This window comes from Nostoc sp. MG11, assembly GCF_014904695.1.
Lineage (GTDB): Bacteria > Cyanobacteriota > Cyanobacteriia > Cyanobacteriales > Nostocaceae > Komarekiella.
This window is the reverse complement of sequence record NZ_JACXXN010000003.1, coordinates 403,700-456,480: the sequence shown is the minus strand read 5'-3', so window position 1 is coordinate 456,480 and position 52,781 is coordinate 403,700. Positions and strand designations below refer to the sequence as shown.

54 protein-coding genes and 3 pseudogenes (1 of these 57 cut by a window edge) are annotated in these 52,781 nt (G+C 40.5%); 31 read left to right on the top strand and 26 right to left on the bottom strand.

Annotated elements, in window-relative coordinates; genetic code table 11:
* A pseudogene (locus HCR01_RS07380) lies at window positions 1-512 on the top strand (hypothetical protein); the annotation flags it as partial.
* Window positions 513-790: 278 nt separating this feature from the next.
* Here the strand turns inward: HCR01_RS07380 and dnaK are convergent.
* From dnaK to HCR01_RS07365, 3 genes are all read right to left on the bottom strand, one after another.
* Window positions 791-2,671 (bottom strand): molecular chaperone DnaK, encoded by a 1,881-nt coding sequence (dnaK, locus tag HCR01_RS07375; protein ID WP_193195585.1) that lies wholly within the window; start codon window positions 2,669-2,671, stop codon window positions 791-793.
* Between the two features lie 129 nt (window positions 2,672-2,800).
* The gene (locus HCR01_RS07370) at window positions 2,801-3,295 is read right to left on the bottom strand and encodes an Hsp20/alpha crystallin family protein (protein WP_193195584.1); all 495 of its coding nucleotides are present in this window, start codon (window positions 3,293-3,295) and stop codon (window positions 2,801-2,803) included.
* 404 nt (window positions 3,296-3,699) lie between these two features.
* Window positions 3,700-5,022 (bottom strand): OmpP1/FadL family transporter, encoded by a 1,323-nt coding sequence (locus tag HCR01_RS07365; RefSeq protein ID WP_193195583.1) that lies wholly within the window; start codon window positions 5,020-5,022, stop codon window positions 3,700-3,702.
* Window positions 5,023-5,746: 724 nt separating this feature from the next.
* On the opposite strand from HCR01_RS07365, the gene HCR01_RS07360 reads away from it, so the two are divergent.
* The 9 genes from HCR01_RS07360 (at window position 5,747) to HCR01_RS07320 (ending at window position 14,193) form a co-directional block, all read left to right on the top strand.
* On the top strand, window positions 5,747-5,941 hold the full coding sequence (locus tag HCR01_RS07360; RefSeq protein ID WP_162397429.1) for a hypothetical protein: 195 nt from the start codon (window positions 5,747-5,749) through the stop codon (window positions 5,939-5,941).
* 281 nt (window positions 5,942-6,222) lie between these two features.
* Entirely contained in the window at window positions 6,223-6,681 is a 459-nt protein-coding gene (locus tag HCR01_RS07355) for a response regulator (RefSeq protein ID WP_193195582.1), read from the top strand.
* 311 nt (window positions 6,682-6,992) lie between these two features.
* Entirely contained in the window at window positions 6,993-7,766 is a 774-nt protein-coding gene (locus HCR01_RS07350; protein WP_193195581.1) for a class II glutamine amidotransferase, read from the top strand.
* Window positions 7,767-8,126: 360 nt separating this feature from the next.
* Window positions 8,127-9,287: a sulfate ABC transporter substrate-binding protein gene (locus HCR01_RS07345; RefSeq protein WP_193195580.1), complete on the top strand. Its 1,161-nt coding sequence runs from the start codon at window positions 8,127-8,129 to the stop codon at window positions 9,285-9,287.
* 106 nt (window positions 9,288-9,393) lie between these two features.
* Window positions 9,394-10,263: a sulfate ABC transporter permease subunit CysT gene (gene cysT / locus HCR01_RS07340; protein WP_193195579.1), complete on the top strand. Its 870-nt coding sequence runs from the start codon at window positions 9,394-9,396 to the stop codon at window positions 10,261-10,263.
* Window positions 10,250-11,125, top strand: a complete 876-nt coding sequence (gene cysW / locus HCR01_RS07335; protein WP_193195578.1) for a sulfate ABC transporter permease subunit CysW — start codon at window positions 10,250-10,252, stop codon at window positions 11,123-11,125. The genes cysT and cysW overlap by 14 nt, the downstream gene beginning before the upstream one ends.
* A 413-nt stretch (window positions 11,126-11,538) precedes the next feature.
* Complete coding sequence (locus HCR01_RS07330) at window positions 11,539-11,805, top strand: NIL domain-containing protein (protein WP_193195577.1); 267 nt, start codon at window positions 11,539-11,541, stop codon at window positions 11,803-11,805.
* Between the two features lie 635 nt (window positions 11,806-12,440).
* Window positions 12,441-13,076, top strand: a complete 636-nt coding sequence (locus HCR01_RS07325; RefSeq protein ID WP_193195576.1) for an NIL domain-containing protein — start codon at window positions 12,441-12,443, stop codon at window positions 13,074-13,076.
* A 103-nt stretch (window positions 13,077-13,179) separates the two neighbouring features.
* On the top strand, window positions 13,180-14,193 hold the full coding sequence (locus HCR01_RS07320; RefSeq protein ID WP_193195575.1) for a sulfate/molybdate ABC transporter ATP-binding protein: 1,014 nt from the start codon (window positions 13,180-13,182) through the stop codon (window positions 14,191-14,193).
* A 178-nt stretch (window positions 14,194-14,371) separates the two neighbouring features.
* Here HCR01_RS07320 and HCR01_RS07315 read toward each other — a convergent pair whose 3' ends face one another.
* The 3 genes from HCR01_RS07315 to HCR01_RS07305 form a co-directional block, all read right to left on the bottom strand.
* Window positions 14,372-14,800 (bottom strand): YidH family protein, encoded by a 429-nt coding sequence (locus tag HCR01_RS07315; RefSeq protein ID WP_193195574.1) that lies wholly within the window; start codon window positions 14,798-14,800, stop codon window positions 14,372-14,374.
* A 393-nt stretch (window positions 14,801-15,193) separates the two neighbouring features.
* On the bottom strand, window positions 15,194-15,814 hold the full coding sequence (locus HCR01_RS07310) for a hypothetical protein (protein ID WP_193195573.1): 621 nt from the start codon (window positions 15,812-15,814) through the stop codon (window positions 15,194-15,196).
* Window positions 15,815-15,917: 103 nt separating this feature from the next.
* A complete protein-coding gene (locus HCR01_RS07305) occupies window positions 15,918-16,670 on the bottom strand; it encodes a cadmium resistance transporter (protein ID WP_193195572.1) in 753 nt (250 codons plus the stop codon).
* A 705-nt stretch (window positions 16,671-17,375) separates the two neighbouring features.
* Here HCR01_RS07305 and HCR01_RS07300 point away from each other — a divergent pair.
* Window positions 17,376-18,311 carry a LysR substrate-binding domain-containing protein gene (locus tag HCR01_RS07300; RefSeq protein WP_193195571.1) on the top strand — a complete coding sequence of 312 codons (936 nt, stop codon included), beginning with the start codon at window positions 17,376-17,378 and terminating at the stop codon, window positions 18,309-18,311.
* Window positions 18,312-18,350: 39 nt separating this feature from the next.
* Here HCR01_RS07300 and HCR01_RS07295 read toward each other — a convergent pair whose 3' ends face one another.
* Window positions 18,351-19,031, bottom strand: coding sequence for a cadmium resistance transporter (locus tag HCR01_RS07295; protein ID WP_193195570.1), 681 nt, complete (start codon window positions 19,029-19,031; stop codon window positions 18,351-18,353).
* A 65-nt stretch (window positions 19,032-19,096) separates the two neighbouring features.
* Here HCR01_RS07295 and HCR01_RS07290 point away from each other — a divergent pair, with 65 nt between their 5' ends.
* On the top strand, window positions 19,097-19,756 hold the full coding sequence (locus HCR01_RS07290; RefSeq protein ID WP_193195569.1) for a cadmium resistance transporter: 660 nt from the start codon (window positions 19,097-19,099) through the stop codon (window positions 19,754-19,756).
* Between the two features lie 330 nt (window positions 19,757-20,086).
* Here HCR01_RS07290 and HCR01_RS07285 read toward each other — a convergent pair whose 3' ends face one another.
* Window positions 20,087-20,878, bottom strand: coding sequence for a sulfite exporter TauE/SafE family protein (locus HCR01_RS07285; protein WP_193195568.1), 792 nt, complete (start codon window positions 20,876-20,878; stop codon window positions 20,087-20,089).
* A 350-nt stretch (window positions 20,879-21,228) separates the two neighbouring features.
* Between HCR01_RS07285 and HCR01_RS07280 the strand changes: the two genes are divergently transcribed.
* Together HCR01_RS07280 and HCR01_RS07275 are read left to right on the top strand one after the other, a co-directional pair.
* Entirely contained in the window at window positions 21,229-22,023 is a 795-nt protein-coding gene (locus HCR01_RS07280) for a phosphatase PAP2 family protein (RefSeq protein WP_193195567.1), read from the top strand.
* A 140-nt stretch (window positions 22,024-22,163) separates the two neighbouring features.
* Entirely contained in the window at window positions 22,164-22,592 is a 429-nt protein-coding gene (locus HCR01_RS07275) for a hypothetical protein (protein WP_193195566.1), read from the top strand.
* A 194-nt stretch (window positions 22,593-22,786) separates the two neighbouring features.
* Here HCR01_RS07275 and HCR01_RS07270 read toward each other — a convergent pair whose 3' ends face one another.
* On the bottom strand, window positions 22,787-23,590 hold the full coding sequence (locus tag HCR01_RS07270; RefSeq protein WP_193195565.1) for a prohibitin family protein: 804 nt from the start codon (window positions 23,588-23,590) through the stop codon (window positions 22,787-22,789).
* A gap of 191 nt (window positions 23,591-23,781) precedes the next feature.
* On the opposite strand from HCR01_RS07270, the gene HCR01_RS07265 reads away from it, so the two are divergent.
* The 6 genes from HCR01_RS07265 to sbcD all read left to right on the top strand — a co-directional run bounded on the left by HCR01_RS07265 (window position 23,782) and on the right by sbcD (window position 29,253).
* Complete coding sequence (locus HCR01_RS07265) at window positions 23,782-24,042, top strand: hypothetical protein (protein WP_193195564.1); 261 nt, start codon at window positions 23,782-23,784, stop codon at window positions 24,040-24,042.
* A gap of 212 nt (window positions 24,043-24,254) precedes the next feature.
* The gene (locus HCR01_RS07260) at window positions 24,255-24,464 is read left to right on the top strand and encodes a high light inducible protein (protein ID WP_193195563.1); all 210 of its coding nucleotides are present in this window, start codon (window positions 24,255-24,257) and stop codon (window positions 24,462-24,464) included.
* Between the two features lie 61 nt (window positions 24,465-24,525).
* Window positions 24,526-24,711, top strand: coding sequence for a DUF2949 domain-containing protein (locus HCR01_RS07255; protein ID WP_193195562.1), 186 nt, complete (start codon window positions 24,526-24,528; stop codon window positions 24,709-24,711).
* Between the two features lie 198 nt (window positions 24,712-24,909).
* On the top strand, window positions 24,910-26,796 hold the full coding sequence (ftsH4, locus tag HCR01_RS07250; protein ID WP_193195561.1) for an ATP-dependent zinc metalloprotease FtsH4: 1,887 nt from the start codon (window positions 24,910-24,912) through the stop codon (window positions 26,794-26,796).
* A 291-nt stretch (window positions 26,797-27,087) separates the two neighbouring features.
* Complete coding sequence (msrB, locus tag HCR01_RS07245) at window positions 27,088-27,582, top strand: peptide-methionine (R)-S-oxide reductase MsrB (RefSeq protein ID WP_193195560.1); 495 nt, start codon at window positions 27,088-27,090, stop codon at window positions 27,580-27,582.
* Window positions 27,583-27,999: 417 nt separating this feature from the next.
* Window positions 28,000-29,253, top strand: coding sequence for an exonuclease subunit SbcD (gene sbcD, locus HCR01_RS07240; RefSeq protein ID WP_193195559.1), 1,254 nt, complete (start codon window positions 28,000-28,002; stop codon window positions 29,251-29,253).
* Window positions 29,254-29,852: 599 nt separating this feature from the next.
* Here sbcD and HCR01_RS07235 read toward each other — a convergent pair.
* Window positions 29,853-30,740, bottom strand: coding sequence for an SDR family oxidoreductase (locus HCR01_RS07235; protein WP_193195558.1), 888 nt, complete (start codon window positions 30,738-30,740; stop codon window positions 29,853-29,855).
* Between the two features lie 35 nt (window positions 30,741-30,775).
* On the bottom strand, window positions 30,776-31,519 hold the full coding sequence (locus HCR01_RS07230; protein ID WP_193195557.1) for a tetratricopeptide repeat protein: 744 nt from the start codon (window positions 31,517-31,519) through the stop codon (window positions 30,776-30,778).
* Window positions 31,520-32,188: 669 nt separating this feature from the next.
* Between HCR01_RS07230 and HCR01_RS07225 the strand changes: the two genes are divergently transcribed.
* The gene (locus tag HCR01_RS07225; protein WP_193195556.1) at window positions 32,189-33,541 is read left to right on the top strand and encodes a pentapeptide repeat-containing protein; all 1,353 of its coding nucleotides are present in this window, start codon (window positions 32,189-32,191) and stop codon (window positions 33,539-33,541) included.
* Window positions 33,542-34,003: 462 nt separating this feature from the next.
* On the opposite strand, the gene HCR01_RS07220 is transcribed toward HCR01_RS07225, so the two are convergent.
* Entirely contained in the window at window positions 34,004-34,303 is a 300-nt protein-coding gene (locus tag HCR01_RS07220) for a ferredoxin (protein WP_191761107.1), read from the bottom strand.
* A gap of 464 nt (window positions 34,304-34,767) precedes the next feature.
* On the opposite strand from HCR01_RS07220, the gene HCR01_RS07215 reads away from it, so the two are divergent.
* Together HCR01_RS07215 and map are read left to right on the top strand one after the other, a co-directional pair.
* On the top strand, window positions 34,768-35,787 hold the full coding sequence (locus HCR01_RS07215) for a Gfo/Idh/MocA family protein (RefSeq protein ID WP_193195555.1): 1,020 nt from the start codon (window positions 34,768-34,770) through the stop codon (window positions 35,785-35,787).
* The gene (map, locus tag HCR01_RS07210) at window positions 35,784-36,548 is read left to right on the top strand and encodes a type I methionyl aminopeptidase (RefSeq protein WP_193195554.1); all 765 of its coding nucleotides are present in this window, start codon (window positions 35,784-35,786) and stop codon (window positions 36,546-36,548) included. The genes HCR01_RS07215 and map overlap by 4 nt, the downstream gene beginning before the upstream one ends.
* A gap of 136 nt (window positions 36,549-36,684) precedes the next feature.
* On the opposite strand, the gene HCR01_RS07205 is transcribed toward map, so the two are convergent.
* Complete coding sequence (locus tag HCR01_RS07205; protein WP_193195552.1) at window positions 36,685-38,400, bottom strand: SpoIID/LytB domain-containing protein; 1,716 nt, start codon at window positions 38,398-38,400, stop codon at window positions 36,685-36,687.
* 113 nt (window positions 38,401-38,513) lie between these two features.
* Between HCR01_RS07205 and HCR01_RS07200 the strand changes: the two genes are divergently transcribed.
* The 6 genes and pseudogenes from HCR01_RS07200 (at window position 38,514) to HCR01_RS07180 (ending at window position 43,210) form a co-directional block, all read left to right on the top strand.
* Window positions 38,514-38,777, top strand: coding sequence for a ParB N-terminal domain-containing protein (locus tag HCR01_RS07200; protein WP_193195550.1), 264 nt, complete (start codon window positions 38,514-38,516; stop codon window positions 38,775-38,777).
* Between the two features lie 95 nt (window positions 38,778-38,872).
* Window positions 38,873-39,364, top strand: coding sequence for a Dps family protein (locus tag HCR01_RS07195; protein ID WP_193195548.1), 492 nt, complete (start codon window positions 38,873-38,875; stop codon window positions 39,362-39,364).
* Between the two features lie 217 nt (window positions 39,365-39,581).
* Window positions 39,582-40,241, top strand: coding sequence for a nucleotide exchange factor GrpE (gene grpE, locus HCR01_RS07190; protein WP_193195547.1), 660 nt, complete (start codon window positions 39,582-39,584; stop codon window positions 40,239-40,241).
* A 680-nt stretch (window positions 40,242-40,921) separates the two neighbouring features.
* On the top strand, window positions 40,922-42,106 hold the full coding sequence (locus tag HCR01_RS07185; protein WP_193195545.1) for a PAS domain-containing protein: 1,185 nt from the start codon (window positions 40,922-40,924) through the stop codon (window positions 42,104-42,106).
* A gap of 51 nt (window positions 42,107-42,157) precedes the next feature.
* Window positions 42,158-42,337, top strand: a pseudogene (locus HCR01_RS38505) (ATP-binding protein); the annotation flags it as partial.
* A 546-nt stretch (window positions 42,338-42,883) separates the two neighbouring features.
* Window positions 42,884-43,210 carry an STAS domain-containing protein gene (locus HCR01_RS07180; RefSeq protein ID WP_193195543.1) on the top strand — a complete coding sequence of 109 codons (327 nt, stop codon included), beginning with the start codon at window positions 42,884-42,886 and terminating at the stop codon, window positions 43,208-43,210.
* 1 nt (window position 43,211) lies between these two features.
* Here HCR01_RS07180 and HCR01_RS07175 read toward each other — a convergent pair whose 3' ends face one another.
* The 10 genes from HCR01_RS07175 to HCR01_RS07130 all read right to left on the bottom strand — a co-directional run bounded on the left by HCR01_RS07175 (window position 43,212) and on the right by HCR01_RS07130 (window position 48,983).
* Window positions 43,212-44,348 (bottom strand): SpoIIE family protein phosphatase, encoded by a 1,137-nt coding sequence (locus HCR01_RS07175; protein WP_193195541.1) that lies wholly within the window; start codon window positions 44,346-44,348, stop codon window positions 43,212-43,214.
* Between the two features lie 148 nt (window positions 44,349-44,496).
* Window positions 44,497-45,264: a DUF1350 family protein gene (locus tag HCR01_RS07170; protein WP_193195539.1), complete on the bottom strand. Its 768-nt coding sequence runs from the start codon at window positions 45,262-45,264 to the stop codon at window positions 44,497-44,499.
* A 178-nt stretch (window positions 45,265-45,442) separates the two neighbouring features.
* The gene (locus HCR01_RS07165; RefSeq protein ID WP_193195610.1) at window positions 45,443-46,162 is read right to left on the bottom strand and encodes a hypothetical protein; all 720 of its coding nucleotides are present in this window, start codon (window positions 46,160-46,162) and stop codon (window positions 45,443-45,445) included.
* A 202-nt stretch (window positions 46,163-46,364) separates the two neighbouring features.
* Window positions 46,365-46,616 (bottom strand): hypothetical protein, encoded by a 252-nt coding sequence (locus tag HCR01_RS07160; RefSeq protein ID WP_193195537.1) that lies wholly within the window; start codon window positions 46,614-46,616, stop codon window positions 46,365-46,367.
* A 4-nt stretch (window positions 46,617-46,620) separates the two neighbouring features.
* On the bottom strand, window positions 46,621-46,848 hold the full coding sequence (locus HCR01_RS07155; protein WP_193195535.1) for a DNA-binding protein: 228 nt from the start codon (window positions 46,846-46,848) through the stop codon (window positions 46,621-46,623).
* A 104-nt stretch (window positions 46,849-46,952) separates the two neighbouring features.
* Window positions 46,953-47,546, bottom strand: coding sequence for a Uma2 family endonuclease (locus HCR01_RS07150; protein WP_193195534.1), 594 nt, complete (start codon window positions 47,544-47,546; stop codon window positions 46,953-46,955).
* Window positions 47,547-47,636: 90 nt separating this feature from the next.
* On the bottom strand, window positions 47,637-48,047 hold the full coding sequence (locus HCR01_RS07145; protein ID WP_193195533.1) for a type II toxin-antitoxin system VapC family toxin: 411 nt from the start codon (window positions 48,045-48,047) through the stop codon (window positions 47,637-47,639).
* Between the two features lie 23 nt (window positions 48,048-48,070).
* The gene (locus HCR01_RS07140; protein ID WP_193195531.1) at window positions 48,071-48,424 is read right to left on the bottom strand and encodes a CopG family transcriptional regulator; all 354 of its coding nucleotides are present in this window, start codon (window positions 48,422-48,424) and stop codon (window positions 48,071-48,073) included.
* 122 nt (window positions 48,425-48,546) lie between these two features.
* The gene (locus HCR01_RS07135) at window positions 48,547-48,747 is read right to left on the bottom strand and encodes a type II toxin-antitoxin system HicA family toxin (RefSeq protein WP_320073090.1); all 201 of its coding nucleotides are present in this window, start codon (window positions 48,745-48,747) and stop codon (window positions 48,547-48,549) included.
* 17 nt (window positions 48,748-48,764) lie between these two features.
* A complete protein-coding gene (locus HCR01_RS07130; RefSeq protein ID WP_193195530.1) occupies window positions 48,765-48,983 on the bottom strand; it encodes a type II toxin-antitoxin system HicB family antitoxin in 219 nt (72 codons plus the stop codon).
* Window positions 48,984-49,051: 68 nt separating this feature from the next.
* Here HCR01_RS07130 and HCR01_RS40390 point away from each other — a divergent pair.
* Both HCR01_RS40390 and HCR01_RS38495 read left to right on the top strand, forming a co-directional pair.
* A pseudogene (locus tag HCR01_RS40390) lies at window positions 49,052-49,195 on the top strand (DUF4926 domain-containing protein); the annotation flags it as partial.
* A 180-nt stretch (window positions 49,196-49,375) separates the two neighbouring features.
* On the top strand, window positions 49,376-49,525 hold the full coding sequence (locus tag HCR01_RS38495) for a DUF2281 domain-containing protein (RefSeq protein WP_226889172.1): 150 nt from the start codon (window positions 49,376-49,378) through the stop codon (window positions 49,523-49,525).
* Window positions 49,526-49,665: 140 nt separating this feature from the next.
* Here HCR01_RS38495 and HCR01_RS07115 read toward each other — a convergent pair whose 3' ends face one another.
* From HCR01_RS07115 to HCR01_RS07105, 3 genes are all read right to left on the bottom strand, one after another.
* A complete protein-coding gene (locus HCR01_RS07115; protein WP_193195612.1) occupies window positions 49,666-50,004 on the bottom strand; it encodes a hypothetical protein in 339 nt (112 codons plus the stop codon).
* Between the two features lie 71 nt (window positions 50,005-50,075).
* Complete coding sequence (locus HCR01_RS07110) at window positions 50,076-50,693, bottom strand: GTPase (protein ID WP_193195529.1); 618 nt, start codon at window positions 50,691-50,693, stop codon at window positions 50,076-50,078.
* Between the two features lie 639 nt (window positions 50,694-51,332).
* A protein-coding gene (locus HCR01_RS07105; RefSeq protein WP_193195528.1) for a phosphoketolase crosses the window boundary here: on the bottom strand, window positions 51,333-52,781 show its 3' portion. Its footprint extends 765 nt past the window's final position; the window shows 1,449 of its 2,214 coding nt (coding positions 766-2,214); its start codon lies beyond the right edge, outside the window — the gene reads right to left on this strand; the stop codon is at window positions 51,333-51,335.

Sequence of the window (52,781 nt, the reverse complement as noted above, 5' to 3'; positions counted from 1 at the left end):
ATTGGCGCTGTCCACGCCGCACCATTAGAGTAGAAGTGGATGATAATAGGCGGGATAATGACTGGCGTGATAACAATAGGCGTCGTGACTACGGGCGCGATACACAGGGACTCAGAGCTGAGTCAGGGCCAGATGATAGAGGACGTTGGCGATTTTATAAGCCGGAAGATGTCTCACGGGATGCTATGCAAGCTCAAGGTTGCACTGATGTTGGCACTAGCGGAGCAAATTGGCGCTGTCCACGCCGCACCATCAGAGTAGAAGTGGATGATAATAGGCGGGATAATGACTGGCGTGATAACAATAGGCGTCGTGACTACGGGCGTGATACACGCAGACTCAGAGCTGAGTCTGGCCCAGATAATAGAGGGCGTTGGCGATTTTATAAGCCAGAAAATGTCTCGCGGGATGCCATGCAAGCTCAAGGTTGCACTAGTGTTGGCTCTGGCGGAGCAAATTGGCGCTGTCCGCGTCCCACCATTAGGGTAGAAATTGATGATAGGAATGAATAGAACTTGGAACGTTCTACACTGAAGCTAGTTTGATAGTGTTTCACTTTGGTAGACAATAGGCGTAGGAGCACAATATATTGTGCCCCTAATGTTTTTCCACACGTTTGAAAATGGCTGTAAAAGCAAGACAGATCAGCACATTGCTAGTGTCTGATGATATCTTCATCTCAAGGTAATGCTCTGTGCGTAGTGGTTAAAACTAGTAATCAAGAGCGATCGCTCGGTTAGCTTGTCTAATGTTTTGGGTTTTGGCGATCGCTTTCAACCTCAACTTCAGATTATTTGTTGTCCACAAAATCGGCATCAATCACATCATCATTGCGTTGAGCTTGCTGTTCTCCCCCCGCAGAGCTTGCTGCTTGGGCATAGACAGCGCTACCAACTTGCATCAAAGCTTGTTGCAACTCATTGGTCAGAGATTTAATCCGATCAAAGTTATCTTGGTTAATCGCCTCCCGCAAATCTGCTGTTAGCCCTTCAACTCGGCTTTTATCACTAGCACTCACCTTATCGCCCAAATCTCTGAGTTGTTTCTCAGCCTGATAAACTAAGGAGTCTGCTAGATTCTTGGTATCGATTTGTTCACGCCGTCTTTTGTCTTCTTCTCCGTGAGTTTGTGCGTCTTGCACCATGCGTTCTACATCTCGCTGATCGAGAGTGGAAGCACCTGTAATCGAAATCGACTGCTGTTTACCTGTAGCCTTATCTCTAGCTGTCACCGAGAGAATACCGTTAGCATCAATATCGAAAGTCACTTCGATTTGCGGTACACCTCTAGGCGCTGGCGGAATCCCGTCGAGGCGGAAGTTGCCCAGACTCTTGTTGTCTTTAGCTAATTCCCGTTCACCTTGGAGAACATGGACTTCTACATTTGCTTGACCATCGGCTGCTGTAGAGAAGATTTCAGATTTTTTGACGGGGATAGTGGTGTTGCGGCTAATAATCTTGGTCATTACGCCGCCAAGAGTTTCCACACCCAAAGACAAGGGGGTAACATCCAGCAGTAAGATATCTTTGACTTCGCCCGCCAAAACACCCGCTTGAATAGCAGCACCAACAGCTACAACTTCATCCGGGTTAACGCCTTGGTTAGGATCTTTACCCGTTATCCGCCGCACTAATTCTTGAACGGCAGGAATGCGAGTAGAACCACCAACCAACACAACTTCATCTAGTTCAGCGTTAGTGAGTTTGGCGTCCTGCAATGCTTGTTGCACTGGCTTACGGCAACGGTCAAATAGATCCGAACACATCTCCTCAAATTTAGCCCGTGTTAACGTCATATCAAGATGTTTTGGGCCTTCTTGAGTAGCAGTGATAAAGGGGAGGTTGATATTGGTTTGAGTGGCACTCGAAAGTTCAATTTTGGCTTTCTCCGCTGCTTCGGTCAGTCTTTGTAAAGCTTGCTTATCTTTACGCAGATCAATACCTTCGTTGCGCTGAAACTCATTAGCCAGCCAATCCACAATCTTCTTATCAAAGTCGTCACCACCCAGGTGAGTGTCGCCGCTGGTGGATTTTACTTCAAATACACCATCACCTACTTCCAAGATAGAAACGTCAAAGGTTCCACCACCAAGGTCAAAAACCAAGATGGTTTCATTTTGCTTTTTATCTAGACCATAAGCAAGAGCTGCTGCTGTGGGTTCGTTGATAATACGGAGGACTTCTAAACCGGCAATTTTTCCTGCATCTTTGGTGGCTTGCCGTTGAGAGTCGTTGAAGTAAGCAGGAACCGTGATTACTGCTTGAGTAACTTTTTGTCCCAAATATTTGCTAGCATCATCAACCAACTTCCGTAAAACTTGAGCAGAAATTTCTTCGGGAGCAAATTGTTTACCTTCTGCGGGACAGTCGAGTTTAACATTACCGTTGCGATCGCGCAGAATTTTGTAAGAAACTTCTGTAGCTTCATGGGTGACTTCTTCGTATTTGCGCCCAATGAAACGTTTAACAGAATAAAAGGTATTTTCCGGGTTCATTACTGCTTGGCGTCTAGCAATTTGACCTACCAAGCGTTCGCCAGTTTTGGTATAAGCTACAACGGAGGGAGTGATGCGCTGTCCCTCTGCGTTGGCGATTACCATAGGTTGCCCACCTTCTATGACGGCAACACAAGAGTTTGTCGTTCCTAGATCAATTCCAACTACTTTTGCCATATATCTTCCTGTTCAGCTTTAGCAATTGTGGCGCTGAGGAAAAAATAGGATTGACAGGAATTTATGAGATTAAAAATTACACTGCCAATCCTGTTTATTTTAGGCTTGAGATTAACTCAAGTGACAAAATTAACCGACATTAACTTTAACAGCTCTGTGTTTTTCTGATTCAGCTTTCGGTAAGGTCAAGCTGAGAATACCATTTTTGTATTCAGCTTGTACTTTGTCGTTTTGAATTAAAGAAGGTAACGGAATTACTCGCTGGAATTTACCATAACGGAATTCAGATCGAGTTACACCGTTTTCTTCTGTCTTGGATTCATATCTCCGCTCACCGCTAATAGAGACTGATTCAGGAGTTGCTTCTACATTTACATCTTTTGCTTCTAGACCAGGTACTTCTAGTCTCAAGTGAATTGCATCATCAGTTTCTTTGAGTTCGGCAGCAGGAATGAAGTTAAATCCAGTCCTTTCCTCACCATCAGTTGATACCAACCTGTCAAACAGGCGATTCATTTGCCGCTGTAAGGTATCAATTTCTCGGAATGGATCTAAACGTTCAATTTCTCGGAATGGTTCTAAGCGCTCAATATCCCGAAATGGATTCCAACGCATCAGTGCCATATATAACCTCTAAGATTCAATGTTGGGTTTCTAGGAGGCTTAAATCTCAAGCTTTGTAGCTTTACTGACAACCAGTATACTTTTTCCAAGCAATTTTCAATTTTTAAAAGCTCAATCTTTAGCTTCCTAGTTATCACATTAGGTCAAGGTTAAATTTCAGTAGGTTCGGTTTTATAGCTATGAGCGATCGCAATAACCGTACTCTATCAGAAGCGTTACAGTTCTTGACAAAATTTGTTTAAATTAAAACAGTAAACAGTGGTCAGAAAAAAACTGATAACTGTTAAACAACGCCTGCCCACGAATCGACTTTGGGTTATTAGTTTTCAGTTAAAAGTGAGCGCCCCCTTAGTGGTTCTCCTTAAACCCAATTATCTTGACTGATAACTGTTTACTGTTTACTGTTAAAACTGCCAGGTTACTTGTACTCCAAGGATATCAATGCCGCTTTCAAATTTACCTGTTAGCGTACCATCTGTAGAGCTTGACTGGTTAATTGAACTATCATCTATAAACACATGGGTATAACCAACATCAATATTAAGTGACTTAGAAGGTCGATAGCTGGCACCAAACCCGATTAAAGTGCGATCTCCACCTGGCAATCGAGCGGTGTTAAATTCCTCACTAACAGGGCTGGGATCGTAGGTAACCCCAGTTCGCAGTGTTAAGCTATCATTCACTGCGTAGTTTACTCCTAATCCAAAGCGGTAAGTATCATCCCAGTTCTGCGGCTGTACTTTATCGGCTTGAAAAGGGTTGTTAAACTTGACTCGCAGTTCTTGGAAACGGTTCCAGTTTGTCCAAGTAACATCACCGACGATTGCCAAACGCTGGCTCAGTTCTTGGTAAACAGCGAGTGACAATGTATCAGGTAGGTTCAAAAGAGCGCTGGCTCCTGTGTCTGTAAATTGTCCCCTTGCTGTCAGCGCTCTAGCACTTGCGGGTACAGTAAAGTCAGCATTTCCCCGAATCTCTTGAGTAATTGGAGAACGGTAGCTTAGACCAATGCGCGTGGTTTTAGCTGGTTCGTACATGACTCCTAGGTTGTAACCCACACTCCAATCAGAGCCAGTCACTTTGACAAAACCATCTGCTTGTTGGGATTGAGTGCGTAAGCCAACACTTTGGCCAATTAAACCAAAGTCGATCGCATTTGAGAGTGTTGCCTCAGCATATTGGATATTCAGACCTGCACCCACAGACAAGTTGTCAGTTAATTTAGCAGCCACGGTGGGATTGATATTAATAGTGGCGAGTTTCGACTCAACTGCTTGGTAGCGACCAACCCAATCGCTGTTGTATTTGGTAGATAGCCCAAAAGGGACATTGATACCAATACCCAGTTTTAGGCGATCAGAAACACTCCAAGCAGCGTACAGGTTGGGCACAATAGCATCAACGCCTGCATCTCCACCATTTCCGCCTGACAAAGGCGCACCTGTTACCACCCTAGAACCTTGGTTTTGAAAACTGACTGTAGAGAAAATGACGTATGTTGCCCCAACTAGAGAATTATCTGGTAATCGAGTCAACCCAGCAGGATTAAAGAAAATTGTACTGGCATCATCAGTGGCGATTCCATTGCCAGCGAAAGCATTTCCCAGACTTTTAACACTCTGTTCATTGAGGGCAAATCCACCAGCCAATGCGATGTTTGCCGTACTAATTACTGTCAGTGTCACCAGTATTGGCACCAGCGACAAGTCCACACGTAATTGCTTCATTTTATACCTTGATAATTGTAAATGTTGGTTGTGTTTTATGTAGTTCTGAATTTGTGATTGATTGTGAGTCTCTTTTGGGAGGCTTGAACAAGCGCGATCGCTTTGTGAACAATTTCAGCTAAATTCCGCAGCTAAGAGAAGAGATTAATGTATTTTTTGAATCATCATAATTGCATGTGCTCAATAATCTTGTGATCCGATTATTGAGCAATACGGTATCTTTGTGGTTGTTTTGCCACAAGTTTTTGGGTATAAACTCTACATTGACAGATTAGCTAATATATGCGTGATTAATCCTGTTGAATTAAGGCTGACTAATAAAGCTCAGTCGGATGAAAATCTCTTGAAGCGATCGCGCCTTGTTAATAACAGCTTGTAATCAGCTTGAGCTTGAGTAACTTTCGCTTTGGCAGAGTGTGCTATATCATCTTTGATAGTATTGATTTTGCGTACAACTGTTTTTAAATTAATCCCAGCTTGGTGAAGTTTAATTTTAGACTCAAGCCGAACTCTGATCTTCTTGTCCTCTCATCTCTGTCCATGGAGATAGTAGTTAGCCTCTAGAGATATATCCAGTTTTTATGCAGTCCTTTTCGTATCATTCCATTGAAACTTGTACATACACCATGATCCCAGGTATTATCACAACCAAGTGCCGTGGATGATGACTTTATCTCCAATCTGTTTAACAAATTTGAAAGATTCTCAATATGGAGTTTTAAAAATGTACGACAAAGATGATATAAAGACAATGATTGATGGCATGAGTTTATCTGGTGTGTTAGAGATACTTTCTCAAGTCTGTTACGAGAAAGCTGAACATCTAAGAACCAATTGGCAAGACCCTGACACTGCTAGAGCTTGGGAGAAAGTTGCCAGAGCTGTAGGAAAAATTAAGATAAAAACAGATTTATATTAACTGGGTACTTAAATTTAAAACCTCGTGAGCTATTCCATACGGGGTTTTCTGACATTTTGGGGTAAAAGCTTATACTATTACCCCAATTATGCTCTCAGCTGCTTCTCAGGAGTTCATAACACGAATAAAAAGCATTTTAGCAACTAACAAATATTACTCAAGAGATAAGCTAAGGTCATGGTAGCTTAATAATAAATATCCTCTAGGCAGCCAGTACTGAGCTAGCTGCCTAGTGGATTTCCTCCGTAATTGATTACGGCAACTAAGGAGGCAATATTATCATGGCAAATAATCCTGAAGATCAACATCCTCTAGATGTAACAAAAGATTTTCAATCTCTAGATGGTATACAGGTTCTTGTAGTAGATGATAACGCCGATAGTCTATTTTTAACTACCTGTATTCTTGAAAGCTACGGTAGTCGGGTAATCACAGCAACATCAGCTTTACAAGCTCTTGAAGTAATCAAACAATCCAAATTTGATCTTTTCATTTTTGATATCGCCATGCCAGAAATGGACGGATTTTCGTTAATTAGCAAAATTAGAGAGATGACACTCTCAGAACAACAAAAGATTCCAGCTATTGCTTTAACTGCTTTAGGTTCTGAAGAAGGTTGCAACCTTGCTGTGACATCAGGTTTTCAAAGCTACGTGAATAAGCCTGTAGAACCTACTCTCTTAATAGCAGAGATCACAAAACTTCTTCATAGTTCTGTGTTTAACAATGGCAAACAATAGGAATGGTCACTCTTTCTATGAGGTGTATACAAAGCGATCGCAATACCCATCATTTGATCGAGGCGTTGTAAGGAGCCGCAAATAAACCAGGCGGTCGCGGAACTTCACGCCAGTTGGTCAAGCGTTTGCGGCAAGAGGTACAGGAGCAGAGGGCAGGGGAGCGAGAGAAGAATAAATAAAAGACAAATGACCAATGACCAATGACAAAATCTCTAAATTGTCAGATTGAAGCGATCGCTCCAGAATTATTGAGGCATTCTGAAGTATGTTAATCTTCAGCCATTAGTCGAAAATTTAGAAGCTCAACATCCATGTGCCAACTACTCGGAATGAACTGCAATGTTCCAACGGATATTTGCTTTTCTTTTGAAGGGTTCTCTGCACGGGGAGGAAAAACGGATGACCATAGCGATGGTTGGGGCATTGCTTTCTTTGAAGGAAAGGGATGTCGAATGTTTTTGGATGCCCAGCCTTCTGTTGCTTCTCCGGTAGCAGAGTTTGTACGAAGCTATCCCATCCACTCGACCCATGTAATTGCTCATATCCGCAAAGCTACTCAAGGTGAAGTTGCTCTACACAACTGTCATCCTTTCCGCAGAGAATTGTGGGGGAAGTATTGGGTGTTTGCCCACAATGGAAATTTGCCAGATTTTCAACCGAAAAACATGGGCTTTTATCAAGCTGTGGGTAACACTGATAGTGAAAAAGCATTCTGCTTGATGCTAGAAACGTTGCGACAAAGTTTTCCTGATGGTGAGCCTACCATCAAGGAACTGTACTTAGTCTTACTGGAAATCACTGAATTAATTGCGTCAGCAGGCATCTTTAACTACCTATTGTCAGATGGGGAACACTTTTTTGCGTACTGTTCAACCAAGCTCAGCTACATTGTGCGTCAAGCGCCTTTTGCTGCTGCTCACTTGATTGACCAAGACATGACCGTAGATTTTCGAGAGTTGACTACTGAGAATGATCGCGTCGCCGTCATTGCCACTACCCCTCTGACCGACAACGAAGTTTGGACGCCAATCCCACTAGGAGAACTACTAGTATTTCAGGACGGTTTACCCTTGAAATTTGCTTGATACGAGTAATGAGGGTGAGTGCTGAGTGAGTGCGGAAGCGCGATAGCGGGGCGTTTAGCCCGTGCTGAGTATGAACCCAGTTGCTTCAGGGCTTTGAGCAATCAACACTGTCCTAATCTATGTGAGTACGGCCATAACTCCTCATTTCTGCCTTCTACCGCTTAATTGTGATGACAATTTGATAGTTGAAACTCATTACAGTTTTAATCATCAAACTGGTGATAGAATCTCCATATTCTCTATCGAGAATGTGCTGTTATTCTCTTGCATTTGCGATCGGATACCTGCAATCATCTATTACCATAAACAGTATATAACTGTATTCCCATCAATTAGCTGTAGTTTAAAGGAGGATATGAGATGACTTTGTGGCAGCGCCCACTGAAAAGATTACAAGCGATGCCTCCGGCGGGCTACGCCTACGCTGAACAAAGAACACGGTTCAGACTGAATTCGCTCAAAGGCTTTGTATCGCTATTTTTAGTAGGAGCCGTTCTGAGTGTGGCACTCGCCGCCTGTGGTGGAAATGTCAGCAATTCGACTACTGAAGCCCCTGCGGCTAGCCCTGTTGCTGCCAACAAGCAGAATGTTGAACTAACGCTGGTTTCCTTTGCTGTCACTAAAGCAGCTCACGAAGCCATCATTCCTAAATTTGTAGAACAGTGGAAGAAAGAACATAATCAAACCGTCAGCTTCAAGCAAAGCTATGGTGGGTCTGGTTCCCAAACTCGTGCTGTTATCGATGGTTTGGAAGCAGATATTGTCCACTTAGCATTAGCTGGAGACACCCAAAAGATTGAGAAGGCTGGATTGATTCAGCCAGGATGGGAGAAAGAAGTTCCCAATAATGGCATTGTCTCTAAATCTGTGGCGGCACTAATAACTCGTCCAGGTAATCCTAAAGGCATTAAGACCTGGGAAGATTTAGTAAAAGGTGATGTAAAACTGATTACCGCTGACCCCAAAACATCAGGTATTGCTAGGTGGAATTTCTTGGCACTATGGAATTCTGTGATTAAAACTGGTGGAGATGAGGCCAAAGCTACTGAATATGTAACTAAAGTTTACAGTAATGTACCAATCCTGACTAAAGATGCGCGAGAAGCAACTGACACATTTACTAAGCAAGGTCAGGGAGATGTTTTAATTAATTACGAAAACGAAGTTCTCTTGGCACAGCAAAAGGGCGAGAAAGTTGATTACATCGTTCCTGAAGTGAACATATCTATTGACAATCCGATCGCTGTGGTAGACAAGAACGTCGATAAGCACGGCAACCGCGAAGTTGCTGAAGGTTTTGTCAAATTCCTCTATACTCCAGAAGCACAGCAAGAGTTTGTCAAATTAGGATTTCGACCCGCAAATGAGGAAGTAGCCCAAACTAAAGCAGCTACAGATAAATTTCCCAAAGTGAAAACTCTGGGTACAGTTCAGGACTTTGGCGGTTGGGAAGCAATTGATCAAAAGTTCTTTGTAGATGGGGGTATGTTTGATAAGATTCAAGCCCAAAGGAAACGATAATTAGTTATTAGTTATTAGTCAGTCGTTACTGTTAGTAGAAAAAATAACTGACTATTAACTACCAACAGAAAAATTCTTGTGAATTTGAAATTTTGAATTCTTGACTATGACTTTATCTCCTTCTGTAGAAATTGACCGTAAAACTCCAGCTTGGAAGGGATTTCTCCATCAGTTGTTGCACCTTCCTTGGACATGGCGAATTACCCTAGGGTATCTAACAGTGATGTTATTTATCCCCATAGTTGCTATGTTCCTAAAAGCGAGTACGGAACCTCCGGCGAGATTTTGGGCGATCGCAACCAGTGATATCGCGCTAGCAACATACAATGTCACTTTTGTCACGTCAATACTAGCTGCTTTGATCAATGGGATCTTTGGTACTCTGATTGCTTGGGTTTTAGTTCGCTATGACTTTCCTCTGAAACGGGTAATTGATGCCACAGTGGATTTACCCTTTGCCCTGCCAACTTCCGTAGCAGGGTTAACACTGGCAACAGTTTACAGTAATAATGGCTGGATTGGTTCGCTACTAGAACCTCTAGGAATTAAGGTATCTTTCACCCGTTTGGGTGTATGGGTAGCAATGGTATTTATCTCACTGCCTTTTGTGGTGAGAACTGTGCAACCTGTACTTCAAGAAATGGAACAGGAAATTGAAGAAGCCGCTTGGTGTCTAGGTGCTTCTCAATGGCAAAGTTTCTGGAAAGTGATTTTGCCACCATTGTTTCCGACAATTTTGACTGGTGTTGCCTTGGGTTTCTCCCGTGCAGTTGGGGAGTATGGTTCAACGGTGATTATCTCTTCCAATACACCTTTCCAAGATTTAATCGCACCTGTACTAATTTTCCAACGCTTAGAGCAGTATGACTATTCTGGTGCAACTGTAATTGGTGTGGTTCTGCTGGCAATTTCATTAGTGCTGTTACTGGCAATTAATTTCTTACAAGCATGGGCTAGACGATATGACAGTAAATGAGCCAAGTTTTCACTCATCTGGGTCTAATACAGATATAGTAAAGCCAAAACAGCAGAAGAGTTGGGTTCCAACACTTTTGATTGGTATAGCAGTTGTCTATTTGGCCTTAGTTCAATACATCCCTGCACTCAACGTTTTTTTCCAAGCCTTTAGAAAGGGCGTTGGGCCGTTTTTATCTAACCTGACACACCCCGCCTTTCTGCATGCAGCTGGGCTGACATTGTTACTGGCGATCATTACTCTACCTATAAATACAGTATTTGGACTGTGTGCAGCTTGGGCGATCGCTCGCCATAAATTTCCTGGCCGCGCCGTAGTTCTGAGCATTATTGACCTGCCCTTTTCTATATCGCCCGTAGTTGCAGGATTGATGATTGTACTCCTCTACGGACGAAATGGATGGTTTGGGCCTTGGCTCCAGGCACATGATATCAAGATTATCTTTGCCTTTCCAGGTATGGTGCTAGCTACGGCATTTGTTAGTATGCCTTTTGTCGCTAGAGAAGTAATTCCTGTTTTAGAGGAGTTTGGCAAGGATCAAGAAGAAGCTGCTAAGACCTTAGGTGCAAACGATTGGCAGATATTCTGGCGTGTTACTTTGCCTAGTATCCGCTGGGGTTTACTCTACGGCTTAATTTTGACTAATGCCAGAGCAATGGGTGAGTTCGGGGCAGTTTCAGTAGTATCTGGTAATATTGCTAGCCAAACCCAGAGCTTACCACTGTTTGTAGAAGACGCTTACAAACAGTATGAAACTGAAGCTGCTTTCTCTGCGGCTGTATTGTTGGCACTACTAGCAGTAGTAACTTTAGTACTGAAGGAAATTTTAGAACGGAAAACTCGTATTAAAGATGTTGAATAGGACAATTAAGTAGCTAGGTATAATTAAATATAAAAAAATCTTAGTTCGTAGTGAGCGATTCATCGCTCAAAACAAGGATGATCAGGACTAAAGTCCTTACCCTTCTCCTAACGGAGACGCTGCGCGAACGGGTGACGCTCCTACGTCGCTAACGCTACGCTATCGTTAGTCGCTCATGGGGGAAACCTCCATCGCCCTTGGCGTCTCCCCTTGGGAGAAGACCGCGCTAACTCACTACAAACTTTAATTTATTTACGCCTAGCTACTTAAGCAGTTATAAAAGTTATCTGAACGATAACTATAAGCAAATCGTGGGATATGGTACGAGCCGCTTAATACCTATCAAAAAATTACTATTAGAGGTAAAAGTAGTTCCGTACCAATCCCGATCAGGAATTAAAATAATTTTAGATATGGCTAGTGACAATACGCTTACCCATAAACGGATTCGAGTCAGGATTCCCAAGGACTATCACTCCCAACCTGTCATTTCTCGCCTGGTGTCTGACTACGGTCTAACTGTAAATATTACTGCGGCAATTCTGGGAGCCAATGCTGTTGGTGATGGTTGGTTTGACCTTGATCTCCAAGGAACAAATACACAAATTCAAAATGGGTTGACATACCTTCATGACTTAGAACTTGAAGTCTGGGATGAAACCAAAACAGGTGATTGGTAAAATCATTTTCTACCCATAGCAATAGCGAAACAATCCAATCCACTAGTATATTCTTTATTGATTGATATATGTGTCGAATAGCGTTTCGACATATGTACAGGCAACATATTTGCTGCTAATTTTATATGGACATTTAGCCCTTTAAAACCTTATTTAGAGCGATAAATCGCTCACTACGAACAAAAATTTTATTTTACATTTGATTACGTCTATTTACTTAGTTAATAAATACATTTTTTACTAAATTTTAAAATTTTTGCAAACACCATATTCTTGACTGAGATTATGGTGTTTTCTCTTGCTATTTCATCTGGATATCTGTACTATGTTAGGACTTACGCATTGAAGCCTAAAACCTAGATCCCCCCTAGCCCCCCTTTTTAAGGGGGGAACTTCTAAAGCCCCCTTAAAAAGGGGGTTGGGGGATCTGAGTGCGTAAGTCCTGTATGTATTACCAAACCTCAAAACACTATATCTTGAGCGATAAACTGTAGATTATATATAGGGAGTATAGAGTCAGTATGTGCCTGGATATCTGCAATAGATAGAAACGTACCTCATTGAAAGGGACTGGGTATTGATTATTTATTCACCTTATCCCCCAATCCCCACGTCCTCTCGATTCCTTAATTTTTATGTCTCAAAAGAAATCTCCTCAACTTACGCCAGTTGATAGCCGCATTCGCATACCTCAGCATTACCAACGGCAACCTGTGATTTCACGTTTGGTATCGCGTTATGGTGTCACCGTTAATATCACATCTGCGATGCTCACACCAACAGAAAACTACGGTTGGTTTGACTTACAGTTGCAAGGCAATTCAGAACACATCTGTAGTAGCCTGTTGTACTTACAGAAATTGGGAGTAGATTTAATGCAGCTGAGTATTGCTGGAAGTATGCAGCATAATTTGAGTTCTCAGCCATTTCCCAGCCAAAAACTCAATAAACGAGAATTTGCACCTTTGGCTACGTCTTCGCACACTCAAGCCTACCAAGGCTATAGTGGTCAATCTCACAGACTGCGCTTGCAAATTTGCATCTTGAAAGATTATTACCAAATACCAGTTATCTCTGAGTTGGTTTCTCGCCACGGTATTACAGTCAATATTATTGCGGCATCACTACCAGCAAATCAGCAAGATGATGGTTGGTTTGATCTGGATCTTTGGGGTAGACCACAGCAACTTTTTTCTAGTTTTAATTATTTAGAAAAACTAAAGTTACCACTATGGCTAGACGCATCTTCTATGCATGGACATATCCTTTAAATCTAATACCAGTTTGTAGTTAATATTTTAGTCAAGCACTTAAAATCTATCAACAAACCGTAGTTAAATATAGTTATGTACCAAATTGAATGAGCGGAGAACTATGGGAATTAGGGTAGACAATATTTCTAAGCACTATGGAACTTTTCGTGCTGTTGATGATGTAAGTTTGGATATTAAAAATGGATCTCTAGTAGCATTATTAGGCCCTTCAGGTTCAGGAAAATCCACCTTACTCAGGATGATTGCGGGATTAGAAACACCAGATGCAGGTCAAATTTGGTTAGTGGGTGAAAATGCTACTTACCGCAGCGTACAACAACGCAATGTTGGCTTTGTTTTTCAGCACTATGCACTATTTAAACACCTGACAGTGCGTGAGAATATCGCCTTTTCTATGGATCTTCGTAAACATCCTAAACACCATGTACGACAACGCGTTGAGGAACTTTTGGAATTGGTACAGATGCAGGGATTTGGCGATCGCTATCCTTCCCAGCTTTCTGGTGGTCAACGACAACGGGTAGCATTAGCACGGTCACTTGCTGTGCAGCCTCCCATCCTGTTATTAGATGAGCCTTTTGGGGCCTTAGATGCTAAAGTCCGCAAGGATTTACGTGTTTGGTTACGCAATCTGCATTCTGAAGTTCATGTCACTACCGTATTCGTCACTCATGACCAAGAGGAAGCAATGGAAGTTGCTGACGAAATTGTAGTGATGAATCACGGACGGGTAGAACAAGTTGGGAGTCCGGCTGACATTTATGACAACCCAGCAACACCGTTTGTGATGAGTTTTATTGGCCCCGTGAACGTCTTACCTAGTCATGTCGGTATCGCACCCAACAAAAATACAACTTCTCCCAGTGACAAAGTTTTTCTCCGACCACATGATATTTTGATTAAGACTGAACCGAGTGAGAATAACACATCTGTCATTGTTGAAAGGATTATTCATCTAGGCTGGGAGATTCGTGTAGAGTTAGTTTTGCAGTCTGGTGAAACGCTCAATGCTTATCTGAGTCGAGAACAGTTCCATCAGCTTCAGCTACGAAAGGGACAACGTGTCTACATCCAACCGAAACAAACTAAGGTGTTTGCTGCTGCTTATGCTTAAGGTAAGAGTTCTGAATTATTAAGTGTAGAAACCGGATTGTTGTGTAAATCCGGTTTCGTAAGTATTCAAATTTCTAACCCATCTAAATTCTTTAGAATTAACCCTAGGTATAGAAAGGATGCGGGAGCGATCGCTAAAACTGAGCAAGTTGTCAGATTACCCACTAACCCATACTCCATCACTCCAGCATAAAAGTCTGCAAATAATCTAATGGAACTGTGAAGACATAGTAGATCACTCCTATACCAAGGAGAGCCACAGCCAAACTCGCAAGAATTATCCAACGGTCTGGCGGTTGATAGGTATCTTCGTCAATATCTCGACGAACAGCGAAATAATGCTGAGTTGAAAGTAACACTGTCAACACACCCACCAAAGCGAACGCTAAACCCAACTTCCAACCATTACCAGGAGGTTGTGGCGCTAATGGAGGACGGATAATACGCAAACGCACAATCAACACACCAAAACCCATGAGCGCAATACCACTACGCATCCATGCTAGATAAGTGCGTTCATTTGCCAAATGATCCCGTATTCGATCTGACCTATACTTCTGTACTTTTTCTGTTTTTTGTGTCTCTAATTTTTCTGCTTCTATCTTCATAGAATTTGCATTTTAGAATAATTGTTAAAATTGTTGAATACTTAATTAATATTTTCTCAAAAAAAATACAAAAAAAATAATATTTTTATGGCGACAATATTTATTGATTAATTCAGCCTACTTAATCAATTATATTTATCTAAATATAATAATCAATTACATCGCTTTTTTCGCCAGTAATCTGAGCTTTCTGATGTGATCAAGTCAACAAATAAGAGTTAGGGCAATTCTGACTCTCATTTTTGTGTTATTCTTACTTACAGCAGATTTCAGGTACATAAATTACATAAATAAAACCCGAAACCCTGTAGAGACGTTACATGTAACGTCTCTACGTATGATTAATTAAAATGCCAATTAATGTAATTAGCAAATTAAATTAGTAACAGTTACTCAATCGTCAATTTTTGCATTGGTAATTCCGGCATCAAGCGCAGCTTGTAAATTATCAGGAATAAACCAGTTTGCTTCGCCAGACTTGAAAATATTGGCAGGTGGGAGATTAAATTCAGTCTCTCCAGTTTGGGGGTTACTTGTAGCAACTAACCGAGTTCCATGAATAATCTTAAAAGCGGTAGCAGGTGTACCTTCCTGTCCTTCTGTAGCAACTTGACCAGGGATATAAACGCCTTGACAGTCCCACTCATCATCAGTTTCCGCACCACTAGGTAGCAAATACAATTCATTATCGTAAGTTGAGCGAGATTTTTTGGGTTTCTGACCGTAGACTAACAGCGTCTTTCCTGTTTCATTACGGCATATTCCAACTTTTTCGCCAGTTTCAATAATATATTTCTGAAACTGTAAATTGGAGACTTTTTGTAGGATCTCTGGTGTAGTGCCTTGTGTTTGTTTCTCTTGTAAGGCAGTATCTAGTGCTTTGGTGATTTCTATGTAATCTGGATCATCTGCATATTTTTTTCCTGCCCAAGATGGCTGAGCGACCATCAAGTTTATCAGTAGCAATAAGCAAACAACAGTGATTTTGACCAACTTAGTTTTGAAAAAATTCATGTGTTTATCCTTGTGAATCAAAAAACTCTCTACTAGCTGTTAAATACCTAATTTAAGGTATTTCGTGAGCAATTTTTCGTTTAGTTTGATGTTTGAGAAAATTTTATTTTTGCTCAAGTCTAGACAAAACTTCAGATTCGGGTGATCCCAAAGGAAATCTGTAATTTTCCCGCCATGTATTCCTACCTAGAATTAACAAGTAGGAACCAAGACTTACACAAATGATGACAACTAAGGCAGGAGTTTCTAAAGTGTGACTTTCCATCAAAATGGAAACACCCAATCCGATTAAGATAAAGGGAACAAGAGAATTACCATAGCGAGTAATTACAGAAGCGATCGCACTTACCTGAGTTAAGCAATAGGCTGCATAACACCACATACCTACCATCACAAAAAACACTGCCAAAATAATTAGTAAGCTATCCCATGTATTAGTAGCAAACATTGGCATATAGATACTAATGTTGTCACCACCATTAGCGATTGTTACTGCTGCTACACCGTAGGTTTGGGGAGAGAGAAAATTGCACCACCAAGATTGAGAAGATTCAGGAGTATTGGGATCTTCCTCATCATCAGTCTCTTGATTTAGTAAGCGACTGATACCAATGATGATGGGAACAATACCGAGTAAACCAATCCAGGATTCTGGTAGGATGAATTTGCTAAAAAAGCTAGGTAAACTTGCAATTACCAGCGCACTAAAACCTAGATATTGACCGATAACAATGTGGCGGCGCTGAAAGCAAGCATTTATTTGTGAGAAAAATAGCGATAAGATGACAATATCATCAAGATTGGTGGCAACGAAAGCAGTAAGTCCTGTAGGAATAGCAGTTAGTAATCCGCTCATTTATTGTGTCTCGTTATTCAATTTTATATTTTAGATTTTGCGAAAAGTTGTAAGGAGGGTTTCCCTCCGTAGCAAACTTTTCAAGACGGATTTTAGATTGATCCCACAGATAAATCTGGGCGCTTGTACCATCAAGAGTGTCGGTCAATGGTAGTGATTCTCAATCATCTGTATTCGTGGGTAGCTGGGATGCTTGTTGATACGCAGGTTTAAAGTTTTGAATATGGAATTAGCTACTAGGACTTGTCTTGCAGTGAAAAGGTAATTATTGTTGAGGTTTAAATTCTGTTATTATCAGCAAATTTTTCAGTTTATAGATGTCCGATTACGGTTGAATCGAACTGGTGATTTGCCTTAACCAAGAATACTGTTTTAAAGGCATAGTTTCACTTTATGGTTTACTATCAATAAAAGCAAACAGTGTTTTTTGTTAAATCCATAGATAGAACTTATTGATTATAGATATGAACGCATCCAATACCTTTTGGTTAAAGGGGAAAGGGAAAAGGTGAAATTTCTTCCTTACCCTTTAACCTTTTCTCAAATCTTAAAGGAGATAAGAAGTGCTTATAAGGGAAAGTATTGTTACCGTATCCACATAATTGAAGAACATTTGAAATTATCTACAGTTTTCCGCCCAATCTGCCGTATAATAATTTTGTGGTATTCAAAATCACTATCCTACAAGCTTGTACCATAGCCAAAATGACGCTGGAGCAGTTGCGAATCTTTTTAGCCGTTGCAGAAGTGTTGCACTTTACCCGCGCAGCTGAAGCACTTTATATTACTCAACCAGCAGTGAGTGCTGCCATTCAAACTTTAGAGACAGAATATGGTGTCAGGTTATTTCATCGCATTGGTCGTCATATTGAAATTACCGATGCGGGTAAATTATTGCAGAGTGAGGCGCAGAAAATTCTTGATCATGTAGAGTTAACAGAACGTGGTTTGAAGGAATTAAATAATTTGCAACGTGGAGAGTTGAAATTAGGTGCAAGTCTCACGGTTGGAAACTATTGGTTACCCGAAAAAATTAGCCAGTTCAAACAGTTGTATCCTGGCATTTTTATCAACTGTAAGCTAGGAAATGCTGAAGAAATTTGTGAAGGAACTGCTGTTGGTATGTATGATTTGGGTTTAGTGACAGGGGATATTAAGCCATCATTGCAACACTGTTTAGATAAAGACGAAGTAGGAAGCGATCGCCTGCAAATTGTTGTTAGCAAATCTCACCCTTGGTTTCAGCGTACCGAGATTTATCTAGACGAATTACTCAGTACTAGTTGGGTGATGCGTGAATCAGGTTCCGGCGCACAGCAGATGTTTCACCAAGCCTTACAAAGTTGGGGAATTGAACCCAGCAACTTGAATGTTGTACTCAACCTGAACACTAGTGAAATGGTGAAAGCAGTTGTAGAAAGTGGTGTTGGTGCGGCTGCACTTCCCGAATCTATGGTGAAAAAAGAATTGCAACTAGGGACATTACACGCCGTACGAATTATCGATCCGCAAAAACAATCTGGAAAGAAATTGGAAATTGTCCAGCCTATTTGGAAACTGAAACACCGTCAACGTTTTCATACACGGGTGATGACAGCTTTTGAAAATCTTTTAATCCAAGATAATGTCCAAGTTGCTTAATAATTCATAATTCATAATTCATAATTCATAATTCATAATTTACACATTTGTTTTTTTTAGTAAAATTGTTAAACAAATACAACTTGCTGCTAGCTTTAAAAGACTTAAAGTTTGAGTTTTTAAAACAATAAAACCGCCTAAAAATATCAATACAAAAGGAAAAATATAGCCACTGTATCGACTTAAGATATTTGCAACTTTTGTTTGATAAGTAAATTTATCAGCTAAATAACACCAAAGTGCTATTAAAATCAAAAATACTCCAATAATAATCACAAAATTCTCTAAATTACTACTAGCAAACAACGGCACATAGACGCTGATGTTATCGCTTCCATTAGCGATAGTGATGGCTGCAACGCTGTATGTCTGTGCATTAAAAATACTTGCCGTGTTTGTATCTTGATATTCTGCTGTTGCAACCATAACCTCTTGTGATACATCTTCCTCTCGATTGATCAAACTGCTAATACCTATCGCAATGGGTAATAATCCCAGCAATCCAATCCAATTAGGTGGTATGACTAATCCACCAAATAACCCCGGAAGACTAGCAATAACTAACACCGTAAAGCCTAAATATTGACCAGCAACAATATGCCGACGCCTGAAACTAGAATTTAGCTGAGAAAACAGCAGTAATAAAATAACGATATCATCAATGTTAGTGGCAATGAAGGCTGAGATTCCAACCAGGAGTGTAGTAATTAACTCACTCATTTCAGTAAACCCTAATTTCTTTGCTTAAGATTTCATTGGTTAATCATTATTGCTGACAACCTCACATGAATAAAATTAGTACAACTATTATTGAGGGAATTATTGCTTTTGTCGCCACCAATATTGACGACATTATCATATTATTGCTATTTTTTTCCCAACTAAATACTCAATTTCGTCGTCGGCATATTTTCGTTGGTCAGTATCTTGGTTTTACTGCTATCATTATTGCCAGTTTACCAGGATTTTTTGGTGGCTTAATAGCACCGAGAGCCTGGATAGGTTTATTGGGGATACTACCAATAGCAATTGGAATCAAGCAATTACTGAATCAAGAAACAGAAAATATCGAAGTTCAGACTGTTACTACTAATTTTAAACCATCTACTACCAGTAACCCCATACTATCTTTTATTTCGAGTGTTCTGAGTCCCCAAACTTATAAAGTTGCAGCAATCACCTTTGCAAATGGCGGTGATAATATCGGCATTTATATTCCATTATTTGCTGGTAACAGTTTTGACAGTTTACTAGTGATTCTCATAGTATTTTTTATTATGGTAGGGGTTTGGTGTGCTGTTGCTTATTTCTTAGCTCGTCAAACCACAATTGCCTATATTTTAAATCGCTATGGTAAAACTGCTGTGCCATTTATATTGATTGGTCTGGGTTTGTACATCATGTATGAAAGGGGCACATTTACCTTATTACCTTGGGTAAAATAATCGTTTTTCTCTTCATCTATATCATCTGAGATTATTTAAACTCGTCTTAATATCAGTAAGCATAGTAACATAGGGTGGAATTTAAAATTAAAAAACCTTTTAACTAGGGTTTTTGGGCTGTGAATGATGCTTTTGTTTTTGCGAGTCTGTCGTAGTTAAATCCATCATTTTTATTTATCGTTTTGAAAAGAAAGAATATTTGCTTTTATTGGGTAGAAAGCAATAATATGTTGGTCAGACAAAGCTAAAGTATATTGCTGCAAAAAAAACTACTAGTTCATTTGATAGCGATCGCCTCCAACAATTATAAAAAATAACTGGCTGCTCCATTTAATAAACTAACTTTAAGCTCACCATCATTAATATAGAGTAAATAATAAAACGTAATGGTTTTAACGGTACAATTTGGCAGATTTTCGTCCCCAGTATTACTCCTGGTACTGAGCCAAACCATATTGGTAGTACTAAACTCCAATCAACTGTACCCAATGTGAGGTGTCCAATAGCGGTAAATAGTAAGAGAATTGCTGCTTGGGAAATATCTGTACCAACTAATTTACGTGCATCCAAACGGAAAAATGCAATCAGCGCTAAAGCAAACATTGAACCGGAAGAGACGCTTGTAAGACCCACAATACAACCTAAAAATGCTCCTACACTGAGCGTCTGTAAGCGTCCCATTTGAGTTTTTAAGTCAAATTCTGGGAGTTCAGGTAATTGAAACTTTGGAAAGAAAATCAACAGTAGCATTTGCACCAAAGCCAAAGCTGTAACCAACAGAATCGTCACACCCAACAAGTGAAGCATGATGTTGTTTAGGTTATGCTTGCCATTCTGTCTAATTAGGTGCAGTATCCCTACCCCAAACAGTGAACCAGGAACACTTCCCAAAGCTAGCCATTTCACTACTTGCACATCAAGGGTTTGTTGCTGCCAGTGCTTGATGCTACCAACGATTTTCATCAGTGTAGCAGCAACTACATCAGAACTTATTGCGATCGCAGGCGGTACTTGAAAAATAAAAATCAACATTGGGGTAATCAGAGAAGCGCCACCAATTCCCGTCAGTCCCACAACAATGCCGACCAGAAAGCTGAAGAGAGGTAATAATAAAAAGTCCATACTACTGTCTTTGAGTGGGGTTTTGTGAATGCGGCTTTGTTTCGCTGAAACAAAAAAACTCGCTGTAATGCTTTCTTGCTAGGCGTTTCGGGCAATTTTAACTTTTGACAATCCGCTGAAAAATTTCCGTCAAATACTAAAATTTGATCGGTTTACCGTATTTTAATGTTAAAAATATTAAAAGTCCATGTTTATATAGAATGATACGAAATATAAATATAAATTTATACTTCAGGTTAAAGTATTTTATTCGACAAACTGAGTTTCAGCCTATATATAAAGTTCAGTAGTAAACTAGATAGCAGTATTTCAAAAAACTACATTATTTTCAGCGTAATACCGTATTTGCTATGACAGAGTTAGATAAAGTCAACGAGGAAAATCAACAAACAGCAGCATCTTTGCAAAAGCCACAGTCTCTCATCGGGTTTGTGCAAAAATTGTTAATTATCCATTGGCGTTCTTTGTTGCTACTATTGGCGGGGGTATATCTACCACTGCAAATTTTTGGACTGCTTGCATTAGAGGTGCAGCAAAAAGAGGGTAGTTTTCCTTGGGATTTGCCGATTTTGATGACGGTTCACTCTCTAGCACAGCCGCAGTTAGATGTATTCGCAGCAATGTTGACAAAATTGGGTTCGTTTTGGACTGTGTTACCTATACTGAGTATCATTGCACTCATTTTATTAGTACAACGTCGCTGGCGATCGCTCACTTATCTACTCATTACTACTGCTGGTAGTGCAATTATTAACCGCACAGCTAAGGAATTTTGGCACAGAGTACGTCCTGATTTGTGGAACTCAGTTGCACCAGAATTTGATTATTCATTTCCTAGTGGTCATTCCATGACAAGTATGACTTTGATTGCCATCTTGGTAGTTTTGACTTGGGGTAGTGCCTGGTGCTGGTTAGTATTAACTTTGGGTAGCTTGTTTATCTTAGCCATTGGCTGGACACGGCTATATTTGGGAGTTCATTTTCCTAGTGACATTATCGCAGGTTGGATGGTAGCGATCGCTTGGGCAATTGGTGTGAGTTTAATTATTCGACCATTATCACAGTCGGCAAATATTATCAGTGAAAAGCCAGTGAGTGAAACAAAATTGCTCTCTGAAGAACAGGAGTTGTTTAATCAAGAATAAAGTTTTTTAGTTCGTAAGTATAGGTTTTATTAATACAATCTAAATACGTAAACTTTCTACTCTACTAGACTCAAAATCTTCTAGACTTTTTTGATATTTTATCATAAAATACGGTAAGTCGATAAAATTACTGTACTACCATGATTGACATTGAGAAAAATGTTCAAGAGTCGTTGTCAAAAACTACAGAGAATTTACCCAAAACACTATTGCAGAAGATTAGAGGTGGATTTTTTTTAGTTACCGGATATTTGTTGTCACCATTATGCTGGTGGAATGACTTGATATTTAATTTACCAATTGCTTATTTATTTGGTTATATTTGTAGTCTTTTTGCTCCTAAATTACTTATGCCTTGTGTCATCATTGGTTACTGGCTATCTAATATTATTGGTATTCTCTTAATGCAAGCAGGTGCAATTGATATTTTCCAAAAACAACCCCAAGAACGAAACTTAAAAAAAGAATTATTTACAGGCTTAATTTCTTCAACTGCGTATACCTTTTTAATTCTATTATTAATCCAGTTTAAAATTATCGATACTCCTAATTTTTTCTCTGGTAGTTAACCAAAACAGCAGTTATTAATTATTGTTGATAGGTTCGTAGTAAGCACTTTAGCGCTTAAAAAATTAAGGACTTAAGTCCTTACTACAAACACTTATGACCATCAAAATTAATGAGACAGACCACTATAAATATCTTTAACTGGTAGTTAATCAAAAAAGCAGTATTAATCATGGGTTGATTAATCATAGTAAAATCACTTTAATTTTAAAATATCATTCATATTTAAAAAATTTGGACTATCCTTCGTCATAATTAAAGGTAATTTCCCATCCCATTTTTCTATAGCCTGTCTTTCCAAAATCTCATCAGTCAAACTCTCGTGTAATAATTTGTTTACTTCTGCTTCTCCTTTAGCCAAATTTACCTTAGCCTCTGCTTCCTTTGCTGCTTTCAATGCGATAAAACCAGCTCGCTTAGCATCTTGTTCTGCAATCTGTTTTGCCTCTACCGCTTCATTAAATCTATCTGAAAAATTGACATGAACTAAAGAAATATCATCAACTGCAATATGGTAACTACGTAATCTCGTCGTCAATGTATTATCAAAGTCAGACTTTAATTCTCCTCGTTTGGTGACTATTTCTTCTGCTGTATACTTTGCGATGATTGCTTTTAAAACTTCTTTAATTGCGGGATTAATAATTTTTTCAATTACATCTTTTTCATCACCAACATCTCGAAAAATTATATTAGTTTCTTCAGGTAGAATATGCCAGTTTAACACTACATCTGTATATACATCTTGTAAATCTTTAGAAGGAGATTCAGCAGAAATGTCTTGTTTTTGAACTCTCACACTGATTCTTCTGACTGTATTGACAATAGGAATTATGGCATGTATTCCTTCTTGCAATACTGTTTCTTGAACTTTACCAAAGTGCATTAATACACCGCGTTCTCCAGCATTTATCACCACAAAAGGTGTCAGTAAAATTGTGATTAAAAATAAAAGTGCAGTTAATTTACCAGCACTACTTGTTAGCTTAATTTGTTTCATATTTAGCAAGACAATTTGTATTCTATTTGTGCAATTTTTTGGAAAAGTGTTTGCTTATACTACGATAATTCGATGGGAATAAGTCAGTTAATAAGTATTGTATACGAATATGTCATAGGTTTATCTGCAAAACAAGCCGCCAACAGTGAGAGCAGTAGTCCTTTTAAGGTGGGTAAAAATCCAAAAAAATTTTGCGAATTTTGGGCTTTTCGGCTTCGTGTACTAGTGCCTTTGTGTTCAAAAGTCAATTTTTTAACCACCCTTCGGGTGACGCTCTTGAGCGTCGCTCTAAGCGTACCCCTATGGGGAAGCAAGCTACGCCTTGGTTTCGTAGAGAAGCCATGCCGTTGGCGCAGCCTCTCTTAGAGAAGGCTTTACACGCTAACACCAGTCGCCTACGGCGCTGGTTCACTAAGACGCTAAGACACCAAGAAAAATGCATTACACCTTGAAAGGGATACAGTGAGAACAGTTATGGCATTAGGAGTTAGTTGTCCTCCACTCGTTCACTCCTCATCTCCCTCTAAGCTTTTCCAAAAGCAGCAATAGCCCTGTAACTCAGATTGAGTACGGTAAACCGTATTTGCTCGTTAGTTCACAAAGATTAATTTAATTGTTAAGTTTAGTTACATAAATTAAAAATTACTACTAACCAGGAGAACTTATGAAAATCAGTAGTAACTTTGATGAGCAAAGCAGATTAAACAACTTTGCGATTGCACATCAGATGTATGTCAGCCAACAATCCCAGTTTGGTTTTACTGAGTATGCCGAAAAGTTGAATAGTCGCTTGGCGATGATTGGGTTTGTTTTTCTTGTAGTTCTGGAAGTTCTGACTGGTCATGGTGCGATTAGTTTTTTTACCAGTTTTTAATCAAACTTCTCAAGCTACTCCAAAAATAAGATTTACTTAATAAATATTGTTTAAATTTGACATGGAAGCCACAAAGCAATTAGTTCATTTTTTAGAAGAAGATTTGGGCATATCTGACAGAGCAATTTCTCTGGCGTTGCGACATTGTGAACAAACACCCAACTTTTTACCCATAACCCTCTGGCAGTATGGCCTGGTGACATTGGATCAATTAACCCAAATTTTTGACTGGCTGGAAACAGTTTAAGCAACTGCTTCAACTCTTTGGGATAGAAATAGCTAGCTTCCTGAGACACTGGCACTTTCAAGAGTTTTAACAAAAAAAGCAAGGATTTAAAGAGAATCCCCTGATCAAATTGGGTTCTCCTAACTCCTGTCTCCTAACTCCTGGGGTCTTAATTACGAATTAGTCCGACTCCTCTCATTCTAAGGATTGGTAACATCGATGACGATTAAAGAACAACCTAAGCCGCCTCGGTTTCGGATCATTGCCAATATATTGCTATCAGTATCAGGGTTATTCCTGCTCTTAAATCTGTTTTTGCCTAGTTTATTTGCTTCCGGGCCTGCTGGCGTTCCCTACAGCTTATTTATTCATCAAGTACAAGAGGGGGAAGTCAGCCGTGTTTCCGTTGGACAAAATCAGATTCGCTACCAGCTAAAAACCGAGAACGCTGAACCGGGTGCGGTGTTTGTAACTACACCAATCTTTGATTTAGAGTTGCCTAAACTGCTTGAGTCAAAAGGAGTTGAATTTGCTGCTGCACCTCCACCTAAGAATACTTGGTTTACAACTCTCCTGGGTTGGGTCATCCCACCGTTAATTTTTATTGGTATTTGGCAGTTCTTCATCTCCCGTGGTGGCGGTGGCCAGCAAGGTGTTCTGTCTATTGGTAAGAGCAAAGCCAAAGTTTATGTTGAAGGCGACTCGGCTAAAATTACCTTTGCAGATGTAGCTGGTGTTGAAGAAGCTAAAACTGAGTTAGTGGAAATTGTAGATTTCCTCAAGACTCCAGCACGTTTTACTCAAATTGGTGCGAGGATTCCCAAAGGGGTGCTGTTGGTGGGCCCTCCAGGTACAGGTAAGACACTGTTGGCTAAAGCCGTAGCTGGGGAAGCAGGAGTTCCATTCTTTAGTATCTCTGGTTCCGAGTTTGTGGAATTGTTTGTTGGCGTGGGTTCTTCCAGAGTGCGTGACCTATTTGAGCAGGCAAAAAAACAGGCTCCTTGTATTGTATTTATTGATGAATTGGATGCGATCGGTAAGTCTCGTAGCAGTAATGGTTTTTACGGTGGTAACGATGAACGGGAACAGACCCTTAACCAGTTACTAACAGAGATGGACGGGTTTGCAGCTGGGGATGCAACGGTGATTGTGCTTGCAGCTACGAACCGCCCCGAAAGCCTTGACCCTGCACTGTTGCGTCCAGGTCGCTTTGACCGCCAAGTTTTGGTAGACCGTCCTGATTTATCCGGTCGTGAGGCAATTCTCAAAATTCATGCTCAAAAGGTGAAACTAGGAGATGATATAAATCTTAAGGCGATCGCAACTCGTACTCCCGGTTTTGCTGGTGCAGATTTAGCAAATTTGGTAAATGAAGCTGCATTATTGGCGGCTCGAAATCAACGTCAAACAGTTGCCCAAGAAGACTTTGCCGAAGCTATCGAGCGGGTAGTAGCAGGTTTAGAAAAGAAAAGTCGTGTGCTAAACGATACCGAGAAAAAGATCGTCGCTTACCACGAAGTCGGCCATGCAATGGTGGGGGCGTTGATACCCGGAAGCGGTCGTGTAGAAAAGATTTCCATCATTCCCCGTGGGATGGCAGCTTTAGGCTACACTCTGCAATTACCAACCGAAGACCGCTTTTTGATGAATGAAGAGGAACTACGAGGTCAGATTGCTACCCTACTGGGGGGACGTTCCGCCGAAGAGATTGTGTTTGGCAGTATTACAACAGGCGCTTCCAACGATTTGCAACGGGCGACTGACTTAGCAGAACGGATGGTGACAACCTATGGTATGAGCAAAGTCTTAGGGCCACTGGCTTACCAACAAGGTCAACAAGCAATGTTCCTTGGCAATGGTGGTGCGCCCAATCCCCGCCGGGCGGTGAGTGAAGACACAGCTAAAGCCATTGATGGCGAAGTCAAAGAAATTGTGGAAACAGCCCACGAACAAGCCCTAGAGATTCTCAAACAGAATCGAGATTTGCTCGAAGCGATCGCCACTCAACTTTTGGAAACAGAAGTCATTGAAGGGGAGAAACTACATAGTCTGCTCAGCCAAATTCAACCTGTAGCGAAGGAAACAGCTGGTTTTGCGCAATCTTAGTTTAATCAACTTCACGCACTGATTGCAGAATTAGCGGAATCCAATGCAAGGATTCCGCTTTTCTGTTATGCCTGACATCTTATACCAATCTCGACATTATCAATGACGAATTATTTTGACCGACAATTCCTTGATGGTACAGAGCAAGCAGATTTATCTGTGGAATCAATCCGTCTTGGAAAGTTCTGATCTAAGGAAGCCTTAGCTCAGACTTTCCGCAAAATCCAAAATCTAAAATTTGATGACGGCTTCCCGTACTCAACGAAAGTGAAAATAGAAAATAATAGATATATGAACAAACGCTATTTTCTTGAGGCTAGCGCAGCAATAGTTAGCACAGCACTGTTATCACGCTATATCAATTGGGGTTCCGAAAAAATGACAACTTCTAAGAGTGGATTTGAAATTACCAAACCTGAAGAAGAGTGGCGCACAATTTTAACGCCAGAACAATTTAGTGTGTTGCGTAAACATGGAACTGAACGCGCTCACACCAGTCCACTCGATAAGGAATATGCTCAAGGTACTTATTTCTGTGCCGCTTGTGAACAGCCATTGTTTACATCTGACACTAAATTTAATAGTGGTACTGGCTGGCCTAGCTTTTTTAAGCCTATCGAAGGAGCGATCGCTTTTACTGTAGATAGGTCGTTTTTTATGACCAGAACTGAAGTGCATTGTAGTCGTTGTGGTGGTCACTTAGGCCATGTATTTGATGATGGCCCTGCACCCACAGGTAAGCGCTACTGTATGAATGGTGTTTCCCTGAAGTTTATTCCCGCCTAATTAGCTGCGATCGCACTGTCAAGGGACTTCCAAGTAATAAAATATCCCAATACTTCTTGTCGGATGGGCGTTTCGCCCGTCCTGGAACTGGGCAGTATTATAGGACTTACGCACTGAAGCCTGAAACCTAGATCCCCCCTAGCCCACGCCAGTTGCTCCATTTGGGGAGACCCCATCGCATGATTGCGTCTCCCCAACTCTTGGAGACGCTACTTCGCGTTGGGAGAAGACCGCGCTGGCTCCCCTTAAAAAGGGGGGAACTTCTAAAGCCCCCTTTTTAAGGGGGTTGGGGGATCTGAGTGCGTAAGTCCTGTATTAGTGGGAAATTAATAAGTTAGAGCCAACTAGACAGCTGTGAGTAGTCATTAGTCATTACCATTGAAACTAATGACTAATGGCTCAGGATAAAGGACAAGTATGATTAAAATCCTCCATCTCTCCGACATCCACATGGGAAGCGGTTTCTCCCACGGACACATCAATCCTGAAACAGGATTAAACACACGATTGGAGGATTTTGTCAATACTTTATCTCGATGTATTGACCGAGCGCTAGCAGATGCAGTGGATCTAGTGATATTTGGTGGCGATGCTTTCCCCGATGCGACACCGCCGCCTTATGTACAGCAAGCTTTTGCCAGCCAGTTTCGCCGTCTAGTGGATGCCGAAATTCCGACAGTGCTGTTGGTGGGGAACCACGACCAACATTCCCAAGGACTGGGAGGCGCAAGTTTATGTATTTACCGCACCTTGGGAGTGCGAGGCTTTGTTGTTGGTGATACGTTAACTACTCACCGCATTCAGACCCGCAATGGAGGAGTGCAAGTGATCACCCTCCCCTGGCTAACTCGTTCAACACTGATGACTCGCCAAGATACTGAAGGTTTGCCTTTGGCGGAAGTTAACCAACTGTTAACGGAACGTCTGCAAGTTGTTTTAGAAGGAGAAATTCGCCGTCTTGACCCCGAAGTGCCTACAGTGCTTTTAGCTCATTTGATGGCTGATAATGCTAGCTTGGGAGCAGAACGCTTCTTGGCAGTCGGCAAAGGCTTCACTTTGCCTCTATCTTTACTGACGCGACCATGTTTTGATTATGTAGCATTGGGACATGTCCACCGTCACCAAAACCTAAATAAATCTAATAACCCCCCAGTGATTTATCCAGGAAGTATTGAGCGGGTGGACTTTAGTGAAGAAAAAGAAGACAAAGGCTATGTAATGATCGAGCTGGAGCGGGGTAGCGCTGATTGGGAGTTTTGTGCCTTACCAGTTCGGACTTTCCGCACAATTGAGGTGGATGTCTCAAAAGCAGATGATCCCCAAGCCGTATTGATCAAAGCGATCGCCAAGCATAATATTCAAGATGCTGTAGTGCGGCTAATTTACAAACTCCGCTCCGAACAGATGGATATCATTGATAGTAGCTCTCTACATGCTGCTTTAATTACAGCTCACACCTATACCATTCAAGCAGAATTGGTGAGTCAGTTGGCTCGACCTCGCATTCCCGAATTGAGCGCAAGTAGCAGCATCGACCCAATGGAAGCGTTGAAAACTTACTTAAATAATCGTGAAGATCTCAAAGATATAGCAACATCCATGATCGAAGCAGCACAGAAGTTACTAGCAGATGACGTGGAAGTGTGGCTGGAAGGAGCGACTTCTGATTAGTCTCGAAAGGCTCAGATACCCGAATATCTCCAGGGAAATTGGCATCCCCCTTACCCTTTACCCTTTATGGGGCCAAGTTTCTTTGGCAGACTACTAATCTGATACCTACATCACTAATAGCCACATCAGACAAGTAGTAATATTCTTAAGAAAGATTTCCGAATTATTGCGATAAGTTAATGCTGTTCAAGTTTAGTAAATATACTCTCTGGCTAAAGAAGATAATGCTAGATTAAGAGCAAGGTACAAACAGGTTAAAAGTTTAAACAAAAACTTTCACGTTAGAGCCTGTGCCTCCTGCTCTAATATTCTCGTGATCGCTGCTAGGTTGTGACATCCTGTGAATGTGTTTTCGCCATGAGTTCATTGAGTTGTTTTGGAGGTTTTTGAACGCACAGCCAGATATACCTGCCTAGTTGGAATAGAATAAAGGATGTACAACTCTGAGTAGTATCAGATTGCGAATACTGTCCACCTTAGTTTAGTTAGCTACTTCTAATTCTCCTAATCTTCTTGAAATATTGCCTCCTTAAGAAACCGCCCCAAGCTGCTTGATAATTATCCATCGTAGCTTTTGGCGGTTTCTGTTGTTGAGTTATTTAATAATCCGAACTTGATATAACTGCTAACTTTTCTAATTCTTCTTTTACAGATAAAGGCTGATACCCTAATCCGAAAGCTTTAGAACTATCTAAAGAAACATCCGCTGGTCTTGGTGCTGCCATTTTCACATCTTGCTGTTGGCAACCTTTAAGCCCAGTTGCGGGAAGTTTAAATACCTCAACTAATAAACGTCCAAAATCATAGCGCGAAATCCGCTCTTTTCCACCTAAGTGAATCCGCCCGTTGACTTTTTCTAATGCTAATAACAGCCCTTTTGCCGCAGTTGTTCCACTTACTGGTGTGCGGAATTCATCTATAAATAAATTTAGTTCTTTTTCGGCTTTTAAAGTTTGGATAAATGTTTGTATAAAGCTTTTAGCTGTAGGTGTTGCTATACCAAACATTAACGGCATCCGGCAAACTGCGGTCATCGGGTATCGTTCTAGTATACCTATTTCAGCTTTGACTTTTTGCTCACCGTAAATATTTACAGGACACACGGGGTCTGTTTCTCGATAGGGAGCATTTAAGCCATCAAAAACTAAGTCGGTTGATGTAAAAGCACAAGGAATAGAATTATCGGCGCAAAGTCCAGCAAGATTGCAGGATGCTGTAACATTAATTGCGTGTGATTCTTCAGGATAAGTTTGACAGATATTAGGTTGCGATCGCGCCGCAGTATGGATAACTGCTGTAGGTTTTACATCACTAAATATATGCTTCAATTCTTGAAAGTTTGTCAAGTTAACTTTCAGCATTTTGATGCCAGGAATCTCTAAAGAATGAGAAAAATAAGTACTATAAATTTCCCATTCTTGCTTGGCAAGCTGGCAAAGATGCCATCCTAAAAAACCACTAGCTCCAGTGATTAACAATTTTTTCATGTCTAATTACCATTACTAGTGGTGGTAACAACAGACTATTGAAGTAGTTCCTGAAATTGTTGTTCGCTACGCACTTTATTGAAATCAGGGTCAGTTTTTGCTAACTTCTTGTACTTATTAGGAGCAAGCTGGACGGCTTTATTGAGATTCTCAATTGCTAGTTCTAGATTGTTCTGTAAAGCATAAGAACAAGCTTTGTTGTAATATGCTTCGTGCTTATTTGGCTTGATAGCGATCGCTTGATCGTAAGATGCAATTGCCTCTTGGTAACGTTGTAACTTTGTGAGGGCAATACCTCGGTTTATCAAAGCTTCATACTTCTTAGGTTTGATAGCGATCGCTTTGTTATAAGATGCAATCGCCTCTTTATAACGTTGCAAAGATGTTAAGGCAATGCCGCGATTATACCAAGCTTCATCCTTGTCAGGTTTGATAGCGATCGCTTTGTTATAAGATGCAATCGCCTCTTTATAGCGTTGCAAAGCTGTTAAGGCAATGCCACGGTTAATCCAGGTTTCAGGACTCTCATATTTAATGGCGATCGCTTGATCATAAGCTGCAATAGCAGCTTCGTAACGTTGTGCATCTAATAAATTATTGCCTTGATGAAAAAAATCTTCTGCTTTTTGGTTAGCCTTTGCTTCTACAAGCAGCTGAGCTACATTAGTTTCCTGTACGACTTGTTTAATAGTTTCTGTGGATGAGTTTGCCCCATCACCACAACCAAAAATGAAGAAAGTGATAAAGCCAGAGGCAACGAAGCAGCGCCAAAAGACCATGCTGTACCTACAGAACTCATAATATGATGCTAGAACCTGTTCAGATTTCAAAATCGTATCAAAATGTACTGGTTTTTATCAATTAATTTCCTTGTTTTGTGAAAAAAAACCTTGTTTATAATGCATTAACGTCTTTTAGTATAAAGTACGGATTATATTATCATATTAAATACAGTTAAAGCAATTACTTTGCTTAGAGTTTAACTACCAAGCTCTTGCAATGACTTTGGTGTGCAGGCAAAGTCGCTAATAAATAATGTGCTTAAGCAAGCAGAAACCAACCAACCTAAATACATTACATTATTCCTTTATCGCTAAAGGATTAACCCTTGAGAAAGCAGAGAATGCAGAGGAAGCAGAATAGATAATTTGCGAGTTGCAAGGGAGTACAGTCTTGTGTGAAATTATGATGAAGCTAGCCTTGAAGTTTAACTAAGCTGACAATACCTGTAGCTTACATTCGCTCAAATTCCTGTTTTACTATGTTTTGAAATTTGAAAACGACATAGCTAAATGAGATGCAAGATTACTAGAGAAATATGAGAGCGAAACTATTTCCAATCCAAATAAAGTAGTTGATTATGGTGTTGGACTCTTGCCTTACCCCACCCGGTGGCGGTTAACATAAAACAGCTGTTGAACTGAATCTGCTGGGGCAAAATAGAAAGCATGACGATTGAATCCAACTCTCCGAATCTACCAACCCCAGAATCCGTCCCCGAAAACGACTTGCAACCAGATGACTTTGACAGTGGTGCAGGGGAGAATAACCTGACTTCAGAAGCGCTAGCGGCACAACAAGCCTTAGCTACAATTTCGTCTTTGCAATCTTCACAACATACCACAGCCCTGCAACAAGCCCGTTCCAGCTTCAAGCAACAGACTAGCAATCAATTAACTGTTAAGCCGAGAGGATTGGTGATTACTCTAGTAGCGATCGCCACCACTTTTATCGGATTTGCCCTAAATAACTCAATCATCGGCATCTTGGGAACGCTGGTGACTTTGGTGTTATCGTTGGCGATACTATTGCCTTGGTTGACATACGTACTAGATGAGTGGTTTTCATCCCATGAGAAAACGCTGTTTGTAGCCTTTTTGGGACTAGTAGTAGCAATTATCGGCTTGTTCAAGTTTACTGGTGCAAGCGATCGCCTGCTTGTTTGGGGACGCCAGATTAATTGGGATATTGCTGGGACTCTGGCAGAATGGTTTGGCGCTTTGGGGCAAATTCTCATCGCCATCATCGCTGTTTATGTGGCGTGGCGACAATACGTTATTTCCAAAGACTTGACAATTCAGCAAAACCTCTTGACGGTTCAGCAAAATATTATCACTCAGCAGCAGACAATTGATTCTTATTTCCAAGGCGTCTCAGACTTAGTATTAGATGAAGAAGGATTATTAGAAGATTGGCCCCAAGAACGGGCGATCGCTGAAGGACGCACTGCGGCAATTTTTAGTAGTGTTGATAGTACTGGTAAAGCGAAAATTCTCCGCTTTCTCTCACGTTCCAAGCTGCTGACACCCCTAAAACGTGATTCTCGCTTAGGTCGAGCCATTCTCAACGGCTTTGGCGGTTACGCTGAAGATCGCCTTGCAGGTGTGCGCGTCATCGATTTAGGCGTCATGCTAGCCGCCGCCGATCTTTCTGCTACAGATCTACGTTGGACTGATCTCAGTGAAGCCAATCTTGTCCGCGCTAACCTCAGCGGTTGTGATTTAGTCAAAGCCAACCTCTCCCGCACCATCTTATATAATGCCAATCTTCGCGGCGCTGACCTCAACGGTATTCGCTTATTCTACGGTACAGTGGCGATCGCATCACCACGCAGTCGTACGCAACCACCAAACTACGAAACTGGCGAACACACTGGTGCTGTAGTGGAAAATGCCGATTTCACTGATGTGCAAAGGATCTCAGAGTCTACACGTTACTACTGCTGCGCCTGGGGTGGTGAAAAAACCAGAAGCACTGTTCCTGGTGGTTGTGAAGGCATTCCTAATAACTTAGGGCGATAGATAATACCAATTCACTACAGATGCAAGCCGTGAAACCCAGACTAAATCTAACTTGATCTCACTCAATTGAGTCCGTTGAAACGGACTTTAGCTATTAGCTTGGGAATTTATTCCAAAGCGGGATAGCAACGAAGCGAGAGATTGAAAAATGTGGGTAATAACAAGGTTTAAGGTATGGGTTACTACTCAGCACGGGCTAAACACGCCGTTGGCGCAGCCTCTCGTAGAGAAGAAAGATAACACCACTACTAGAGAATTTGCATAAAGTATTTGTTAGCACATAGAAATTAAGTAGGAACACAGTAACTTTGCGTGTTCCTACTTAACGTGAAATTAGACTTTTTGCCAAAGTAGCTTTAAAAGACACGCAGTATAGAGATAATTTTCCCCTTGGATGCGGTGCTTTTATTTTTCCAACATCGGTAACTCTTGCAAGAGATTTATTGTTGAGGCGCCTGACTCTTAGTAAAGTTCTTCTTCTTTGTGAGTTTCGATGGTCACGTCAGAGGTTGGGTAGGCGACACAGGTCAGCACATATCCAGCTTGGATCTGATCATCATCTAAGAATGACTGGTCAGATTGATCAACGCTACCTGATTTGAGTTTACCGGCACAGGTAGAGCAAGCACCAGCGCGGCAAGAGTAAGGCAAATCAAGACCAGCTTCTTCAGCAGCATCTAGAATATAGACATCATCATCAACGTCAATTGTTGTGTTTAGCCCTTCTTCTTCGTTGATTAGTGTCACTTTGTAAGTTGGCATTTAGTAGTCCTCTCTTTTGCAAACGGCAGCATAAGTTATGCTAAAGCAAATGGTACGGCTGCCCTTATGGGTTAGCCGCTGGTTCAAATTTGCTTCAATTCTGATACTACGAGAAAAACTAATGGATGTAACTGGAAATTGACCCCGATTAGTAATGAAATTTAGTTAGTTAATACCGATAAGTTTTATTTATAGATAAACTGACATAATAACGTTGTTTTAAGAAAAAACTATCTTCTATCTTTTAGATAAAAAATATGAATCTCCCGCAGCGCTGTCTCACGGCAGAAGCGTCTACAGACTTGTCTGATGTCTACAGCGCTGGACTTTCCGCACATCTGGTTCATTACGGCGCGACCTCGTAAACCTTCCAAATGGTAGGCAAGTATTGTTAGACTTCCTATAAAAAAAGAATCCCATGCTTTCTAGCCGTGGAATTGTCAAAAACAGAACTGGTAAGGATCATGTATAATTCAGAGGCAGCTTTGGAAAAAGCAAGAGTGCGTGTGGGTTTGGTTGGTACTGGATATGCAGCAAAACTTCGGGCTGAGGCTTTACTAAGTGATGAGCGATCGCATCTAATCGCGATTGTTGGTCATAGCCCAGAAAATACGCAAACTTTCGCTAGAGAATATCAGACTGAAGCGTTAAGTTCTTGGCAACAGCTAGTAGAGCGCAATGATATAGATCTGGTGGTCATCTCTACTGTGAATCGAGATCATGGTGCGATCGCCCGTGCTGCACTCACCAATGGCAAACACGTAGTTATAGAGTATCCTCTTTCGTTAGATGTGGTAGAAGCCGAAGAACTGATCGCCTTAGCCAAAGCACAACAAAAACTCTTGCACGTTGAACACATTGAACTTTTGGGTGGATTGCATCAAGCCTTGAAGCAGCACTTACCAAAAATTGGCAATGTGTTTTATGTCCGCTACAGCACTATCAATTCCCAGTATCCCGCACCCCGCAAGTGGACTTATAACCATGAGCTTTTCGGCTTCCCTCTAATGGGTGCGCTGTCTCGCCTACATCGTCTCACCGATTTGTTTGGTCGAGTCTTGACTGTCAACTGTCATCAACGATATTGGGAAATCGAACAGGAGTACTACCAAACCTGTTTTTGCATTACTCAAGTGTGCTTTACCAGTGGACTTCTCGCGCAAGTAGTCTATGGCAAAGGCGAAACTATTTGGCTCTCAGAACGCAAATTTGAAGTTCATGGGGAAAACGGCGGGTTAATTTTTGATGGCGACAAAGGACTTTTCATCCAGCCTGGAGAAACCACACCGATAGAAGTTGGTGCTCGCCGGGGTTTGTTTGCCAAAGACACGAGTTTGGTGTTAGACCATCTTATGGATAACACTCCTTTGTACGTAACTCCAGAGGAGAGCTTGTACACCCTGAAGGTTGCTGATGCTGCAAAAACAGCCGCACAGACAGGGACAACTATATTTATGAAAAATTCTCTAGATCTAAGTTCATGAAAACCGAACCAATTGTTATTTTATCTACACGAGAACTAGACAAAATGCGTTACGTGGGACGCTTAGCAGCAAAACTTTTACAGCATCTTGAACCATTGGTGAAGCCAGGGATTAGCACTCTTCAGCTCAATGATGAAGCCGAACGTTGGACACAGGCGCATGGAGCAAAAAGCGCACCTCTCGGCTACAAAGGCTATCCCAAATCGATTTGCACCAGTGTTAATGAGGTTGTTTGTCACGGTATTCCTAATGCTAAACAGATCCTCAAGGAAGGTGACATCATTAATATTGATGTGACGCTGATTGTCGAGGGCTATCACGGTGATACATCTAAGACATTCTTTGTCGGTACGCCTTCCCCCAAAGCCAAAAAGTTAGTGGATGTTACCGAGAAATGCCGTAGCCTGGGCATTGCTGAAGTTAAACCAGGCGCACGGATTGGAGACATTGGTGCAGCCATTCAAGAGTATGCCGAAGCACAAGGCTTTTCTGTGGTGCGAGATTTCGTTGGACACGGCATCAGTAATGTTTTCCACACTGCGCCAGATATTCCTCACTATGGCACGCGCGGCAAAGGCAAGCGTCTCAGACCAGGGATGGTTTTTACCATTGAGCCGATGATTAACGAAGGCACATGGGAAGTCGAAGTTATGAGTGATGGTTGGACTGCTTTAACTCGCGATCGCCTGCTTTCTGCTCAATGTGAGCATACCTTAGCCGTAACCGAAGATGGGGTTGAAATTCTGACTCTACCAGAATAGGACATGCAAAATTTGCTCGGAATGTCAATATATTTGGGTATCGTCAACAGTCATTAGTCATTAACAAATATAAATGACAAATGACCAATGACAAATGACAACCCTAATAAATATGCAAGTTTGTTAGCACAACATTTTAAAATTTAATCTCGTTGCTGAGAATTTTAATTTGAGTACCGGGATAATAGAATTGCAAAATTTTTGGATTCGACCAACCTAGTTTGGCTAAATTTTGAGCGCCAGTTTGGCTCAAACCGACTCCATGTCCTAACCCACCACCAATAAAGGCGTATCCCCAAAGAGCTTGTTTGCCTTTGTTCAAAGGTTCCAGATAAAAAAGTGTACTTCTGGGAGCAGCAAAGGCACTACGAACTTCATCTTTGTGGAGAGTAAAAGTGCCGATATCAGTTTTAACAGCAAGTTCAAGAATACGTCCGCTTGAACTGCGCTTGGTTACAGCCATAGCTTTAATTGTCTTAAATTTGGCATAAGGATTCTTTTTCACCTGCAAAAATTTCTGCAAGCCTTTGGTAATATCCTCTAGAGAAGTTTCTTTGCGCCAACGAAACATATTCCAACTGCTTTCATTAAATCCTTGTTGCTGATTAATGAACTGCTGAAAATTCTTTTCATAGGCTAAACTCTGTTTAGATAAGTTCCAAAGATTAATCGGAGCATCTACTACTGGGCGCAGATAAGCACGATCTTCACCATTCCAGACATCGCTGAAGGAGGCGGTGACGCCACCAGTTGTGGAAGAATAAAGGGCATCCACTAACTGGTTTTCGTAGGTTAGAATCATACCCTTTGTTGAGGCGATCGCCCGATCTGTGACGGGAGCTACTCCATTTAGTCCATAATAAACTTGGCAATGAGTATCGGCACACAACTGATAGTTATCTGCGGCAAATCTTCGTAAATTCCGCAGCGCATAAGTCCGAGCCAGAATTGTTTGGGCTTCTAGGGCTGCTTTTGGCGCATCTGTGCCAATTTCATAAGGTACAACTCCACGCAAGTAAGTTTCTAAAGGCACTTGGTTAACTAGAGTGTACGTACCGTAAGCATTTGGCTGTAAGTTCATCTGCCCTGCATAAAGACGAGCATTTTCAGGTTTTTCGCTTTTATTTACCCGAATTAAGTTTTTATCACTACTAATTTCCAGATTATTTGGGCTATAGCGATTACCATTCACCACCCAACTAACTCGCGGTACTTTTTGCAGGATTTTGGTGTCAATATATGCCCCTTTCTTGCCAGAAGCTTGGATGTTCTGGAATAGCAAGCGTCGCAGCAAGGGTGTGCTGTAAACATCGCGTTTTGCCCAAACTTGCCAGCGTTCTGGTTGGGCTACTTCTACCTCTATTCCCTGAGAACGCCACTTTTGAGCGCTGTCTTCGGCAGTTTCAAAGGTGCGGTAATTGCCCAAAACCACTACTTCCTCAACTGCCGGGTGGCGTAAAGCTTGCATTACTGTTTCCAGCTTTACAGGGTCTTTGGTAACCAGAATTTGCTGTTTGTTACCTTTTTTAAATCTCAGCTTTAAGCGATCGCCTTTTGTCGGTTCCAATTGCAGCTTGGCTGTGGTCTCTCCAAATCGCTGTACAATCCCAATCTTTAATTCTACATCCCTTGTATTGCTCTCTGGGCCTGATGCAGCAGTCAGTCCCAACAAACAAAATGTTGCCAGTACAGTGTAGGAAAAACGCCAGAACGGAAATTGTATAACTACCTGATAGCCTTCGCGCAGCGTCTCGTAGAGAAGCGGTAGTGAGTACTTGATCGTCTTCTGCCCCTCAATGAGGCGTTGGGGCAGATTTTTCAATTGCTTTGTAGTGCGGTGTTTTTGTCGCATTAGTGCTCCAATGATCCCATTACCAATTTTGCCCCAAAGATTAAGTTGCAAAACGAAGTCATAATGACTATGATTTATTTAGAGACACAAAGAACTACTTGTGAAAACACTTTATGGTTAGAGTCCAAGAAATTCCGTTAAATCAGATTCAACGGCCGTTGCCCCGTGTGAACGATCCCAATAAAGTGCAAGCTTTGATGGAATCGATAGCGGAGATTGGGCAGCAAGAACCCATTGATGTCTTAGAAGTAGATGGACAGTATTATGGCTTTTCTGGTTGCCATCGTTATGAAGCTTGCCAGCGTTTAGGCAAAGAAACCATATTAGCCAGAGTCCGTAAAGCTAATCGCAGCGTTTTGAAGATGCACCTGGCATAGAGAATGAGGCATAAGGCATAGGACATAGTAAAAAGTAACAGACAATCAAATAATGCCCAATACACAACTACATATAACCCAATTAGGAGAAAATTATGTCATCTAAAGCAACAGTTAAGAATGTAAATATCGGCATTGACGAAACGAGTCGGGCTAAAATTGCCGAAGGGTTGTCTCGTTTATTAGCCGACACCTATACACTATATCTAAAAACTCATAACTTCCATTGGAACGTTACAGGGCCGATGTTCCAAACGCTGCATTTGATGTTTGAGACACAGTATACAGAACTAGCTCTAGCAGTTGATTTAATTGCCGAGAGGATTAGGGCGCTTGGCTATCCCGCACCAGGAACTTACAGTGAATATGTCAAACTGAGTTCGATCGCAGAAACTCCTGGAGTTCCTAAAGCTACAGAAATGATTGGCTTACTAGTGGAAGGACAAGAAGCTGTAGTGCGAACCGCACGGTCTATTTTTCCTGTAGTGGAAGAAGTTAACGACGAACCTACTGCCGATTTGTTAACCCAGCGGATGCAAGTACATGAAAAGACAGCTTGGATGTTGAGAAGTTTGCTGGAAGAATAGGACTGGGGATAAGAGAAAGAGGGAAAAGGTTAAAGGGCAAAGCGCAAAGTCTGAGCGGTTTGCGGAGCGTCTGTCTGCGACACGCTGCGCGAACGTAGAGAGGCTTCCTCCGCACAGAACTTTGTAACAGAGGGTAAAGGGATGATTTTTACCTTTTCCCAATACCCCTTTCCCTTTTCCCAATGCCCCTTTCCCCTTTCCCTTTTCCCAATCCCCTATGCCCAATACTAATTTCACTCAGAAGTTGCAAGATTTAATGCAACTGGTAGATATTTCTAGTTTTAGAGCGCTTAGTCGTGCTGCTGGTGTCTCAGAGCGTCAAATTTTGCGGTTACGGCAAGGAAAGTTAGAGCAGATGCGGATGGACGTGCTGCTCAAACTGTCGCTGATACTACAAGTGCCATTGAGTGAATTAGTGGCTACTTTTTCAGTACCAAGTGTTGAGTATCAAATATCTTCAGAACTCAGCACTCACAAAGAGATTGCAGATTTAAAAAGAGAGTACCAGCGATCGCAGCTTCAGTTAGAAGAACAACGAGAGTTATTGCTGCAAGAGTTTCAGCAGTCGAGTTTGCAACTGCTGGAGTCTTTATTATTGCAATGGCCCACAGCAGCGCAAAAGGCACAAGAAAATCCCCAGCTAGCAGCAGTCAAAATAGTGCCATTGGTGCAAAAACCCCTAGAAAAACTTTTGCAGGCGTGGGGTGTGGAAGCGATCGCACCTGTGGAAGCCGAGATACCCTATGATCCCCAGTTGCACCAATTAATGGAGGGATCTGCACAAGTAGGTGAAATAGTCAAGGTACGCTACACTGGGTATTTTCAAGGCGACAAACTGCTTTATCGAGCTAAAGTCAGTCCTGTGAGAGAGAGTTAGGCAAGTACAAAGGTAGTACTAAATAAGTATTGGCAGCGAGGAGCCAATAGCAAGCTCCCAACAGTAGTTTCTAAATACAGCGTCAGGTAAATGAAGTACATGGGTAGGGGCACAACAATGTTCATTGGTGTCAACTTAACGTGAAAGCCTAGTCTGATAAGCATTTCAAAGTTTTTCTCTGATAAGCATTTCAAAGTTTTTCGATGTACCACCGAGACTTGAGATCCCCCCTAACCCACGCCAGTCGCTCCACTTGGGGAGACCCCATCGCATGATTGCGTCTCCCCAACTCTTGGAGACGCTACTTCGCGTTGGGAGAAGACCGCGCTGGCTCCCCTTTTGAAGGGGGGAATTAGAATCGAATGCCCCCTTAAAAAGGGGGTTGGGGGATCTGAAACTACTGGAAATTAAGTGTTTGAGCTGAAGTTGACACCAATGAACAATGTTGTGCCCTTACGATAATCTGTACCTCACCAAGTTGCAATCTGCTGTATCAAGAGATCTCTTGCATGAATATTTTTTTGCCTCACGTAAAGGTGCATCGCAGTGCTCCTGTTGAGCAATAACCAACATTGGGAATACTAAGGCTGTAGAGGCAAAAGCCTCATAAAACCTCAGAAAGTGTTGGTGCATATCAACTCCAACCGTCGAATGCTAAAACTACCAACAGGATTTCAGGAATGCAAGAGGACAATACCCTTCATCAACCACAAGAACTCGCTAGTAATTGTCCGCTCAGAAACCCACAGGAAAATCTCTCTGTTGCCTTTCTACTCCAAATCATCAACGGTATAGAAGACCCAATTTTTGTTAAAGACCGCCAACATCGTTGGCTACTGCTCAACAATGCCTTCTGTAAGTTCTTGGGGCATAACCGAGAAGAACTAATTGGCAAGTCAGATTATGATTTCTTCCCGAAAGCGGAAGCTGATGTGTTTTGGGAAAAAGACGAACTGGTTTTTACCAGAGGTATTACCAACGAGAATGAAGAATCTTTTACTGTTACTGAGGGTCAAACGCGCTTTATATCTACCAGAAAATGTGTATTTGAAGATGGTGCAGGTAGTGAGTTTTTAGTTGGTACTATTCGGGATATAACGCAGTATAAGCAAATGGAAGCTGAACAACGCCAGTCAAAACACCTGTTACAACTAGCGCTCGATAACATCCCTCAGTCTATTTTTTGGAAAGACCGTAATTCGGTTTATCTGGGCTGTAGTCGAAACTTTGCCCGTGATGCATGTGTGATCCCAGATAATATTATCGGGTTGAATGATTATGATTTGCCTTGGAGAAAAGAAGAATCTGACTGGCATCGGGAATGCGATCGCCGTGTGATGGAATCAGGCTTACCAGAACTGCACATTATCGAAACACAACAAAAGGCTGATGGCAAGCAGTATTGGTCAGATACGAATAAAATCCCATTGCACGATACTCAGGGTCATGTGGTCGGTATCCTTAGTACTTACGAAGACATTACCGAGCGCAAACTAACGGAGGAAGCTTTACGTCAAAGTGAGGCAAAATTACAGAAGCTATCGGCAAATGCGCCGGGAATGCTTTACCAGTTTATGCTGCATCCTGACGACTCGCTCTCCTTCCCTTATGTTAATTCTGGTTCTGATGAACTGTATGGTTTGACACCAGAAGAGATTCAAGCCGATCCCAGCTTGATAATTTTAATTGTCCATGCCGATGAAGATCAGGATTTTGTACAATCCATCAGTGTTTCTGCCCAAACCTTGCAACCTTGGCAGTGGGAAGGACGAATTGTTTTACCTGACGGACAAGTTAAATGGCTACAGGGGTGGCATCAATGGTGCTTAACATCACAGAGCGCAAGCAAGCAAAGCAAAGTCTGATACTTTATAAGCAAGCTGTGGAAAGCTCAAGTGATGCGATCGCAATAGCAAGTAAAACAACGACTGTTTGATCCCTTCTTTAGTACTAAGCCTATTGGTTAACGCACTGGTATGGGGCTGTCTATTAGCTATCAGATTATCTCACAAAAACATGGAGGTAGTTTAGAATGTATTTCGCAGCCAGGATGTGGGGCTGAGTTTGTGATTTCTATTCCCCTTCGTCAAGGGTAAGTTACTTAATCTTTATGCTTGAGCTTGGTACTTCTGAAAGGAAATTTAGCGAGAGTTGATCAATCTATCCATCACTAAAATCCTGATGTTTGAAGAGTTTTCACAATTGTATTTTTTGAAGATTGAAGGAGCGATCGCTACTTTTAAATTACTTGATATGACTAATGTTCATTGTTCACTAACAACCATCATAAGTAATATTTATTTGCACCCTTTCACTTCAAGGAGCCAGACAGTGATTATAAGTTAATAATTAGTTATTTTCAAAAAAAATAACTACTTCAATTGATAATACCTCATTCAGCAGTGCTGAGAAAGCATTGAAGGCTCATAAGTCCTGATTTTTATCTGGTAAGCATTTTTTAAATGATATATGATTAGGATATACTAACGAAAACACAACATCATTTATACCATTTCTCTATGAAGATGCACTAAATCTGACCTCTCTGTAGTTCTCTCAATTACGAGAGACGACGATAGCTGAGGGTAAATAAAGTGCATTTTTGCAAAGAATTGGTATTACACAAATCAGAGTGACATATTATGAGAGAACAAGTCAAAGTTATTAAGCTCAGCGGAAATTTAAACGCCACAACCTCACAAGACTTTCGGCAAAATATTACTGCGATTTTAGAAAGTGGGGCAAAAATCGTATTAGTTGATTTTCAAGATGTAACGTTTATGGATAGTTCTGGTTTAGGTGCTTTGGTGTTGGCTTTCAAAACATTACGAGCGGCAGATAGCAAGCTTGTTGTCTGCTCGATTAATGAGCAAGTCAGAATATTATTTGAACTAACTAATATGGATAAGGTATTTGAAATTTTTCCCAGCCAAGAAGCATTTAATCAGGTTTTAGTTTCGCAAAACTAAATTAATCAAACTGAATCTGAAGTATAGATAAATCATCATCAAAAGCCTCTTTGGAGTTCAAAGTGATTAGGTAGTTTAGTATCTGTTCAAGTTGGTAGTCCAAGGGATGCTGTAGGCTAACTAATAGCTGAATAAAAGCATCCAAACTCCAAAGAGTGCCATCAGATTTAGTAATCTCATAAGCACCGTCACTAAAAATATAAAGGGTGCTGAAATTTTCAATATTGCAAAACCCATCAACATATTTTGCATCTGGAAACATCCCGATTGGCATACCGGGTGTTTTTAAATATTTAACTTCAGAGATTTTTTGATTTGTACAAGATACTAAAATTGCTGGTGGATGACCTGCACTAGCATAAGTTAACTGGCGCTTGACTCGATCATAAACACCGTACCAGATTGTAAAGTATTTGTCATTTTGATAACTCATCTGAAAGGTATCATTCAAAGCCGTCAGTACATCACTAGGTTGATAGTAATTCAAACTTTTGAGAGCGCGAGAACGCAGTAGATTCAGTACTGACACTGAAGGAAGAGTAGCTTTTAGTCCATGTCCGGCTGTATCTAGTAGATAAATTGCCAGATAATCGGAATCGAGCCAGTAATAATCGAAACAATCGCCGCCGAGTTGCCGCGATGGAATAAATCGAAAATTTATGTTAAAAGGTTCAGTTATCGGCGGAGGTAGAAGCGATCGCACATATTCTGCTGCTTCTGCCATTTCTGCCTCTAAAAGCAGCTTTTGTGTTTGTAAATCCCGACTCAACTGATGCAGGCGCAATCCTGCTCTTACCCTTGCTTGTAATTCATTTTGCTCAATGGGTTTGGAGATAAAATCATCAGCACCAGCGTCTAAACCCTTAACGCAATCGGCGACTGAATCTAAGGATGTTAATAAAATAAAAAATGTCGTGGATAATCGGGGGTCTGTCTTGATGCGGTGGCAGACTTCTAGACCATTCAAGCCTGGCATGATCCAATCACAAATAATTAGTGCTGGATTGCAAGCCAGCGCCTTTTCTATTCCTTCTTCTCCACTACTAGCAGCGACTACCTTATAACCCTGTTTTTCCAACATCCTTTTCAGGAGTATTTTCATTGAATGGTCGTCATCAATTATTAGTATTTGAAACATAGAAGGTTGCGGGCAACAATAATTAATAATTGGATTAAAAAATAAAAATATAGTTAAGGCTAATAGGTTAGCAGTATCAATACAGAGATACTACTAATCCATTTCCAATTGTCCACCGAATTTATCACCTTTTGACAACCATAAAATGTTATGGCGGTGAAAGAGGATTCAGCCACAAGAGAATGATCCGTTTTAGTTGGTTCAAGTCGCGGTATGCTTCTTGTTTGAACCATTGCCCTAGGGCGTCAAAGGGGGTGAAAGATGATCCAGTTTGCCATTTGATGTCTTGACCTAATGGTGTGGTGTGGGTTCCAGGTAACGTTTGTGCTGTCACCATCTCAGGAAAGCGTGCTTGTAAGATTTTGGTTAAAGCTGCCGATTGGTCGATGGTGTCATTGCTAAATTTTATTAATAAATTGCGCCGAACATTGTATCGTTCTTGTACAAGCTTGTTAGTTTCCAACGGTGTGGGGGTAAACTCGATCGCAAAAGTAGAATTGAACTGTTCGACTAGGGGGATAGCTTCCCTAGCGGCGTAGTTGTTGAAGGATATTAAGATATTGCCAGCGCGTTCTACTTTAAAGAGGCTACCAATTAGCAAGTGAAGTTTACAGCCCATACTGTGTCCAATACCGTAGATGGGAAGATAGAGCTTGCGTAATGCCGCGGAGTCGTGTAGACGTTCGAGAGTCCGATCAAAGTTTAGGAGTACAGTTTTAGCGATCGCAGTATGATCCAACGTGTTAACGAAAGGCGTAGCAATTACAACATAACCTTTACTTGCCAACTGTTCTAGTAACCAACGGTAAGTAATGTGGGGTGCAGTGGCGACGAATGCACCTCCCAAAAAATGGATGATACCGATGGGATTTTGCGGAATGATTACCCAGTTACCTCTGACTTCTTTCCAGTCCATGCTAATGAGCGATCGCTTCAGGGATATTCTTTATGTTAAACCGGGGATTGTAGTCGTGGGGAGGATTATAGAAAAAGCTATTGAGGATGTAAAGCACAGAAAAAGCGATGCCTACGGCTGGCTGTGCCTACGTTGTTTCTAACTGACTCGCTTCACGTAATTCGCCTAATTATTAGCTTTAACGCTGACTCTGTAACCTTCTCATTTCATGTTGCACATCTAATGCAATCTGTAGTGCTTCATTGAGTAATCTTCCATGCTCAGTAGCTTGTTCAGTTACTTGCATAGCTGTTAAAGTTGCTAAATTGTTGACGAAAAGTTCTGTATTACTGAGAATAAAGTTTTTATTTTCTCTCAAAATCTTTTCTGTCTTCAAAGCGCGGATTAAATCGGTTTTTGTGAGTTTCAGTGCTTCGATAACTTTTTCTCTTTCTTTTATACTAACTTCTGGATTACCAGCTTCTTCTATTTGATCATTAATATCTATTGCTCTAATAACATCATTATATCTATCAACATCATTTAATAAAACTAGTAAAGAGTTTGTCATATTTAACTTGACAAATTTGCTATTTTTCTTCCAGATTAAATATAAGATAGTTTGGATAGCTCCACCCACCCAAAGACCTAATATTATTAATAATATCCAAGATGGAATTGTTATCCATGTAGCAAATACTTTGATAATTACATCAAATAAAAGATAGCTAAAAACAATTGTAGAAAAGCCAATAAAAATTACAGTTGCTCCTTCAGAGCCTTTAATTTTTTCGAGAAAGTTTACTCCCAATTTTTTGAGAGGATTTATAATAATTACAAGTTTATCATTAACAGGTAAATTAGTCAGCTTTTGTAGTTCCTTTTGACTAATCTCCAAACCTTGTAAATCATCCCTCACAGCTTTCAAATCCTTGCCAGAATAGTTATTTAGTATAATATAGCAATCAAATTTCTGGAATGCTAAGCAAGCAGGTATTTTGTCCAAAATTTTTTATGCAAATTAATACTTCTAGCCTAGGGATATATTTTTGTACAATCTGATACTCATTTGCAAAGATAACTAGTCACACCCTAAAGATTGCTACATACTATTAGATGAGTTACCTATAAATCTGAGTAAATAGGGAATAGCCACTAACAGCAAAAATGAAAAGAATAGCGGCTGAAAAGATTACTACATCTCTGACAATAAATAAAATCCAATCTTTTCTTAGTTCTTGTTTAAACTCTAGTTCTCGCAGCTTTCGCTCAAGTTCTGCTTCTTCGTGTGACTGTAAGTTTACTATTGATACAAGTAATGGCTTGTCGCCTTTGCTAGCAATTATTTTTGATAAATCAATTAAATCTGTCATGCTGTTAGATGCCAATAACTTCAGTCTCAAGGTTTTGGTTCTCGTCTGCAATCCAGAGATGCTTACCTTTTTGCTTGGCTTCTACTGCTACTTCCATAAGTGCGATCGCTTTTAGCAACACTTCCGCATGATCTCCATTAATCTGTTGAGCCAGTTTGTTTAGTGTCTCATGAAGTTCTAGCGATAAATCTAAATTTATTTGAATTCGTTGGGTTTTATCTTGTGTAGTCATTGCTACCACCATTATTTGCATCAAGGTTATACCCGGATACAGAATATCACTTTTATTTTTATGTTTCTACTAGGAAAAATGCTTACACATTAAGATATGCTAAGTTACAACCGAATTCCGTTAATAAATTCTGTCCTAGCTTCAATTATTGAAGGCATTAAAACACAACGTACTAACAAATTTATATCTAATTCTGGCAGCAATTTACTTTGAGTAATTTGGTCATAATTATCATTACTAAGATGATATACAGATAACTGATTATTTTCCCAAAACCAGACTTCAGGAATTTTAAACCGCTTATACTTTTCTAATTTATCTATGCTGCCACTAGTAATATTTATTTCAATTACCAAGTCAGGATTTTCTTTCTTTTCCCCTATATAATAAGATTCATCAGGCTCAAAGGAAGCTCCCTTTTGCTGTGCTCGGCGAGTGGCACTACCTACAGGAATAAAATTTATACCCATTTCAAAAAAGTATGTTTCTAGCAATATAGCCAGAATACTTTTAATCATCTCATGTTGTTCACCAAGAGTCATAAATTCCACACACCCATCAAGATAAGTTATCCGCAAACCTGGCGCATCTGCTGTTAAAGCTTCAAGTTTCTCAAATTCTTCCCAAGTGTAATGACCAGGTAGGAGAAATCGCTGTTCTTGAAGTATGTTAGTTTTATCTAAGATTTGTGAGTTCATAGCATAAATATTGTGTAGTTGAGTGCCTAGAATAAATATAATGCTTAGGAGAGCGATCGCTATCCCTGACTAATACCATTAATCGAGCTTTCAAAGTTTCTCAGATAAAATCCAGTTGTCTAGTTTTAATCTAGTGATGCGTTCGTAGTGACGAGTATTGTTTGTAACTAAAGTGTAATTTTCTGTCAGTGCAACACTAGCAATTAGTAAATCAAATTCAGCAATTGTTTGTCCTTTTTTACGAAGTTCTGCTTTTAATTCACCAAACTTTCTAAGAGCAGGATCAGTTAAAGGTAGAACAGGTAAGTTTTGAATAAAGTCTTCTGCATTACCTAAGTTTTCTGAAACTCGATTAGAATTGTATGCACCATAATACAATTCAGCGGCAGTGATGACACAAATGCATACTTCATCCCATCTGACTGCTAATAATTTATCTCTGACTGGCTGACGACCATTAAGCCAATAAATACACGTATCAGTGTCGAGTAAATAGTTCACAAGGTATAATCGCGTAGGCGTAGCTAGCCGTAGGCATCGCTTACAGTACGACTTGAATATATTTCATCAACAATTTCTTCTGCGGTGCGTGTATCTTCCCAGCTTCCAAAGGTTTCTAAAAAAGCTTCTGATGCATTGGGTTTTGGCTGCTGTTCAGATGAGACAATTATTTCATTCACTATCAATTGATTTGCTTCTGGGACTCCTAATTTTTTAGTTTCCTCTTTAGCTATAACCATGATTTGCATCAAGGTTATAGCCTGACGCAGAACCTCGCTTTTACTTGTGCCTATTTTATTTGCTAATTCCTCTATTATCTGATTAAGTTCAGGTGACAAATCTAAGTTTAAGCGAACCATCTTTTGAGTGTCAGTCATGGTTCTATCCTTGTATAAAATCTTAAGTACATTATAGTTGGCTAAGCCTGTAAGATTAACAGCTATAATTCAATAACTTCATAAGGTTATTCTGACTAACATAATAATCCTTGTATCTAAGTTCATTTGTTTTCGAGGAATTTATCAACTGTAATTCCTGCTTGTCGAATCAAACTTCTAAGTAACCCAGGTGCTAATTCCCGATGATTGGGAATTGATAGAGTTGGTTTTGATTCACACCAAAGTATCATGTGGCTTCCTGTTTGGTGATCTAATACATAACCGAATTTTTCAAAAATCTTAACAGCTTCTTTATCGGATATATTGATAAACGTCCCATTTATACTACAACTTCCCCAATAAAAACTTGTGATTCCTTCATAATATAAGGCTGATCATGTTTAGCTCGGACGTGGAGATATCCCGTAATAGCATCTTTAATATTTTTAATTGCCTCATCTAATGTTTTGCCTTGGCTTACGCAGCCTGGAAGTTCTGGAACTTCCGCAACATAGCCTTCATATTCTGAATCAAAGGTAAAAATAACTTGAAATTTCATAATAAATTAATCTTGTATAGTTGAAGTCTAGAATAAATATAACGCTCAAATCCTAAGTTTGTTACTTCATACCCACTGAAACGGAGAGAAGAATAATTCAAGAACTTGATAGGGTTATTCTGAATAGTGATCTCCCAGAATATAGTTTAGAACAGGGTGATATAGGTACAGTTGTTTTAGTACATCAGGGTGGCAAAGGATACGAGGTTGAATTTGTCATATTGGATGGGGAAACTGTGGCAATTGTTTCACTCCACAGCATACAAGTGCGTCCCATCGGTAGAAGAGAAATTGCGCGATCGCGGCTGATAAATTTTTAATTTATAAAGGCATACAGCTGAATAAAGTTTTAAATTTTAAGATGTATTAGTTGATGCCAGAGGCTATAGAAAATGACTATTGAGAAAATTATTATAGACAAGGTAAGAATATTACCTCCTGATAAGCAACAAGAGGCATTAGATTTTGTAGAATTTTTACTTGCGAAAATGCAAAAGCAAGAGTTATCTGCTCAAGAAATAAAATCAGGGGTTCAGCTTTGACTCTGGCTCAAGAATACATTGGTTGTGTTGAAGCAGCGAGTGATTTGTCTACAAATAAAGAATATATGTATGGTTACGGTTCGTCATAAGGCAATGTGTATTGCTAGATACAAGGATAACTTTATCTGTGTCATTTACTTTTAGCTAAGAAAGTAAAAAATACTTCCTACAGCAGCACCTACTACACCACCAATTGCAGCACCAATTGGCCCACCAACTACCGCTCCAGCACTTGCACCCGCCGCTGCTAAAGCTGGAATAACTTCTATAAGTTTTTTCTTAATTAATTCTTTCTGTATACCTGTAAATGCAAAATCATTAACATTAAATTCATGATTTACATCTTTTTTACCTTCAGTTTGAAATTCAGAATTATTATAAAAATTCCAGTTTGGCTCTCTATTATCTTTATTAGATCGTGTTTTATTTATTATAGAAGCGGTTGCCATCAAAAAAGGAATAGCACCTCTCTCAGACATTCTTGTAAATACTTGTGTATATAATTCTTCTAACCATCTTTTGCCATCTGGTGTTGTTTGGTTTTTATTATCTACGGCGACTGAGGGAATTGTATTTGCAATTTCTTGACCTGTATGTTTTGAAATTTTATCTCTAATACGTTTAGTTCTTCTAAATAATCATCAGCTTTATTAGCGCGTGTGAAGACAATTACAGAATGTTCCCAAACTTTTGGTGTAAATGCTTCTGAAATAATTTGTATACCTTTCTTTTCGTCTTCACCAACTCTTGGGTCATCAAGACGAGTTACAAACCAAAGTAAATCTATCTGGTTGACTTGCTGTTGAATCAATTCTATATACTTTTGATTATTGCCTTTTTCCGGGATATCGTCACACAGTCTAGGCGTATCAATTATTAAACATTTAATACCATTCATTTCATGTTCATATTCCTGAACTTGCATTGTTGTAGCATCATATTTGCCAACATGAGCAATTTCCTGACTCAGTAACGAATTAACAGTACTAGATTTACCAACACCTGTTTTACCTAGTAAAAGAAATACAAATTTTTTATCTTGAGATAGCTGTAGTCTATCAATTAATAAACTTAATAGTTCTCCGAAAGAAGAAGATATAGATTCTTTGCTTGCTGCCAAGTTTTTTGTAATTTCATCCACTAGCTTTTTAGTTGTCTCATTAAGCATACAGTTACTTCTGTTAATTAAATACTATATATAGTAATACATCGTAAAATTATAAAAGTAACCGTAAATACACGTATTAAAACGCTAATTTGTCTGCGTTCATGTGCGGTTAAAAATTTAGACTTTTCTACTTAATAAACCCAACCTTAATACACTAATGTGATCGCACGTTTCGTTAACGCCTCAGCAGTCAATCCATTAAATGCCATTAAGTAGTTTCCCACGCTTACATATAAAAGTATCGAGCTTCGTTTCTAGCTCGTAAATCAGATTTTGTGACTCGTTAACTAAGTTTACGACTTGTAAATAAGGTTTTGTGACTCGTTAACTAAGTTTACGACTCGTAAATAAGGTTTTGCGACTTGTAAATAAGGTTTTGCGACTCGTAAACTAACTTTTGTGACTCGTAAACTAACTTTTGTGACTCGTAAACTAACTTTTGCGACTCGTAAATTAACTTTTGCGACTCGTAAACCTGTTATTCTCAACAAATTTCAGCAAATCTACCCGCATTTATCTTGTGGGCTAATCTTAATGCTCTCAAAGTTCTCATAAAAAAACGCAAATATACGCATTGCAACGCAATTTTTCAGCGTTTTCATACGTATAAATGCGATAAAATTAGAAACAATTCCAGCTTTAATGCACTAACGCGATCGCACGTTTCGTCAACGCCTCAGCAGTCAATCCATTAAACGCCATCAACTCACCAGCACTGGCTGTAGTTTCCCCACGCTTCCAAGCAAAGGTATCGCGCTTGCAGTTACTCCGCAACAAAATAGGTTCCAGCATCGCCGCAGCACCACCTGTCACAGCAATTAGCGCATCACCATCAAATAATTCGGCAAATTTAGTATCATCTAAAAAACCACCTTCTGGTTCTGAACAAGTCTCCCAGGCGGTATCATCAGGACGATATAACTGTCGAGGATTAATTACAGAAACTATCTTGACGCCAATACCTTCATTTTCTAAGAAAGCAGCAGCTTCAAATACTGGCATTAATGTCATATCGCCAATCACAGCAAACACAACTTGTTTATCACCAGCAACTTCATGCAATAGCACCGCACCATCTCGCAACCCTTGACGATTTTGTTCCAAAGTAGTGCGAATTGGCAGAGGTGATTTACTTGCAGTAATCACAATTCCCTTATTTTTAGTTTTCAATGCCCAGTCATAACAGGCTTGGATACTATTAGCATCAGGGGGAAATAATGGGAAAACATTTCCATTTCTCATCAACGAAGCAAAGTAAGCTTCAATTTCTGGACGTTGGTGAGTCCAACCGTTGCGCCCTTGCTCTAATGCCCCAGCTGTAAATAAAGTAATTGTTGAGGGAGTTGGACGTCGCAATTCTGCCATTGCTTGGGTAACAGTTTGCCAGATTGGTAATCCATTGATGGCAAAAGATTCGTAGGAACACCACAAAGTTCTCGCACCCATTAACGCCAAACCAGCAGCTAAACCTGCACAAGCATCTTCACTCAAAGGTTCATAAACTTGTCCGTTTGGTGCTTGGTTATATAAGTCATCAGTTGTGGGATGGATAATTTTGAGTGCTTGGTTGATGTTAGCTATTCCAGATGCTTCGTTACCGTCGGCGTTGGTGACAAGAAAATTCTGATCCTTTTTTCCGACAATTCCCACTAATCGTCCCATTGCTGTTGTGGAAACTTTGGGTTCGCCACCTACTGGATATTCTTCTAAAGGTAATTCGCCTAAGTCTGGTAATGGTAATTCAAATTCTGTCACCACTGTCTTGGCCGCGGGGCCTCCACCAGCGCGTTCTGCATTTGTCCGTACTAATTGCCAAGCTTCAGCTGTTAAAGCACGGGTTTGCAAAGCACTGATTATGTGAGGAGCATCTAACGTATCTTTAGGATAGAGGTTGTGAGATTTTGCACCCCGCGCGTGGACGCCTGCACCTTTGAGTTGTTTAATGATAAAAACGGTAAGTTTGCCGCCAAGAGCCGATCGCGCTGCTTTATCTACACCGGAAAGTACTGCTTTGGTAAATTCTAGTCGTTGCTCGAAGGAAAAGGCGGTACTATCAACGTAATCGCCTGGTTGGTTTTGATCGTCAAA

Coding starts and splice junctions, on each gene's coding strand:
- dnaK (WP_193195585.1), bottom strand. CDS start 2,671: ATGGCAAAAGTAGTTGGAATTGATCTAGGAACGACAAACTCTTGTGTT.
- HCR01_RS07370 (WP_193195584.1), bottom strand. CDS start 3,295: ATGGCACTGATGCGTTGGAATCCATTTCGGGATATTGAGCGCTTAGAA.
- HCR01_RS07365 (WP_193195583.1), bottom strand. CDS start 5,022: ATGAAGCAATTACGTGTGGACTTGTCGCTGGTGCCAATACTGGTGACA.
- HCR01_RS07360 (WP_162397429.1), top strand. CDS start 5,747: ATGTACGACAAAGATGATATAAAGACAATGATTGATGGCATGAGTTTA.
- HCR01_RS07355 (WP_193195582.1), top strand. CDS start 6,223: ATGGCAAATAATCCTGAAGATCAACATCCTCTAGATGTAACAAAAGAT.
- HCR01_RS07350 (WP_193195581.1), top strand. CDS start 6,993: ATGTGCCAACTACTCGGAATGAACTGCAATGTTCCAACGGATATTTGC.
- HCR01_RS07345 (WP_193195580.1), top strand. CDS start 8,127: ATGACTTTGTGGCAGCGCCCACTGAAAAGATTACAAGCGATGCCTCCG.
- cysT (WP_193195579.1), top strand. CDS start 9,394: ATGACTTTATCTCCTTCTGTAGAAATTGACCGTAAAACTCCAGCTTGG.
- cysW (WP_193195578.1), top strand. CDS start 10,250: ATGACAGTAAATGAGCCAAGTTTTCACTCATCTGGGTCTAATACAGAT.
- HCR01_RS07330 (WP_193195577.1), top strand. CDS start 11,539: ATGGCTAGTGACAATACGCTTACCCATAAACGGATTCGAGTCAGGATT.
- HCR01_RS07325 (WP_193195576.1), top strand. CDS start 12,441: ATGTCTCAAAAGAAATCTCCTCAACTTACGCCAGTTGATAGCCGCATT.
- HCR01_RS07320 (WP_193195575.1), top strand. CDS start 13,180: ATGGGAATTAGGGTAGACAATATTTCTAAGCACTATGGAACTTTTCGT.
- HCR01_RS07315 (WP_193195574.1), bottom strand. CDS start 14,800: ATGAAGATAGAAGCAGAAAAATTAGAGACACAAAAAACAGAAAAAGTA.
- HCR01_RS07310 (WP_193195573.1), bottom strand. CDS start 15,814: ATGAATTTTTTCAAAACTAAGTTGGTCAAAATCACTGTTGTTTGCTTA.
- HCR01_RS07305 (WP_193195572.1), bottom strand. CDS start 16,670: ATGAGCGGATTACTAACTGCTATTCCTACAGGACTTACTGCTTTCGTT.
- HCR01_RS07300 (WP_193195571.1), top strand. CDS start 17,376: ATGACGCTGGAGCAGTTGCGAATCTTTTTAGCCGTTGCAGAAGTGTTG.
- HCR01_RS07295 (WP_193195570.1), bottom strand. CDS start 19,031: ATGAGTGAGTTAATTACTACACTCCTGGTTGGAATCTCAGCCTTCATT.
- HCR01_RS07290 (WP_193195569.1), top strand. CDS start 19,097: ATGAATAAAATTAGTACAACTATTATTGAGGGAATTATTGCTTTTGTC.
- HCR01_RS07285 (WP_193195568.1), bottom strand. CDS start 20,878: ATGGACTTTTTATTATTACCTCTCTTCAGCTTTCTGGTCGGCATTGTT.
- HCR01_RS07280 (WP_193195567.1), top strand. CDS start 21,229: ATGACAGAGTTAGATAAAGTCAACGAGGAAAATCAACAAACAGCAGCA.
- HCR01_RS07275 (WP_193195566.1), top strand. CDS start 22,164: ATGATTGACATTGAGAAAAATGTTCAAGAGTCGTTGTCAAAAACTACA.
- HCR01_RS07270 (WP_193195565.1), bottom strand. CDS start 23,590: ATGAAACAAATTAAGCTAACAAGTAGTGCTGGTAAATTAACTGCACTT.
- HCR01_RS07260 (WP_193195563.1), top strand. CDS start 24,255: ATGAAAATCAGTAGTAACTTTGATGAGCAAAGCAGATTAAACAACTTT.
- HCR01_RS07255 (WP_193195562.1), top strand. CDS start 24,526: ATGGAAGCCACAAAGCAATTAGTTCATTTTTTAGAAGAAGATTTGGGC.
- ftsH4 (WP_193195561.1), top strand. CDS start 24,910: ATGACGATTAAAGAACAACCTAAGCCGCCTCGGTTTCGGATCATTGCC.
- msrB (WP_193195560.1), top strand. CDS start 27,088: ATGAACAAACGCTATTTTCTTGAGGCTAGCGCAGCAATAGTTAGCACA.
- sbcD (WP_193195559.1), top strand. CDS start 28,000: ATGATTAAAATCCTCCATCTCTCCGACATCCACATGGGAAGCGGTTTC.
- HCR01_RS07235 (WP_193195558.1), bottom strand. CDS start 30,740: ATGAAAAAATTGTTAATCACTGGAGCTAGTGGTTTTTTAGGATGGCAT.
- HCR01_RS07230 (WP_193195557.1), bottom strand. CDS start 31,519: ATGGTCTTTTGGCGCTGCTTCGTTGCCTCTGGCTTTATCACTTTCTTC.
- HCR01_RS07225 (WP_193195556.1), top strand. CDS start 32,189: ATGACGATTGAATCCAACTCTCCGAATCTACCAACCCCAGAATCCGTC.
- HCR01_RS07220 (WP_191761107.1), bottom strand. CDS start 34,303: ATGCCAACTTACAAAGTGACACTAATCAACGAAGAAGAAGGGCTAAAC.
- HCR01_RS07215 (WP_193195555.1), top strand. CDS start 34,768: ATGTATAATTCAGAGGCAGCTTTGGAAAAAGCAAGAGTGCGTGTGGGT.
- map (WP_193195554.1), top strand. CDS start 35,784: ATGAAAACCGAACCAATTGTTATTTTATCTACACGAGAACTAGACAAA.
- HCR01_RS07205 (WP_193195552.1), bottom strand. CDS start 38,400: ATGCGACAAAAACACCGCACTACAAAGCAATTGAAAAATCTGCCCCAA.
- HCR01_RS07200 (WP_193195550.1), top strand. CDS start 38,514: ATGGTTAGAGTCCAAGAAATTCCGTTAAATCAGATTCAACGGCCGTTG.
- HCR01_RS07195 (WP_193195548.1), top strand. CDS start 38,873: ATGTCATCTAAAGCAACAGTTAAGAATGTAAATATCGGCATTGACGAA.
- grpE (WP_193195547.1), top strand. CDS start 39,582: ATGCCCAATACTAATTTCACTCAGAAGTTGCAAGATTTAATGCAACTG.
- HCR01_RS07185 (WP_193195545.1), top strand. CDS start 40,922: ATGCAAGAGGACAATACCCTTCATCAACCACAAGAACTCGCTAGTAAT.
- HCR01_RS07180 (WP_193195543.1), top strand. CDS start 42,884: ATGAGAGAACAAGTCAAAGTTATTAAGCTCAGCGGAAATTTAAACGCC.
- HCR01_RS07175 (WP_193195541.1), bottom strand. CDS start 44,348: ATGTTTCAAATACTAATAATTGATGACGACCATTCAATGAAAATACTC.
- HCR01_RS07170 (WP_193195539.1), bottom strand. CDS start 45,264: ATGGACTGGAAAGAAGTCAGAGGTAACTGGGTAATCATTCCGCAAAAT.
- HCR01_RS07160 (WP_193195537.1), bottom strand. CDS start 46,616: ATGACAGATTTAATTGATTTATCAAAAATAATTGCTAGCAAAGGCGAC.
- HCR01_RS07155 (WP_193195535.1), bottom strand. CDS start 46,848: ATGACTACACAAGATAAAACCCAACGAATTCAAATAAATTTAGATTTA.
- HCR01_RS07150 (WP_193195534.1), bottom strand. CDS start 47,546: ATGAACTCACAAATCTTAGATAAAACTAACATACTTCAAGAACAGCGA.
- HCR01_RS07140 (WP_193195531.1), bottom strand. CDS start 48,424: ATGACTGACACTCAAAAGATGGTTCGCTTAAACTTAGATTTGTCACCT.
- HCR01_RS07130 (WP_193195530.1), bottom strand. CDS start 48,983: ATGAAATTTCAAGTTATTTTTACCTTTGATTCAGAATATGAAGGCTAT.
- HCR01_RS38495 (WP_226889172.1), top strand. CDS start 49,376: ATGACTATTGAGAAAATTATTATAGACAAGGTAAGAATATTACCTCCT.
- HCR01_RS07115 (WP_193195612.1), bottom strand. CDS start 50,004: ATGTCTGAGAGAGGTGCTATTCCTTTTTTGATGGCAACCGCTTCTATA.
- HCR01_RS07110 (WP_193195529.1), bottom strand. CDS start 50,693: ATGCTTAATGAGACAACTAAAAAGCTAGTGGATGAAATTACAAAAAAC.